This is a genomic window from Rhodoferax sp., assembly GCF_030653815.1.
Taxonomy (GTDB): Bacteria; Pseudomonadota; Gammaproteobacteria; order Burkholderiales; family Burkholderiaceae_C; genus Rhodoferax.
Genome location: NZ_JAURYQ010000036.1, coordinates 112,325 through 166,930 on the forward strand (window position 1 = coordinate 112,325; position 54,606 = coordinate 166,930).

At 59.9% G+C, this 54,606-nt stretch carries 61 protein-coding genes and 1 tRNA gene (2 of these 62 only partly in view); 33 read left to right on the forward strand and 29 right to left on the reverse strand.

Annotated features, from left to right (window positions below):
* Positions 1-631 carry the 5' portion of a LysM peptidoglycan-binding domain-containing protein gene (locus Q7U49_RS12150; RefSeq protein ID WP_304764527.1) on the reverse strand. The gene continues 587 nt to the left of window position 1, outside the view, so only the first 631 of its 1,218 coding nucleotides appear in the window; the start codon lies at positions 629-631; the stop codon falls past the left edge of the window.
* 130 nt (positions 632-761) lie between these two features.
* On the opposite strand from Q7U49_RS12150, the gene def reads away from it, so the two are divergent.
* From def to Q7U49_RS12185, 7 genes are all read left to right on the forward strand, one after another.
* Positions 762-1,271 carry a peptide deformylase gene (gene def / locus Q7U49_RS12155; RefSeq protein ID WP_304764528.1) on the forward strand — a complete coding sequence of 170 codons (510 nt, stop codon included), beginning with the start codon at positions 762-764 and terminating at the stop codon, positions 1,269-1,271.
* On the forward strand, positions 1,268-2,227 hold the full coding sequence (gene fmt, locus Q7U49_RS12160; protein ID WP_304764529.1) for a methionyl-tRNA formyltransferase: 960 nt from the start codon (positions 1,268-1,270) through the stop codon (positions 2,225-2,227). Before def ends, fmt begins: the two co-directional genes overlap by 4 nt.
* Complete coding sequence (locus Q7U49_RS12165) at positions 2,227-2,982, forward strand: AzlC family ABC transporter permease (RefSeq protein WP_304764530.1); 756 nt, start codon at positions 2,227-2,229, stop codon at positions 2,980-2,982. The genes fmt and Q7U49_RS12165 overlap by 1 nt, the downstream gene beginning before the upstream one ends.
* Positions 2,979-3,326 carry an AzlD domain-containing protein gene (locus Q7U49_RS12170; RefSeq protein ID WP_304764531.1) on the forward strand — a complete coding sequence of 116 codons (348 nt, stop codon included), beginning with the start codon at positions 2,979-2,981 and terminating at the stop codon, positions 3,324-3,326. Before Q7U49_RS12165 ends, Q7U49_RS12170 begins: the two co-directional genes overlap by 4 nt.
* Before the next feature lie 76 nt (positions 3,327-3,402).
* Positions 3,403-4,833: a pyruvate kinase gene (gene pyk, locus Q7U49_RS12175; RefSeq protein WP_304764532.1), complete on the forward strand. Its 1,431-nt coding sequence runs from the start codon at positions 3,403-3,405 to the stop codon at positions 4,831-4,833.
* A 185-nt stretch (positions 4,834-5,018) separates the two neighbouring features.
* The gene (gene fba / locus Q7U49_RS12180) at positions 5,019-6,083 is read left to right on the forward strand and encodes a class II fructose-bisphosphate aldolase (protein WP_304764533.1); all 1,065 of its coding nucleotides are present in this window, start codon (positions 5,019-5,021) and stop codon (positions 6,081-6,083) included.
* 113 nt (positions 6,084-6,196) lie between these two features.
* A complete protein-coding gene (locus tag Q7U49_RS12185) occupies positions 6,197-7,114 on the forward strand; it encodes a phosphoribosylaminoimidazolesuccinocarboxamide synthase (protein ID WP_304764534.1) in 918 nt (305 codons plus the stop codon).
* Here the strand turns inward: Q7U49_RS12185 and trxA are convergent.
* Positions 7,111-8,067 (reverse strand): thioredoxin, encoded by a 957-nt coding sequence (trxA, locus tag Q7U49_RS12190; protein ID WP_304764535.1) that lies wholly within the window; start codon positions 8,065-8,067, stop codon positions 7,111-7,113. The two genes, Q7U49_RS12185 and trxA, sit on opposite strands and share 4 nt — an antisense overlap.
* A gap of 37 nt (positions 8,068-8,104) precedes the next feature.
* Here trxA and purE point away from each other — a divergent pair, with 37 nt between their 5' ends.
* Genes purE through Q7U49_RS12205 form a run of 3 tightly spaced genes read left to right on the forward strand, consistent with a single transcriptional unit; the run spans position 8,105 to position 10,821 of the window.
* Complete coding sequence (gene purE / locus Q7U49_RS12195; RefSeq protein WP_304764536.1) at positions 8,105-8,599, forward strand: 5-(carboxyamino)imidazole ribonucleotide mutase; 495 nt, start codon at positions 8,105-8,107, stop codon at positions 8,597-8,599.
* Entirely contained in the window at positions 8,596-9,801 is a 1,206-nt protein-coding gene (locus tag Q7U49_RS12200; protein ID WP_304764537.1) for a 5-(carboxyamino)imidazole ribonucleotide synthase, read from the forward strand. The genes purE and Q7U49_RS12200 overlap by 4 nt, the downstream gene beginning before the upstream one ends.
* A 12-nt stretch (positions 9,802-9,813) precedes the next feature.
* Positions 9,814-10,821 carry an L-threonylcarbamoyladenylate synthase gene (locus Q7U49_RS12205; RefSeq protein ID WP_304764538.1) on the forward strand — a complete coding sequence of 336 codons (1,008 nt, stop codon included), beginning with the start codon at positions 9,814-9,816 and terminating at the stop codon, positions 10,819-10,821.
* Between the two features lie 7 nt (positions 10,822-10,828).
* Here Q7U49_RS12205 and Q7U49_RS12210 read toward each other — a convergent pair whose 3' ends face one another.
* Together Q7U49_RS12210 and dacB are read right to left on the reverse strand one after the other, a co-directional pair.
* Complete coding sequence (locus Q7U49_RS12210) at positions 10,829-11,083, reverse strand: SemiSWEET transporter (protein ID WP_304764539.1); 255 nt, start codon at positions 11,081-11,083, stop codon at positions 10,829-10,831.
* Positions 11,084-11,117: 34 nt separating this feature from the next.
* Positions 11,118-12,560, reverse strand: a complete 1,443-nt coding sequence (dacB, locus tag Q7U49_RS12215) for a D-alanyl-D-alanine carboxypeptidase/D-alanyl-D-alanine-endopeptidase (RefSeq protein ID WP_304764540.1) — start codon at positions 12,558-12,560, stop codon at positions 11,118-11,120.
* 88 nt (positions 12,561-12,648) lie between these two features.
* Here dacB and Q7U49_RS12220 point away from each other — a divergent pair, with 88 nt between their 5' ends.
* Complete coding sequence (locus Q7U49_RS12220) at positions 12,649-13,395, forward strand: SDR family oxidoreductase (protein ID WP_304764541.1); 747 nt, start codon at positions 12,649-12,651, stop codon at positions 13,393-13,395.
* 294 nt (positions 13,396-13,689) lie between these two features.
* Here the strand turns inward: Q7U49_RS12220 and Q7U49_RS12225 are convergent.
* Together Q7U49_RS12225 and Q7U49_RS12230 are read right to left on the reverse strand one after the other, a co-directional pair.
* A tRNA-Pro gene (locus tag Q7U49_RS12225) sits at positions 13,690-13,766 on the reverse strand.
* A 16-nt stretch (positions 13,767-13,782) separates the two neighbouring features.
* Complete coding sequence (locus Q7U49_RS12230) at positions 13,783-14,733, reverse strand: polyprenyl synthetase family protein (RefSeq protein WP_304764542.1); 951 nt, start codon at positions 14,731-14,733, stop codon at positions 13,783-13,785.
* A 192-nt stretch (positions 14,734-14,925) separates the two neighbouring features.
* Here Q7U49_RS12230 and rplU point away from each other — a divergent pair, with 192 nt between their 5' ends.
* The 4 genes from rplU to proB all read left to right on the forward strand — a co-directional run bounded on the left by rplU (position 14,926) and on the right by proB (position 17,832).
* Positions 14,926-15,237, forward strand: a complete 312-nt coding sequence (rplU, locus tag Q7U49_RS12235; protein WP_304764543.1) for a 50S ribosomal protein L21 — start codon at positions 14,926-14,928, stop codon at positions 15,235-15,237.
* A gap of 12 nt (positions 15,238-15,249) precedes the next feature.
* Complete coding sequence (gene rpmA / locus Q7U49_RS12240; RefSeq protein ID WP_296159460.1) at positions 15,250-15,510, forward strand: 50S ribosomal protein L27; 261 nt, start codon at positions 15,250-15,252, stop codon at positions 15,508-15,510.
* Between the two features lie 66 nt (positions 15,511-15,576).
* A complete protein-coding gene (gene cgtA / locus Q7U49_RS12245; protein ID WP_304764544.1) occupies positions 15,577-16,659 on the forward strand; it encodes an Obg family GTPase CgtA in 1,083 nt (360 codons plus the stop codon).
* Between the two features lie 36 nt (positions 16,660-16,695).
* Positions 16,696-17,832, forward strand: coding sequence for a glutamate 5-kinase (gene proB, locus Q7U49_RS12250; protein ID WP_304764545.1), 1,137 nt, complete (start codon positions 16,696-16,698; stop codon positions 17,830-17,832).
* 29 nt (positions 17,833-17,861) lie between these two features.
* Here proB and Q7U49_RS12255 read toward each other — a convergent pair whose 3' ends face one another.
* Together Q7U49_RS12255 and Q7U49_RS12260 are read right to left on the reverse strand one after the other, a co-directional pair.
* A complete protein-coding gene (locus Q7U49_RS12255; protein ID WP_304764546.1) occupies positions 17,862-18,407 on the reverse strand; it encodes a CNP1-like family protein in 546 nt (181 codons plus the stop codon).
* Positions 18,370-18,987, reverse strand: coding sequence for an RNA pyrophosphohydrolase (locus tag Q7U49_RS12260; RefSeq protein WP_304764750.1), 618 nt, complete (start codon positions 18,985-18,987; stop codon positions 18,370-18,372). The genes Q7U49_RS12255 and Q7U49_RS12260 overlap by 38 nt, the downstream gene beginning before the upstream one ends.
* Before the next feature lie 90 nt (positions 18,988-19,077).
* Here Q7U49_RS12260 and Q7U49_RS12265 point away from each other — a divergent pair, with 90 nt between their 5' ends.
* Together Q7U49_RS12265 and Q7U49_RS12270 are read left to right on the forward strand one after the other, a co-directional pair.
* Positions 19,078-20,820, forward strand: coding sequence for a proline--tRNA ligase (locus Q7U49_RS12265; protein WP_304764547.1), 1,743 nt, complete (start codon positions 19,078-19,080; stop codon positions 20,818-20,820).
* 25 nt (positions 20,821-20,845) lie between these two features.
* On the forward strand, positions 20,846-21,505 hold the full coding sequence (locus Q7U49_RS12270) for a lytic transglycosylase domain-containing protein (protein WP_370654001.1): 660 nt from the start codon (positions 20,846-20,848) through the stop codon (positions 21,503-21,505).
* Between the two features lie 8 nt (positions 21,506-21,513).
* Here Q7U49_RS12270 and grxD read toward each other — a convergent pair whose 3' ends face one another.
* The 5 genes from grxD to hemA form a co-directional block, all read right to left on the reverse strand.
* A complete protein-coding gene (gene grxD / locus Q7U49_RS12275; RefSeq protein ID WP_304764549.1) occupies positions 21,514-21,840 on the reverse strand; it encodes a Grx4 family monothiol glutaredoxin in 327 nt (108 codons plus the stop codon).
* A gap of 96 nt (positions 21,841-21,936) precedes the next feature.
* Positions 21,937-22,149 (reverse strand): SlyX family protein, encoded by a 213-nt coding sequence (locus Q7U49_RS12280; protein ID WP_304764550.1) that lies wholly within the window; start codon positions 22,147-22,149, stop codon positions 21,937-21,939.
* A 13-nt stretch (positions 22,150-22,162) separates the two neighbouring features.
* Positions 22,163-22,999 carry a peptide chain release factor N(5)-glutamine methyltransferase gene (gene prmC, locus Q7U49_RS12285; protein WP_304764551.1) on the reverse strand — a complete coding sequence of 279 codons (837 nt, stop codon included), beginning with the start codon at positions 22,997-22,999 and terminating at the stop codon, positions 22,163-22,165.
* 21 nt (positions 23,000-23,020) lie between these two features.
* On the reverse strand, positions 23,021-24,115 hold the full coding sequence (prfA, locus tag Q7U49_RS12290) for a peptide chain release factor 1 (RefSeq protein ID WP_304764552.1): 1,095 nt from the start codon (positions 24,113-24,115) through the stop codon (positions 23,021-23,023).
* Between the two features lie 145 nt (positions 24,116-24,260).
* Positions 24,261-25,520 (reverse strand): glutamyl-tRNA reductase, encoded by a 1,260-nt coding sequence (gene hemA / locus Q7U49_RS12295; RefSeq protein ID WP_304764553.1) that lies wholly within the window; start codon positions 25,518-25,520, stop codon positions 24,261-24,263.
* Between the two features lie 71 nt (positions 25,521-25,591).
* On the opposite strand from hemA, the gene Q7U49_RS12300 reads away from it, so the two are divergent.
* Positions 25,592-25,861, forward strand: coding sequence for a hypothetical protein (locus Q7U49_RS12300; protein ID WP_304764554.1), 270 nt, complete (start codon positions 25,592-25,594; stop codon positions 25,859-25,861).
* Here the strand turns inward: Q7U49_RS12300 and ugpQ are convergent.
* Both ugpQ and lysS read right to left on the reverse strand, forming a co-directional pair.
* Positions 25,845-26,621: a glycerophosphodiester phosphodiesterase gene (gene ugpQ, locus Q7U49_RS12305; RefSeq protein WP_304764555.1), complete on the reverse strand. Its 777-nt coding sequence runs from the start codon at positions 26,619-26,621 to the stop codon at positions 25,845-25,847. The two genes, Q7U49_RS12300 and ugpQ, sit on opposite strands and share 17 nt — an antisense overlap.
* A 12-nt stretch (positions 26,622-26,633) precedes the next feature.
* A complete protein-coding gene (gene lysS / locus Q7U49_RS12310; protein ID WP_304764556.1) occupies positions 26,634-28,199 on the reverse strand; it encodes a lysine--tRNA ligase in 1,566 nt (521 codons plus the stop codon).
* Positions 28,200-28,337: 138 nt separating this feature from the next.
* Here lysS and Q7U49_RS12315 point away from each other — a divergent pair, with 138 nt between their 5' ends.
* Complete coding sequence (locus tag Q7U49_RS12315; protein ID WP_304764557.1) at positions 28,338-28,904, forward strand: YggT family protein; 567 nt, start codon at positions 28,338-28,340, stop codon at positions 28,902-28,904.
* Between the two features lie 99 nt (positions 28,905-29,003).
* Here the strand turns inward: Q7U49_RS12315 and Q7U49_RS12320 are convergent, their stop codons facing one another.
* Both Q7U49_RS12320 and orn read right to left on the reverse strand, forming a co-directional pair.
* Positions 29,004-30,893: a DEAD/DEAH box helicase gene (locus Q7U49_RS12320; RefSeq protein WP_304764558.1), complete on the reverse strand. Its 1,890-nt coding sequence runs from the start codon at positions 30,891-30,893 to the stop codon at positions 29,004-29,006.
* A 261-nt stretch (positions 30,894-31,154) separates the two neighbouring features.
* Positions 31,155-31,745, reverse strand: a complete 591-nt coding sequence (orn, locus tag Q7U49_RS12325) for an oligoribonuclease (RefSeq protein ID WP_304764559.1) — start codon at positions 31,743-31,745, stop codon at positions 31,155-31,157.
* Positions 31,746-31,782: 37 nt separating this feature from the next.
* Here orn and Q7U49_RS12330 point away from each other — a divergent pair, with 37 nt between their 5' ends.
* From Q7U49_RS12330 to rsgA, 3 genes are read left to right on the forward strand one after another with little or no spacing between them, the layout of a single operon-like run.
* Positions 31,783-33,072, forward strand: a complete 1,290-nt coding sequence (locus tag Q7U49_RS12330) for a M48 family metallopeptidase (protein ID WP_304764560.1) — start codon at positions 31,783-31,785, stop codon at positions 33,070-33,072.
* A 15-nt stretch (positions 33,073-33,087) separates the two neighbouring features.
* Complete coding sequence (locus Q7U49_RS12335) at positions 33,088-33,420, forward strand: 4a-hydroxytetrahydrobiopterin dehydratase (protein WP_304764561.1); 333 nt, start codon at positions 33,088-33,090, stop codon at positions 33,418-33,420.
* A complete protein-coding gene (gene rsgA, locus Q7U49_RS12340) occupies positions 33,417-34,334 on the forward strand; it encodes a ribosome small subunit-dependent GTPase A (protein WP_304764562.1) in 918 nt (305 codons plus the stop codon). Before Q7U49_RS12335 ends, rsgA begins: the two co-directional genes overlap by 4 nt.
* 7 nt (positions 34,335-34,341) lie before the next feature.
* Here the strand turns inward: rsgA and hisC are convergent, their stop codons facing one another.
* From hisC to rpsP, 7 genes are all read right to left on the reverse strand, one after another.
* A complete protein-coding gene (gene hisC, locus Q7U49_RS12345) occupies positions 34,342-35,424 on the reverse strand; it encodes a histidinol-phosphate transaminase (protein WP_304764563.1) in 1,083 nt (360 codons plus the stop codon).
* Positions 35,425-35,488: 64 nt separating this feature from the next.
* On the reverse strand, positions 35,489-36,445 hold the full coding sequence (locus Q7U49_RS12350; protein ID WP_304764564.1) for a cobalamin biosynthesis protein: 957 nt from the start codon (positions 36,443-36,445) through the stop codon (positions 35,489-35,491).
* Positions 36,446-36,470: 25 nt separating this feature from the next.
* Complete coding sequence (locus Q7U49_RS12355) at positions 36,471-37,142, reverse strand: CoA pyrophosphatase (protein WP_304764565.1); 672 nt, start codon at positions 37,140-37,142, stop codon at positions 36,471-36,473.
* A 78-nt stretch (positions 37,143-37,220) separates the two neighbouring features.
* The gene (rplS, locus tag Q7U49_RS12360) at positions 37,221-37,604 is read right to left on the reverse strand and encodes a 50S ribosomal protein L19 (protein WP_304764566.1); all 384 of its coding nucleotides are present in this window, start codon (positions 37,602-37,604) and stop codon (positions 37,221-37,223) included.
* A gap of 73 nt (positions 37,605-37,677) precedes the next feature.
* Positions 37,678-38,445 (reverse strand): tRNA (guanosine(37)-N1)-methyltransferase TrmD, encoded by a 768-nt coding sequence (gene trmD / locus Q7U49_RS12365; protein WP_304764567.1) that lies wholly within the window; start codon positions 38,443-38,445, stop codon positions 37,678-37,680.
* A 10-nt stretch (positions 38,446-38,455) separates the two neighbouring features.
* Positions 38,456-39,019 (reverse strand): ribosome maturation factor RimM, encoded by a 564-nt coding sequence (rimM, locus tag Q7U49_RS12370; RefSeq protein WP_304764568.1) that lies wholly within the window; start codon positions 39,017-39,019, stop codon positions 38,456-38,458.
* Between the two features lie 9 nt (positions 39,020-39,028).
* Positions 39,029-39,280 carry a 30S ribosomal protein S16 gene (rpsP, locus tag Q7U49_RS12375; protein ID WP_304764569.1) on the reverse strand — a complete coding sequence of 84 codons (252 nt, stop codon included), beginning with the start codon at positions 39,278-39,280 and terminating at the stop codon, positions 39,029-39,031.
* Positions 39,281-39,411: 131 nt separating this feature from the next.
* Here rpsP and Q7U49_RS12380 point away from each other — a divergent pair, with 131 nt between their 5' ends.
* The gene (locus Q7U49_RS12380) at positions 39,412-39,933 is read left to right on the forward strand and encodes a GNAT family N-acetyltransferase (RefSeq protein ID WP_304764570.1); all 522 of its coding nucleotides are present in this window, start codon (positions 39,412-39,414) and stop codon (positions 39,931-39,933) included.
* Positions 39,934-39,948: 15 nt separating this feature from the next.
* Here Q7U49_RS12380 and Q7U49_RS12385 read toward each other — a convergent pair whose 3' ends face one another.
* The 5 genes from Q7U49_RS12385 to Q7U49_RS12405 form a co-directional block, all read right to left on the reverse strand.
* The gene (locus tag Q7U49_RS12385) at positions 39,949-40,959 is read right to left on the reverse strand and encodes an inorganic phosphate transporter (protein ID WP_304764571.1); all 1,011 of its coding nucleotides are present in this window, start codon (positions 40,957-40,959) and stop codon (positions 39,949-39,951) included.
* Positions 40,960-40,979: 20 nt separating this feature from the next.
* Positions 40,980-41,627, reverse strand: coding sequence for a DUF47 domain-containing protein (locus Q7U49_RS12390; protein ID WP_304764572.1), 648 nt, complete (start codon positions 41,625-41,627; stop codon positions 40,980-40,982).
* 163 nt (positions 41,628-41,790) lie between these two features.
* Positions 41,791-44,388 carry a bifunctional aconitate hydratase 2/2-methylisocitrate dehydratase gene (locus Q7U49_RS12395; protein WP_304764573.1) on the reverse strand — a complete coding sequence of 866 codons (2,598 nt, stop codon included), beginning with the start codon at positions 44,386-44,388 and terminating at the stop codon, positions 41,791-41,793.
* A gap of 40 nt (positions 44,389-44,428) precedes the next feature.
* Positions 44,429-45,562, reverse strand: a complete 1,134-nt coding sequence (locus tag Q7U49_RS12400) for a CoA ester lyase (protein WP_370654002.1) — start codon at positions 45,560-45,562, stop codon at positions 44,429-44,431.
* Complete coding sequence (locus tag Q7U49_RS12405; RefSeq protein ID WP_304764575.1) at positions 45,499-46,485, reverse strand: malate dehydrogenase; 987 nt, start codon at positions 46,483-46,485, stop codon at positions 45,499-45,501. Before Q7U49_RS12405 ends, Q7U49_RS12400 begins: the two co-directional genes overlap by 64 nt.
* A 218-nt stretch (positions 46,486-46,703) precedes the next feature.
* On the opposite strand from Q7U49_RS12405, the gene Q7U49_RS12410 reads away from it, so the two are divergent.
* The 10 genes from Q7U49_RS12410 to leuD form a co-directional block, all read left to right on the forward strand.
* Positions 46,704-47,468 carry a GntR family transcriptional regulator gene (locus Q7U49_RS12410; RefSeq protein WP_304764751.1) on the forward strand — a complete coding sequence of 255 codons (765 nt, stop codon included), beginning with the start codon at positions 46,704-46,706 and terminating at the stop codon, positions 47,466-47,468.
* A 190-nt stretch (positions 47,469-47,658) separates the two neighbouring features.
* The gene (sdhC, locus tag Q7U49_RS12415) at positions 47,659-48,102 is read left to right on the forward strand and encodes a succinate dehydrogenase, cytochrome b556 subunit (protein WP_304764576.1); all 444 of its coding nucleotides are present in this window, start codon (positions 47,659-47,661) and stop codon (positions 48,100-48,102) included.
* 18 nt (positions 48,103-48,120) lie between these two features.
* The gene (gene sdhD / locus Q7U49_RS12420; protein ID WP_304764577.1) at positions 48,121-48,486 is read left to right on the forward strand and encodes a succinate dehydrogenase, hydrophobic membrane anchor protein; all 366 of its coding nucleotides are present in this window, start codon (positions 48,121-48,123) and stop codon (positions 48,484-48,486) included.
* 86 nt (positions 48,487-48,572) lie between these two features.
* Positions 48,573-50,378 carry a succinate dehydrogenase flavoprotein subunit gene (gene sdhA / locus Q7U49_RS12425; RefSeq protein WP_304764578.1) on the forward strand — a complete coding sequence of 602 codons (1,806 nt, stop codon included), beginning with the start codon at positions 48,573-48,575 and terminating at the stop codon, positions 50,376-50,378.
* A 42-nt stretch (positions 50,379-50,420) separates the two neighbouring features.
* Positions 50,421-51,125: a succinate dehydrogenase iron-sulfur subunit gene (locus Q7U49_RS12430; protein WP_304764579.1), complete on the forward strand. Its 705-nt coding sequence runs from the start codon at positions 50,421-50,423 to the stop codon at positions 51,123-51,125.
* A 10-nt stretch (positions 51,126-51,135) separates the two neighbouring features.
* The gene (locus Q7U49_RS12435; RefSeq protein ID WP_304764580.1) at positions 51,136-51,447 is read left to right on the forward strand and encodes a succinate dehydrogenase assembly factor 2; all 312 of its coding nucleotides are present in this window, start codon (positions 51,136-51,138) and stop codon (positions 51,445-51,447) included.
* Positions 51,444-52,754, forward strand: coding sequence for a citrate synthase (locus tag Q7U49_RS12440; protein ID WP_304764581.1), 1,311 nt, complete (start codon positions 51,444-51,446; stop codon positions 52,752-52,754). The genes Q7U49_RS12435 and Q7U49_RS12440 overlap by 4 nt, the downstream gene beginning before the upstream one ends.
* Positions 52,755-52,862: 108 nt before the next feature.
* Positions 52,863-54,311: a 3-isopropylmalate dehydratase large subunit gene (gene leuC, locus Q7U49_RS12445; RefSeq protein ID WP_304764582.1), complete on the forward strand. Its 1,449-nt coding sequence runs from the start codon at positions 52,863-52,865 to the stop codon at positions 54,309-54,311.
* A gap of 22 nt (positions 54,312-54,333) precedes the next feature.
* The gene (locus tag Q7U49_RS12450; protein ID WP_304764583.1) at positions 54,334-54,465 is read left to right on the forward strand and encodes an entericidin A/B family lipoprotein; all 132 of its coding nucleotides are present in this window, start codon (positions 54,334-54,336) and stop codon (positions 54,463-54,465) included.
* A 9-nt stretch (positions 54,466-54,474) separates the two neighbouring features.
* Positions 54,475-54,606: the start of a 3-isopropylmalate dehydratase small subunit gene (gene leuD, locus Q7U49_RS12455; protein ID WP_304764584.1), read on the forward strand. Its footprint extends 519 nt past the window's final position; only the first 132 of its 651 coding nucleotides appear in the window; the start codon lies at positions 54,475-54,477; the stop codon falls past the right edge of the window.

The following is a 54,606-nucleotide window of genomic DNA, read 5'->3' on the forward strand; positions in this document are numbered from 1 at the left end:
TCGGATCATCCTGCAACTCGAAGCCGGGGTTGCCGCGCGCATAGGCCCGGTCACCGCGGGTGAGCAGCACCCGGTTGTCTTGCGCTGCCACGATGCGGGCGGCGGCGCTCAGGCCAAGTTCGTCGACGATCAAGGGTTCGGCCAGAAAGGGCTCGATCAGATGACTTTTCAGCGTGGGCAAGGCGCTGGCGTTGAGGTTTTCGATGCGTGTGCGCGGCGAGACGCGCACGGTGGGCGGTTGAGCCGCTGCATTGGCGCCGCCAGCCCGCAGGCTCAGGCGCCCCCGGCCGTTGCTGGTGTCGAGATAAAGTGTTTGTCCGGGGTAAATCAGGTGCGGGTTTTTGATCTCGGACAGATTCATGCCCCACAACTCGGGCCAGTGCCAGGGGTTTTTCAGGAACATGCCCGAGATGCCCCACAGCGTATCGCCGGGCTTGACCGTGTAGCTTTGCGGCGCATTGGGGGAAAGCGCACTCAGGGGCACACCTTGTTGGGCCACTTGGTTGGCGGTCGCGCGCTGCTGCTGGGTGATGGGGAAATTCTGTGACTGCACCGGGCCCGCCAACAGACTGCAGGCGAGTGCGGTCCACGTCAGTTTTCTGGAAACAGTGTCAAAAAGTGTTTTGGCCATGGTGTTTTCAATTCTATTCAATCGCGTTAGATTGTGCGCCCAAGCCCTTGCCGGGACAACGATTGTCCTTGGGCTAATTGGCGCAAGGCGCCAAAAATTGCGAAAATAACGACATCTTTGAAGTGACACCATGGCTTTACTCCCAATTCTTTGCTACCCCGACCCCAAACTGCACACCGTGGCCAAACCCGTGACTGCGGTTGATGCGCGCATCAAGACCCTGATTGCCGACATGTTCGAGACCATGTACGAGGCCAAGGGCATCGGCCTGGCCGCCACCCAGGTCAACGTGCATGAGCGCCTGATTGTGATGGATATCTCCGAGGGCCGCGATGTGCCGCTGGTGCTGATCAACCCAAAAATTATCTGGACCAGCCCGGAGATGCACCTGAACGAGGAGGGTTGCCTGTCGGTGCCCGGCATTTACGACGGTGTCCAACGCCACGACGCGGTCAAGGTGGAAGCCCTGGACGGCGAGGGCCAGCCCCACCTGATCGAGGCCGACGGTTTGCTGGCGGTGTGCATCCAGCACGAAATGGATCACCTCATGGGCAAGGTCTTCGTCGAGTACCTGTCGCCCCTCAAACGCAATCGCATCAAAACCAAGATGATCAAGGCCCAGCGCGAGGAGCGTTCTTGAAGCTGGTGTTTGCCGGCACCCCCGAATTTGCGGCGGTCGCGCTGGCCCATTTGCAGGCGGCAGGCCATGACATTGCGCTGGTGCTGAGCCAACCCGACCGCCCGGCCGGTCGTGGCTTGAAAGTGCACACGTCCCCAGTCAAGCAGTTTGCGCTGGCGCATGGCATGGCGGTGGCGCAACCACGCAGCCTGCGCCTGGACGGCAAATACCCGGACGATGCCGAGGCGGCGCGCGCAGCATTGGTGGCAGCGCAGGCTGACGCCATGGTGGTGGCGGCCTATGGCTTGATCCTGCCGCAGTGGGTGCTGGACTTGCCCCGCCTGGGCTGTTTCAATATTCATGCGTCCCTGTTGCCGCGTTGGCGCGGCGCAGCGCCCATTCACCGCGCCATCGAAGCCGGTGACGCGGTCACGGGCATCACCATCATGCAGATGGACGCGGGCCTGGACACGGGTGATATGCTGCTGACGCAGACCCTGCCGATCTCCCCGACGGACACCACGGGCCGCTTGCATGACCGGCTGGCCGAACTCGGTGGTGTTCTGATGGTCCAGGCGCTCAACCTGGCTGCCCAGGGCAAGCTGCAACCAATTCCGCAGGCGCTTGAGGGCGTCAGTTACGCCAGCAAGATTGACAAGGCTGAGGCCAGCATTGACTGGTCCCAGACGGCGCAAACCATTAGCCAGCGGGTGCGTGCTTTTGACCCCTTTCCGGGCGCCAGCACGGTGCTTGCGGGCGAAACGCTCAAGATCTGGGCTGCAGAGCCGGGGCCGATCGCATCCCAGAGGCCATCCACGCCAGGCCAGATCGTGGCGTGTGAGCCGTCCGGCATTGTGGTCGCCGCGGGTGACTCCACGCTGATCGTCACCGAACTGCAGCGTCCCGGCGGCAAGCGCCTGGCCAGTGCCGAGTTTTTGCGCGGCTGTCCCCTGCAAGTAGGCCAGGTGCTAGGTTGATGCGACGTCTGCTTGCCGATGCCCGCAGTTGGTGGCAGCACCCGGCGTTTGTGCGAGGCGTGCGCGAAATGGGTTCGGTGTCACCTGGCCTGGCGGCCTGGGGCTTGATGACTGGTGTGGCCATGGTCAAGTCGGGCATGAGCACCTTGGAGGCCGTGGCCATGAGTTTGCTGGTGTTTGCGGGCAGTTCGCAACTGGCGTCCATGCCCCTGATTGCCGCCGGAGCCCCGATCTGGGTGATTCTGGCCACCAGTTTTTGCGTCAACCTGCGCTTTGTGGTGTTCAGTGCCCACATGCGGCCTTATTTGATGCACCTGCCGCTCAACTGGCGCCTGTTTCATGGCTACCTGACGGCCGACCTCAGCTACGTCATGTTTACCCGGCACTACCATCACCCACCCGTCAACCAGGTCGAAAGCCGGGAACAGTTGGCCTACCTGAGTGGCGGCAACCTGCTTAACTGGGTCAGTTGGCAAAGTGCCAGTTTGTTGGGCATTGCGCTGGCCAACGTGATCCCGACCCATTGGGGTCTGAGTTTCGCCGGTATTCTGGCCCTGCTGGGGGTCGGGTGCTCGCTGGCATCGAGCCATTTGAGGCGTGTTTCAGCTGGCGTGGCCGGCATGGCCGCGGTGGCCGCCTACGCTTTGCCGCTCAAGCTCAATATTGTGGTCGCCATTGCCAGTGCTGTGGCGCTGTGCCTGATCATCGAAGCCAGCTGGCCTAAAGCGCCGGGTTCGCCCAAGGTGCCTGCATGAACGAAACCGATCTCTGGACGCTAGGGGTGATCTTGGGCTTGGCATGTGTCACCGCGCTCACCCGTTGTTTCTTTTTTATCAGCAACCAGCCTTGGCACTTGCCGTCCTGGGCGCAACGCGGTCTGAAATACGCGCCCATTGCTGCGCTGGCAGCCGTGGTGGTGCCGGAAGTGGTCATGGTGCAGGGCGAATTGATCAGCACCTGGCAGGATGCCCGCATCTATGCCGCCATGGTTGGCGCCGCTTATTTTTTCTGGCGCAAGGGGCAAGGGCAGGCGGTGCTGGGCACCATCGTGTCCGGCATGGCGGTCTATTTGCCGCTGCACTTGGGACTGGGTTGGTAGGGCGTGCGGTCTTGTTGCTGCCTTGTAACTGCTTTGTGTGAGAATCGCGAAACTAAATTACACCGGAGATTGATTCATGCCCCGTCGCGCGACCAAAATTGTGGCCACTTTAGGCCCAGCGTCCAGTGATCCCTTCCTGCTAGAGCAAATGATTCGCGCCGGGGTCAACGTGGTTCGGCTGAACTTCAGTCACGGCACGGCGCAGGACCACATTGAGCGGGCGCGCCTGGTGCGCGAAGCCGCCAAACGCGCCGGCCGCGAGGTCGCCATCATGGCCGACTTGCAGGGCCCCAAGATCCGGGTCGGCAAATTTGCCGAGGGCAAGGTATTTTTGCAACCTGGCCAGACCTTCGTGCTGGATGCGGCGCGCACCGAGCTCGGTGACATCGACGCCGTGGGGCTGGACTACAAGGCCTTGCCGCGCGAAGTCAAGACGGGCGATGTGCTGCTGCTCAATGACGGCCTGATCGTCATCGTGGTGGACCGCGTCAAGGGCGAAGCCATTTACACCACGGTCAGGATGGGCGGCGAGTTGTCCAACAACAAGGGCATCAACAAGCAGGGTGGTGGTTTGACGGCCCCGGCGCTGACGGCCAAGGACATGGAAGACATCCGCACCGCCATGAGTTTTCATGCCGATTACGTGGCCGTGAGTTTCCCCAAGAATGCCACCGACATGGAAATGGCGCGCCAACTCTGCAGCGTGGCGGCCGAAGACGGTCACCGTCCCGGCCTGATCGCCAAGATCGAGCGCGCCGAAGCCATCCCGCATCTGGAAGAAATTTTGCTGGCCAGCGATGGCATCATGGTGGCGCGCGGCGACCTGGCGGTCGAAGTGGGCAATGCCGTGGTGCCGGCGCTGCAAAAACGCATGATCAAGCTGGCCCGTGAGCATGACCGCGTGGTGATTACCGCCACGCAAATGATGGAGTCCATGATCACCAACCCGGTGCCCACCCGCGCCGAGGTCAGTGACGTGGCCAACGCGGTGCTCGACGGCACCGACGCCGTGATGTTGTCGGCCGAGACCGCCGCCGGCAAATACCCGCTGGAAACCGTGATCGAGATGGCCAAGATTTGCCATGCGGCCGAGGGCGGCGAGGCGTTCGAGCTCGAAGCCGACTTTACCGGCAAGACCTTCAGCCGCATCGACCAGACCATCGCCATGGGCGCGCTGTTTACCGCACACCACCTCGGTGCCAAGGCCATTGTGGCCATGACCGACAGTGGCTCGACTGCGCTGTGGATGAGCCGCCACCTGATTCAGGTGCCCATTTACGCCCTGACTTCCAAAATAACCACGCAGCGCAAGATGACCCTGTACCGCAATGTGCGCCCGCTGCTGATTGACACCAGTGCCGACCGCGACACCGCGCTGGCCGAGGCCGAGGCCGACCTCAAGGCCCGTGACATTGTCCAGACCGGTGATGTTTACGCCATCACCTGCGGTGAGCCCATGGGCTCGCCGGGCGGCACCAACATGCTCAAGATTTGCCGGGTTGGCTAGGCGCCTGGGCGCCTGGGCGGCAGAGCGTTCTGCTGCGTGTCCCCCGCCCTGCGGGCACCTCCTTGTACCTGCGCAGAACACTCTGCCGCCCAAGCTCCTAGGGGCGGTGTCAGTTTCCCCGCTGCCTGAGTGGCTAGAATTGGTCTGAGTTACCGCTCAGTTACCAATCTTCAAAGGACACCATCATGGCACTTGTTTCTATGCGCGAATTGCTTGACCATGCCGCCGCCAACGGCTACGGCATTCCGGCTTTCAACGTCAACAATCTGGAGCAAGTGCAAGCGGTGATGTCGGCGGCCGATGAAGTGGGTGCGCCGGTCATTTTGCAAGCCAGTGCCGGGGCGCGCAAGTACGCGGGTGAACCCTTCATCAAGCACCTGATTCTGGCCGCCATCGAGGCTTACCCGCACATTCCGCTGGTGATGCATCAGGACCATGGTCAGAACCCGGCCGTTTGCCAAGGTGCCATCGACCTGGGTTTCAGCTCGGTCATGATGGACGGTAGCCTGGAAGGCGATGGCAAGACCATTGCCAGCTACGAGTACAACGTTGAAGTGACCCGCAAAGTGGTCGATATGGCGCACGCCGTGGGGGTCACGGTGGAGGGTGAGTTGGGTTGCCTGGGTTCGCTCGAAACCATGAAGGGCGACAAGGAAGACGGCCATGGCACCGACGCCACCATGACCCGCGAGCAAATGCTGACCGACCCCGAGCAAGCCGCTGACTTTGTCAAGCGCACCCAGCTCGATGCGCTGGCCATTGCCATCGGCACCAGCCACGGCGCCTACAAGTTCACGCGCAAGCCCACGGGCGACATTCTGGCGATTGACCGCGTGATGGAAATCAACAAGCGCCTGCCCAACACCCACCTGGTCATGCACGGTTCCAGCAGCGTGCCGCAGGAGTCGCTGGCGCTCATCAACCAGTACGGCGGCAAGATGAAGGAAACCTACGGCGTGCCGGTGGAAGAAATCCAGAAAGCCATCAAATACGGCGTGCGCAAGATCAACATCGACACCGACATTCGCCTCGCCATGACCGCCGCCGTGCGCAAGTACATGTTTGAAAATCCGGACAAGTTTGATGCCCGCGACTGGCTCAAGCCGGCCCGCGAAGCCGCCAAAGCGCTGTGTAAACAGCGCTACCTGGAGTTCGGTTGCCAGGGCCAGGGCGCCAAGATCAAGAGCCACAGCCTGTTTGAGGTGGCCGGAAAATACGCCCGTGGCGAGCTGGCGCAGGTCGTGAACTGAGCGCTTTGGCCCAGACCTGCTTAAAAAGCCACCTGCGGGTGGCTTTTTGCTGTTGTGCACGGCTATTGAATCTAAACTCGGGGCATCTGTTGAACCCAAATCCCTAACGCATCATGACCCAATCCCCGGCTGCCCTGCACACCTCCAACATCACCTCCCTGCCGCTGTTGGCGCGCGGCAAGGTGCGCGACAACTACGCGGTGGGCGATGACCGCATCCTGATGGTGGCCAGCGATCGCATCAGTGCCTTCGATGTCATCATGGGCCAACCGATTCCGGGCAAGGGCGTGCTGCTGACGCAAATGGCGCTGTTCTGGTTTGACAAGTTGGGCCCCAAGGGCCTGAACATCTGCCCGATTCACCTCACCGGCGAGGCGCCTGAAAGTGTGGTCACGGCGGCGGAAGTTCCGCAAGTGACCGGTCGCTCGATGCTGGTCAAGCGCCTCAAGCCGATTTTGGTGGAAGCCGTGGTGCGCGGCTACCTGGCCGGCAGCGGCTGGAAGGAATACCAGGAAAATGGTGCGGTGTGCGGTGTCAAACTGCCCGCCGGCCTGAAAAACGCCAGCAAATTGCCCGAGCCTATTTACACCCCGGCGGCCAAGGCCGAAATGGGCGACCATGACGAAAACATCACGTTCGAGAAAACCGTGGAGATGATCGGGGCCGACCTGGCCACCCGCATCCGCGACATCAGCATCGCACTTTACAAGGCGGCCAGCGCCTTTGCCGCCACCAAAGGCATCATCATCGCCGACACCAAGTTCGAGTTTGGCCTGGACAAGGACGGCACCTTGATGTTGATGGACGAGGTGCTGACGCCCGATTCGTCGCGCTATTGGCCCGCCGAGAGCTACCAGGAGGGTGTCAACCCGCCCAGTTACGACAAGCAGTTTTTGCGCGACTGGCTGGAAACCGCCCTGGTGGCTGGCCAGCCCTGGAGCAAGAGCCCGCCGGCACCGCACCTGCCGCGCGAGGTCATTGAGAAAACCGCAGCCAAGTACCAGGAGGCACTGACTCGGCTCACTGCTTAATTGAGCATCATGCTCAATTGACGGCGGTACCTGGACACCAGTGCCGCCTGCGGGTCTTCCTCGACCTGTACCTTGCCCAATACCTCGATGCCGCCGGCCGCTTTGCCACCGGCTTGCGCTGCTGCCTTGGGTTTGGCTGGGGTCAGCAGTTCCAAAATGGCGACAAAGGCCTTGCGCGGCGCCTCATCACCCCATTTTTTGTCGCGCATGATGATTTCCAGCAGTTCGTCCATGGCGGCTGTCCACTCGCCCACGGCCATCAGCAGCCGGGCTTTGGCAAAGCGGGTGTCAAAGTCGCGTTTGTTCAGGGCAATTTTTTCGTCAAACTGCTCAATCGTCCAGCTGGCATGGGGGCCGGTAGCGGCAGATTGAATCGCGTCGAGCCATTGTGACAAGGCCTCAAAACGCAGTTGACGCGGAATCTCTGACAGTTTGGGGGCCAGCGTGGCGTCAGCTTCTTCCAGACCGCCCAGGCTGATCAGCAGCTTGATGTAGTCATAGCGGGCGTCGTCGTTGCCGGGGTCGGCGGCCAGCGCGTCGGCCAGCTTGGCCAGTGCCGCGTCGGTATCACCCGTCTGCAGCAATTCCTGGGCGGCCTCGGCCTCGGCTTCGGCCATCAGGGCCTCTTCGCTGGGCAGATGTTTGTCCAGAAAGCTGCGTATCTGGGGGCCGGTCTGGGCGCCCATGAAACCGTCGACCGGCTTGCCACTCATCATCAAAATACAGGTGGGAATGCTGCGGATGCCAAAGGCCTGCGCCAGTTGCTGCTCCTGGTCCGAGTCGATCTTGACCAGTGTGAAGCGGCCCGCATAGTCCACTTCAAGCTGTTCCAGGATGGGCCCGAGCGACTTGCAGGGGCCGCACCAGGGCGCCCAGAAATCAATCAGGATGGGCTGGGTCATGGAGGCGGCAATGACCTCGGTTTCAAAATTTTGGAGGGTGACGTTAATCATGGTTCTGGGTGGCTTGGGTCAAACGTAAAATTCGGGCATGAACTCAATACAAATCGGTGTGCTCATGGGCTCCAGCTCGGACTGGGACACCATGCAACACGCAGTCCACATTCTCCAACAGTTTGGCATCCCTTACGAGGCCCGCGTGGTCTCGGCGCACCGAATGCCCGACGATATGTTTGCCTATGCCGATACCGCGGTGGGCCGGGGCCTCAAGGCCATCATCGCCGGCGCTGGCGGCGCAGCGCACTTGCCGGGCATGCTGGCAGCCAAAACCACGGTACCCGTGCTGGGTGTACCGGTGGCCAGCAAACACCTGAGCGGCGTCGATTCGCTGCACAGCATTGTGCAAATGCCCAAGGGTATTCCGGTGGCCACCTTTGCCATCGGTGCGGCCGGGGCGGCCAATGCTGCGCTGTTTGCGGTGGCCATGTTGGCCAATTCCGACATCGTGCTGCGGGTCAAGCTGGAAGACTTTCGGGCTGAACAAACCCAGATGGCGCGCGGCATGACGCTGCCCCCCAAGTTATGAGCGGCCCCATTTTGCTGCCCGGTGCCATCGGTTTGAATGGCAGTGGCCAGCCCACCACACTGGGCGTGATGGGTGGCGGCCAGCTGGGTCGCATGTTTGTGCAGGCAGCCCAGAGCATGGGCTACTTCACCGTGGTGCTCGACCCCGACGTCATCAGCCCGGCCGGGCTGGTGAGCCACTACCACATCCAGACCGACTACCTGGATGAGCAGGGCCTGACCCAACTGCTGCAGCGCTGCGCGGCCGTGACCACCGAGTTTGAGAACGTACCGGCGCCCGCGCTGGTCACTTTGGGGGCGGCGCGCCCCACCGCGCCGAGTGCCGATGCGGTGGCCATCGCACAAGACCGCATCAAGGAAAAAGCCCATCTGGCGCGCAGCGGGGTGCCGGTGGCGCCCTACGCCGTGATTGAAACGGCGGCGCAACTGGCGGCGGTGCCTGATGCGTTGTTGCCGGGTATTTTGAAAACCGCCCGCCTGGGCTACGACGGCAAGGGCCAAGTGCGCTGTCGCAATCGCGCCGAGCTGGTCAGCGCCTGGGATACGCTGAAAAATGTGCCCTGCGTGCTGGAGCAGATGTTGCCTTTGGCCGCCGAGTGTTCGGTGATTGTGGCGCGCGGCTGGGACGGCGCCATGGTGCACTTTGCCCCGCAACGCAATTTGCACCGCGAAGGCATCCTGGCGGTGACCGAGGCGTTTGAGGGCAACATGTCACCCGTGCTGGCTGATCAGGCGGTGGCTGCGGCGCGCACGATTGCCGAAGAATTGAACTACGTCGGCGTGCTGTGCGTGGAATTTTTTGTATTGCAAGAAGGCTCGTCTGAGTGCGCAAGCCTAGGCGGCCTGGTCGTCAACGAGATGGCGCCGCGCCCGCACAACAGCGGCCACTACACCCTGGACGCCTGCGATGTGTCGCAATTTGAGCTGCAGGTGCGCACCCTGGCGGGTCTGCCGTTGACGCAGCCGCGTCAGCACAGCGCCGCCGTGATGTTGAATTTGCTCGGTGATTTGTGGGTGGACGGTGCCACGCCGTGCTGGGATCAGGTGCTGGCCCTGCCAGGTGTGCACTTGCACTTGTACGGCAAGCTCAAAGCCAGCAAGGGACGCAAGATGGGGCATTTGACCGTCACGGCTGCCACTCCGGAGCAGGCCCGCAGCACGGCGCTGGCGGCCGCCAGCGTGTTGGGCATCGCACCGTTTTAATGGCTTGATCCCATGATTCTGCCGGGTGATGCCCCTGAATCCATCGCCGCCGCAGCCCATTGCCTTCGGTTGGGCGGCTTGTTGGGGCTGCCGACCGAAACGGTGTACGGCCTGGCCGCCAATGCCGACGACGACGCTGCCGTGGCGCAAATTTTCAAAGCCAAAGGCCGTCCGGCAGACCACCCTTTGATTGTCCATGTGGCTGATGTCGGCGCGGTGGCGCATTACGCGTCGGACGTGCCCGAGTTTGCCCGCCAGCTCATGCAGGCCTTTTGGCCCGGCCCGCTGACGCTGATCCTGCCGCGGCGGTCAGGGATTGCCAACGCCACCGCCGGTGGCAACCCCACCATTGGCCTGCGCTGCCCGTCGCACCCGGTCGCGCAAGCTGTGCTGAATGCGCTCAGAGACACCGCCATGCCTTTGTGCGTTTGGGGTTTGGCTGCGCCCAGTGCCAACCAGTTTGGCCGTGTCAGCCCCACCACAGCGGCCCATGTGCAGGGTGAATTTGGCGACGACCTGCTGATTCTGGACGGGGGTGCTTGCGATGTGGGCATTGAGTCCACCATCATCGACTGCAGCCGTGGCCAGCCGGTGCTGTTGCGTCCGGGGGCCATCTCGCCGGAACAGGTGCAGGCGGTGTGTGGTTTGAAGGTGCTGGCCAAAGAAGCGCTGCAAACGCTGGATGCACCCGCCCCCAAGGCCTCGGGCACATTGGAATCGCATTACGCACCGCGGGCGCAGGTGCGACTGATGGAGGCTGGGGCGCTGCAGGCGGCTTTGCGCGACGAGTTGAATCAGGGCTGTGTGGCGGTGTGGCATCGCAGCCCGATGGGTTCGCTTGTCGCCGGCGTGTTGTATCAGCGCATGCCCTCTGACCCGGTCACTGCCGCCCGCCAACTGTTTGCGATCTTGCGTGCATTTGACTTGCACGGTGTCGCGCAAATCTGGGTCGAAGCCCCACCGACGGCGTCTGAATGGGACGGTGTGCGGGACCGTTTGCAGCGGGCGGCCGCCAGTTAATTGGCGCTTACCGGTAGCGCAGCTTCATCACCAGAATGGTGCTCGCCAGCGCCAGCGTGACCACGTTGGCAATCACCACCGGCCAGGCACCCAGCATCAGGCCATAAATTAGCCACATGGCCACGCCCAGTGTGAACGCGCTGTACATGCCCAGCGAGATACCCCGGACATCTTTGGTGCGGAAAGTGTGCAGCGCCTGCGGTAAAAAGCTGATGGTCGTCAAAATGGCAGCCAAGGTGCCGATCAGGTCAGTGAGGTTCATGGTTTCAGGTCAGTAGGAAAGATGCGCATCGGCATCACTGGGTCTGATTGTCCCTCACCGCCCAGTCAATCAGGGCATCCAGCGCCGGGCGAACCGCTGCGGCGTTGGGGTGATTGACGATGGCCACGATCACGTAACGCTTGCCACTGGCAGCGTGGACATAGCCCGCCAGTGCGGTCACATCTTTGAGGCTGCCGGTTTTCAGGTGGGCGCTGGCGCTGTTGGCCAGGCTGCGTTTGAGGGTGCCATCCACGCCCACCAGGGAAAGCGATGACATCAATTCAGGCATGGTGGGCGAGGCATAGGCCAGTTGCAGCAATTGCCCGAGCTGCTGCGCGCTGATGCGGTTGTGGCGGGACAGGCCAGAGCCGTTGTCGATGGACGGCACATCGGTGGCGCTGATGCGACGCTGCCACCATTGGCGCACCGCTCCACGCGCCGACGCGGGAGTGGCGGGGGCTGGCAGACCAAGCGTCAAGAACAGCTGCTGCGCCATCACGTTGTTGCTGAACTTGTTGATGTCGCGGATCACTTCGGCCAGGGTCGGGGAGGTGAGCTCGAACGTCGCCGGACCCTGCGGTGCGCTGCCATTGCGGACGGTACCGGTCAGTTGACCCCCCATGCTGCGCCACAGGCCTTCGATGGCACGGGTGTTGTAACTGTTGGGGTCGGCATAGGCAATGGACCACACTTTTTCGCCACAGCCTGCGGCGTAACTGCCATTGAAACGGATTTTTTCCGAGTCGGAAAAGTCCGCCTTGAGGCTGGCACGGTAATCATTGCAAGCCCCATTCTGCCCAGGCTTGCCGGGGCTCAGCGGCACGCTCGTTTGAAACTTTACGCCCCACAAGGGCGGGTCGTATTGCACGCTGGCACGGCCGGTGAGCGGATCGGGCGCAAACGTCATGACGACGGACTTGAAATTGACCAACAAGGCATCGGGCGCTGCGTTGTAGGGGCGCAGCGGTTCGCCATCAAATTCGGCCGCATTGGTGTCAGGCAGCGCAAACAGGCCGCTGTCCAGAACGATGTCGCCAGCAATGCTGTGAATACCCAGCCCCTGCAAGCGGCGCAGCAGCAGCCAGACTTTTTCAAGCACCAGCTTGGGGTCCCCCTGGCCCTGAATGATCACGTTGCCTTGCAGTACGCCGTTGACCACCGGACCATCGACCCAAACCGGTGTGCGCCAGGTGTAGGCGGGCCCCAACAGTTCGAGCGCAGCTGTGGTGGTGACCAATTTCATGACCGAGGCCGGATTCATGGGCTGGTCCGCGCGGTGGCTCAGGCGCGGCGCGGAGCGGCCGTCGGCTTCCAGCACCAGCAGGGCGACGGCATCGGTCGGCATCTGGGCACGGTTCAACGCCATCATCACGGGTTCTGGCAAGGCCTGTGCCAAGGTGCTGGCGCTGAAAAGGCTGGCCACCGCACAAAGCAGAGTTTGTACGAACTGGCGTGTGCTGAGTTTGAGGGTTTGCATTTTTCTATTATGAAGTGGTGGGTGGCCTTGGCGCGGTTGATGCACTATTCTTGAGCCTGTTGTTGTTCGAATTGGAGTATTTATCCCCATGGAAAAAATCATCCTCGTCACGGGCGGCGGGCGCGGCATTGGCGCCGCCTGTGCGCTGCTGGCAGCAGAACAGGGCTACGCCGTTTGCATCAGTTACAGGACGAATGAAGCTGCGGCCACCGAAGTCATTGCTGCCATTGAAGGCCGTGGCGGCACGGCGTTGGCGATCCAGGCTGACGTTTCTGATGAGTCAGCAGTTGAGCGCTTGTTCGCGCAGATGGACAAGCGATTTGGGCGCTTGACCGCGCTCATCAACAACGCCGGCATGTTGTTCCCACAGATGCGTGTGGAGCAAATGGACGCGGTGCGCATCAATCGTCTTTTAGCCACCAATGTCACCGGCAGTTTTTTGTGCGCACGCGAGGCCGTGCGGCGCATGTCGACCCGGCACGGTGGCCCGGGCGGCAGCATCGTCAACATGTCCTCACGCGCCGCAGTGCTTGGTTCCCCGGGCGAGTATGTCGACTATGCGGCTTCAAAGGCAGCACTCGATGCCTTGACGATCGGCTTGTCGAAGGAAGTGGCCAATGAAAAAATTCGTGTTAACGGCGTGCGTCCTGGTCTCATTCACACAGACATACATGCCAGCGGCGGCGAACCGGGCCGCGTCAGCAGACTGCAAGCAACGGTGCCCATGGCCCGGGGCGGCGACCCGCTGGAGGTGGCAAGGGCGGCACTGTGGTTGCTTTCGGACGAGGCCTCCTACACCACCGGATCTTTCATCGAAGTATCGGGCGGACGCTGAACGGGCAAGCACAATCCAATATTTTCAGTGTTTTGATGCCTGCCGGCGGCATGCTGCTGGCGTGGTGCCTTTTGCACAATATCGGCGCCCAATTTTTAAGCAGTCACCGGCAAGCCAATACTGGCGCGGCCTGGCGGACTTGTTCAACAAGTTGTCAACAAGCTTAGTCCTGTGTTGTGGGGACAACATGACTGGAGCGACTGGGTCAAAGACGTTGATTCCACTGAATTCAATTATCGGAGCCACAAAGCAAAATGGGTTAGCAGTCAAAAACTGCTAACCCATTGATTTATATGGTCGGAATGAGAGGATTCGAACCTCCGACCCCTTCGTCCCGAACGAAGTGCGCTACCAGGCTGCGCTACATTCCGATTTTTGCCTGAATCGTCAGGACTGACGCTCCAACAATTGAGCCGCCAATTGTATCAAACACTGCCTGTGCGCATTGTCTGGTAACAGCTCGGCTGCGGCGATGGCGCGGCGTGCTTCGTCTGCGGCCGCTTGACGCGCCACATCGAGGGCGCCGGTAGCCTGCACGATGGCCACGACCTGGTCAATCAGTTCAAGTTTGCCAGTTTCAATGGCGCTTTGGATGAGTTCGCGTTCGCTGGCGGTGCCGCGTTGCATGGCTGCAATCAGGGGCAGGGTGGTTTTGCCTTCGCGCAAATCGTCACCCAGGTTCTTGCCCATCACAGCGACATCGCCGGTGTAGTCCAGCACGTCGTCGATGATTTGAAATGCGGTGCCAAGGGCTTGCCCGTAGTCGGCGCAGGCGGCTTCGATGTCAGGGCTGGCGTTGGCCAAAATGGCCCCGACACGGGCGCTGGCTTCAAACAGCTTGGCTGTTTTGGAGCGGATCACATGCAGGTAGCCCGCCTCATCGAGAGCAGCGTTGTGCATGTTCATCAATTGCATGACTTCGCCTTCCGCGATCACGTTGGTGGCTTCCGCGAGCACTTCCATGATGCGCATGTTTTGCGCATCCACCATCATCTGGAAGCAGCGTGAATACAGGAAGTCACCCACCAGAACGCTGGCAGGATTGCCAAAGGTTTCGTTGGCGGTCGGATTGCCGCGCCGCATGGAAGAGTCGTCCACCACGTCATCATGGAGCAGCGTCGATGTGTGGATGAATTCCACCACGGCCGCCAGATTAAAGCGCTGCGCGCCGGTGTAGCCAAGGGTGCCGCACATCAAAAGAAGCAACGCTGGGCGCAGCCGCTTGCCGCCGGCAGAAATGATGTAGCGTGACACTTGCCCCACCAGGGGTACGCCGGATTCCAGGCGATGCGTAATGACCACGTCGACCTCTCGCATGTCCTGCGCAATGATCGCCATGAAGCTGGGTTTTTGAGATGGAGTGGCTTGCAAGACAGTGACCCGATTAGTTGGGCAGATTATAGAAAGTCCACAAGCCTTGATTGGCTTAAACTTTGCCTCACATCAGTGTGATTGGACAGTCTGATGGACTTGTGCGATAATTCCGGGCTCTGCGAAAATTCGTTCGGAGAGCATTATTAAGAGGTTATTATGTACGCGGTCATAAAAACTGGTGGCAAACAATACAAAGTTGCAACCGGCGAAAAAATTAAAGTAGAACAGATTGCTGCGGATGTAGGCCAAGAGATTGTGATCGACCAGGTTCTGGCAGTCGGCAGCGGCGCAGAGTTGAAGGTTGGTACACCCTTGGTGTCCGGTGCAGCGGTCAGTGTCACAGTTTTGGCACATGGCAAACACGACAAAGTGAGCATTTTCAAAATGCGCCGTCGTAAACACTACCAAAAACGTCAAGGTCATCGTCAGCAGTTCACTGAACTCCTGATTGGTGCGATTTCTGCATAAGGAGCAAGAGTCATGGCACATAAAAAAGGCGGCGGCTCGACGCGAAATGGGCGCGATTCCAAGCCCAAAATGCTCGGTGTGAAGATGTTTGGTGGCCAGTTGGTCGCCCCTGGCGCGATCATCGTGCGCCAGCGCGGCACACAATTCCACCCCGGTGCCAATGTTGGCATTGGCAAAGACCACACGCTGTTTGCATTGACAGAAGGTCATGTGTCGTTCGCCATCAAGGGCGCTTTGAACCGGCACACCGTGAGCGTGACTGCAGCAGCTTAAGGGCTGGCGTACGTTCATCCAAGACCCTGCGCACGGCGCGGGGTTTTTTATTTATAAAACACTATCATGAAATTCGTTGACGAAGCCTACATTGATGTCTCCGCTGGAGATGGTGGCGCTGGCTGCGTCTCGTTTCGGCATGAAAAATACAAAGAGTTCGGCGGCCCCAACGGCGGAGACGGTGGCCGTGGCGGCCATGTGTTTGCCGTCGCCGACCCCAACCTCAACACCCTGGTCGATTACCGCTTTTCGCGCCGGCACGATGCCCAGCGCGGTCAGCATGGCATGGGCTCCGATATGTTCGGTGCCGCTGGAGACGACATCACGCTCAAAATGCCGGTGGGTACGATCATCTCTGATGCCGAAACCGGCGAGGTGCTGTTTGAGTTGCTTAAACCGGGTGAGGTGATCACCATTGCCAAGGGGGGTGACGGAGGCTTTGGCAACATGCGTTACAAGAGCGCCATCAACCGTGCACCGCGACAAAAAACGCCAGGCTGGCCTGGTGAAAAGCGCAACCTCAAGCTGGAGCTCAAGGTGCTGGCCGACGTGGGTCTGTTGGGCATGCCCAATGCCGGGAAGTCCACCCTGATCACGGCCATTTCGAACGCCCGACCGCGCATTGCCGACTATCCGTTCACCACTTTGCATCCCAATTTGGGTGTGGTACGTGTCGGGCCTGAGCAAAGCTTTGTGGTGGCCGATCTGCCCGGTTTGATAGAAGGAGCTTCTGAAGGTGCCGGCCTGGGGCACTTGTTTTTGCGCCATTTGCAGCGTACCCGGCTGCTGCTGCACGTGGTCGACATGGCGCCTTTTGACGATGGCATTGACACCGTCGCGCAGGCCAAGGCCATCGTCAATGAGCTCAAAAAATACGATACCGCGCTGTTTAAGAAACCGCGCTGGCTGGTGCTCAACAAGCTCGACATGGTGCCTTTGGAAGAGCGCGAGGCCCTGGTCAAGGACTTTGTCAAGCGCTTCAAGTTCAAGGGGCCGGTGTTTGAAATCTCGGCACTCACGCGTGAGGGCTGCGAGTCGCTGATCAAGGCGGTGTACAAACACATCAGTGCCCAGCAGAAAATTGAACTGGAGCCTGAAGTGATAGACCCGCGTTTTGCCGAGCCGCTTGGGCCCGATGCAACAATCTGAAGCGCCTGACGCAAACTACTAGCCCAAGAGGGTTCAATGGCTCAAGAACAAGAGAATTCAGCATTGCGTGAGGCTCGCCGTGTGGTGGTCAAGGTGGGCTCCAGCCTGGTGACCAACGATGGTCGGGGTCTGGATGAAGCAGCGATTGGCGAGTGGTGCCGGCAAATGGCGGTGCTGGTGCACCAGGGGCGTGAAGTCATCATGGTTTCCAGTGGCGCCATCGCCGAAGGCATGAAGCGCTTGGGCTGGTCCAAGCGCCCGCATGAAATTCATGAACTGCAGGCTGCCGCCGCAGTGGGGCAAATGGGCCTGGCACACATGTACGAAACCAAGCTGCGTGAGAACGGCTTGGGCAGCGCCCAGGTGCTGCTGACGCACGCCGACCTGGCGGACCGCGAGCGCTACCTCAATGCGCGCTCCACGCTGCTGACCCTGCTCAAACTCGGCGTGGTGCCGGTCATCAATGAAAACGACACGGTCGTCAACGACGAGATCAAGTTTGGTGACAACGACACGCTGGGTGCTTTGGTTGCCAACCTGGTCGAAGCTGACGCGCTCGTTATTCTGACCGATCAAAAAGGCTTGTTCACGGCCGATCCGCGCAAGGACACCCTTGCCCAATTTGTGCATGTGGCACAGGCCGGTGATCCCGCGCTGGAAGCCATGGCTGGCGGCGCGGGTTCCAGTCTGGGACGCGGTGGCATGATCACCAAGATACTGGCCGCCAAGCGGGCCGCCGGTTCAGGCGCGTCGACCGTGATCGCCTGGGGGCGCGAACCTGATGCCTTGCTGCGGCTGTGTCAGGGCGAGGCCATTGGCACGCTGCTGGTGGCGCCGACGCAAAAAATGCAAGCGCGCAAACAGTGGATCGCCGATCATCTGCAATTGCGTGGCTCGGTCACGGTCGATGCCGGCGCTGTGGCCAAATTGCTGGGTGACGGATCAAGCTTGTTGCCCATCGGCATGATCGGTGTAGAGGGCGATTTTTCGCGTGGCGATGTGATTGCCATCCGCGATCCACAAGGGCTGGAGATGGCCCGTGGACTGGCCAACTACGCCAGTACCGAAGCGCGCCTGATTTGTCGCAAGCCCTCCAGCGCCTTTGAAGCCTTGCTGGGTTATGTGGCGGAACCAGAAATGGTGCATCGCGACAACCTGGTGCTCAAACGCTGACGCCTTGGGGGCGGGCGCCAGCTTGCCATCTATCTGCTTTTGAGCCTTCTGATGATCTCTGTGGCTGAGCCAGCGGCGGTATTGCCTTCACAGACCCCTTGCCGTGCCAGTGCCAGTGCATGTTTGGAGGGCTGCTTGTCGTTGAGCCCGCGCCACTCGGGTTCCTTCACCAGCGTCCAGACACCCGTGGCGCTGGCCCGGGCATAGGCTTTCACTTCACCCTTTGCGCAGCGAATGCCCTCAAAAAACGCGTTGACGGAACCGCTGGGGCTGACGGCCACTATCACATAGCGCACGATGCCGTCCGGTGTGACTACCACTGTGGCGGGATCGACGCCGAATTTCATGCTTACATACGCAGGCATGTCAATGTTCACCAATTGTTTGGGGTCGAATTTGGGCGGCGCAGGTACTTCGGTTTCTTGCCAGTCGGGATTGTCGACCAGACCTTGCGCTTGCGCACCCAGCGCACAGCATGTCAGGCCCAGCAACAAGCAGTTTTTCAGCGCGAGGGGAAAAGAACGCAGAAATTTTGATTCAGGCATGTTGCGGTCCAGGCGGCGGGTCAGGTTCAAGGGTGGCTCCTGGTGGTGTTTCAAAGCTGGTATCGGGCATGTCTGCGCAGGACTGTTCCAGGTCGAGCGGACGAATGCCTTGGCGCAGAAAGCGGTTGCGGTGCTCATTGCGCGGCAGGTAGCGCGACAGTTCGGTGAGTGCCGTCACATAGACTTCGCGTTTGAACTCGACTACCGCGTCCAGTGGCACCCAATAGTCGTTCCAGCGCCAGGCATCGAATTCGGGGTGGCTGGTGGCACGCAGGTTCAAATCCCAGTCGTGACCAACGAGTTGCAACAAGTACCAGATTTGTTTCTGGCCCTTGTAAAAACCGCGTGAATCGCGGCGAATAAAACGGTCTGGCACCTCATAGCGCAACCAGTCACGGGTGCGGGCCACGATGCGAACATGTTCGCGCTGCAGCCCAATTTCTTCATGCAACTCCCGGATCATGGCCTGCTCCGGAGTTTCACCCCGGTCAATGCCACCCTGCGGAAACTGCCAGGAGTGCGTACGGATACGCTTGCCCCAAAACACCTGATTTTTCTGGTTGAGCAGGACGATGCCGACGTTGGGCCTAAAGCCGTCCCGGTCAAGCATAATCAAACCCCAATTTTTAAATTGTCTTGATTATGCACAGCCCGGGCTGTGCAGCAAGCGACATAACCCTGACATATTGCTGGATATCCCATGAGAGCCTCTCAATTTTTCATTTCCACCCTCAAAGAAGCCCCGGCGGATGCCGAAATTGCCAGTCACAAGCTCATGATGCGCGCCGGCATGATCAAAAAAATCGGTGCCGGCATCTACACGCTGATGCCAATGGGCCTGCGCGTGGTGCGTAAAGTGGAGGCGATTGTTCGTGAAGAAATGAACCGTGCCGGTGCGGTCGAACTGACCATGCCGGTAGTGCAACCTGCCGAGTTGTGGGCCGAGACCGGCCGTTTTGAAAAAATGGGACCTGAGCTTTTGCGCATCAAGGACCGTCACGGGCACGACTTCGTGATTCAACCCACCAGCGAAGAAGTGGTGACCGACATTGCGCGCCAGGAAATCCGCAGCTACAAACAGTTGCCTAAGAATTTCTACCAGATTCAGACCAAGTTTCGCGACGAGCGGCGCCCCCGCTTTGGGCTGATGCGGGGACGTGAATTCATCATGAAAGATGCCTACAGCTTTGACCGCGATCAGACCACGGCCAAAGCCAGCTATCAGGTCATGGCTGCAGCCTACCGGCGCATCTTTGACCGCTTTGGGCTTACCTACCGTGCCGTGGCTGCCGACAGCGGCGCCATTGGCGGGGATTTGAGTGAGGAATTCCAGGTGATCGCCGCCACTGGCGAAGATGCCATCGTTTACTGCCCCGGCAGTGATTACGCCGCCAACATGGAAAAAGCCGAGGCGCTGGCGCCCGCAGGCACGCACCCGGCGGCCATCCAAACCATGAGCAAAACTGCCACGCCGGGTAAAAGCACTTGCGCTGCGGTGGCTGAACTGCTGGGCTTGCCTCTGAAAAATACCGTCAAATCCCTGGTGCTGGCCACCGACATGCTCAACGAACAGGGTGAAGTGGTGAAAACGCAGGTCTGGTTGCTGTTGCTGCGCGGCGACCACGACATGAACGAGGTCAAGGTCAGCAAATTGCCTGGGTTGCAAGCCTTCCGTTTTGCCACACTGCCCGAAATCGAGGAACATTTTGGTTGTTTACCCGGTTATCTGGGGCCGATCGGTCTGAAGAAGCCCGTTCAAATCGTGGTGGACCGTGACGTGGCGGTGATGAGTGACTGGGTTTGTGGTGCCAACGAGGCAGACTTCCACATCACAGGCGTCAACTGGGGCCGCGATTTGCCCGAGCCGGCACTGGTGGCTGATTTGCGCAACGTGGTAGCGGGAGATGCCTCGCCAGATGGCCTGGGTGTGTTGGCGATCGAACGCGGCATTGAGGTAGGCCATGTGTTTTATCTGGGCACCAAATACAGCCAGGCCATGAACGCGACCTTTCTGGACCAGAATGGCAAGCCCCAATTCATGGAAATGGGCTGCTATGGCATTGGCATCACGCGCCTGCCTGCGGCCGCCATTGAGCAGAATCACGATGAACGCGGCATCATCTGGCCCGACGCGCTGGCGCCGTTCACGGTGGTGCTGTGTCCGATCAACGCCGAGCGTTCGCCAGAAGTCAAGGCCACCGCAGACAAGCTGTATGCCCAATTGCTGGCAGCCGGTGTCGATGTCATGCTGGATGACCGCGGTGAGCGCCCGGGCGCCATGTTTGCCGACTGGGAGTTGATTGGTGTGCCGCACCGCGTCAATATTGGCGACCGGGCCTTGAAGGAAGGCCATGTCGAATACCAGCACCGCCGCGACGCCGCCGCCAGTGCCGTGCCGGTGGCCGACATCGTGGGCCAGTTGCTGGCCAAACTCAAGGCGTGAGCGGTCAACGATTGCCGAATTGTGTTTGTCGCATGAGCTGGCTATGAGTATCAACCGACGCGCACTTCTGGGTAAGTCGTTAGCGCTTTCACCTGTGCTGACGGGCTCAGGCGCGCTTTTGTTTCAAGCGCCTGCCTGGGCCGGGGCACAAATCGAAGAGCCGCTCATTGACTCTGTCCGAACGGCCTTGAGCTCGACTATTGCCAACCACGCGCCACCCGTGCCGGAGTTCCCTGACACCGAATCGCGTCTGCGCTACCTGCGTTGGTTGGGGGCCATGAGCGAACGCCTGGTGAGGAAAAAGTCTGACTGGAATACGCGCAAGGAATTTTTGCAAACGGTGTGGTACGAGGCCAGGCGCGCGGGTCTGGACGTCTCCATGGTGCTGGGTCTGATTCAGGTGGAAAGCAACTTCAGAAAATTTGCCGTGAGCAGCGTCGGTGCACGCGGCTACATGCAGGTCATGCCATTCTGGACCCGGGTGCTGGGCGACGGCGATGCCAGCAAGCTGTTTCACCTGCAGACCAATTTGCGCTTTGGCTGCGTGATCCTGCGCCATTACCTCGACCGTGAACGCGGCGACGTCTACATGGCGCTGGGGCGCTACAACGGCTCGCGGGGCAAGCCGCAGTACCCCAACGCGGTCTTTGGCGCCCGGAGACTGTGGGAGCCTCAAACCGCTTGAGGGGTGCATCAGTTGGCGGGCGTTCCCAGCAAGGTCTGCAATTCACCGTTCTCGTACATTTCCATCATGATGTCCGAGCCGCCAATGAACTCGCCTTTGAGGTAGAACTGCGGAATGGTGGGCCAGTTGCTGTAGTCCTTGATGCCAGCGCGAATACCGTCATCTTCGAGCACGTTGACGGTCTTGATGGCTTTGGGATCAACGCCACAGGCTTTCAGGATCTGGATGGCACGGCCCGAGAAACCACACTGCGGAAAGCTCGCCGTGCCTTTCATGAAAAGCAAAATGTCGTTGTGTTTGACCAGGTCGTCAATGCGTTGCTGTGCGTCGCTCATGCTGAAAATTCCTATTAAAAAAACAAGTCTGATTATTTCACTTTTAGGCCCGGCTGGGGGCGAAACCCTGTCGGGCTTAGGGGTGCTCCGGGCGCTCTAGTAGTGCGGCGGCAAATCCTCGCGCAGGTTGCGTGTCGCTGTGGCAGCCTCCGGCGGTGCCTGCTGGCTTAACCACTGCACTTCACGCGTCAGGCGGTCAATCTGGTCCTGCTGACGGATGATGATCTGGTCGAGCTTGTCCAGCAGGTCTTCGGCGAAGCTGGCTTTGACTTCCAGGTCGGTGAGTCGCGCTTCAAGGGAATGGATCATGGTCAGGATGTTTTTATGTTGAGGGGTTGAATTGGCCGCCGCTGCAGCGTTCGATGCCCGCCAGGTCTCGGCGGGACTGTACTTGCATCAAACCTGCGGCGCTCAGCAAACCGCGTACGGACTCTGCTTGGTCGTAGCCGTGTTCCAGCAACAGCCAGCCACCGGGCGTCAGGTGGCTTGGCGCTTGGCTGATGATCTGGCGCAGGTCATCCAGGCCATCCGGACCGCTGCTGAGGGCTGGCGCTGGTTCAAATTGGAGCGCTGCCAAGTGTGGGTCGCGTTCTGCGATGTAGGGTGGGTTGGAGACGATGCAGTCAAACCGGGCTTCAGACGGGGGCAAGGCGTCAAACCAGGCACCCTGATGGAAGCTGACGTCCAGTTGGAGCCGCTGGGCATTGGTTTGGGCCACGGCCAGGGCGGCGGCGCTGAGGTCGCTGGCCTGGACATTGAGCGATGGCTGGCTGGCCTTGAGCGCCAGGGCGATGGCGCCGCTCCCGGTGCCCATGTCCAGGGCACGCTGTTGGCCTGCCAGCAGTTCCAGTGCCCAGGTGACCAAGGTTTCGGTATCGGGCCGGGGCACCAGCACACGGGTATCCACCTGCAGGTCGAGTCCAAAAAATTCCTTGTGGCCGGTCAGGTAGGCCAGCGGCTCGCCGGCCAGGCGACGCTGCAGCAGGGCTTCCAGGTTTGTGGCCAGGGTGGGCGATAGCAGCGCATCGTCGTGCGCCAGCAGCCAGCCGCGCTGGTGGCCAGGCCTGTCCAGCAGGTGCAACAGCAGCATTTGGGCATCCAGTCGATCCACGCCTCTGGATTGCAGGTTGGCCAATGTTTGCCCTAGGGTCTGGTTCATTTTGATGGTCTTGGTTGCGGTTCAGGCATTGCGTTCGAGTGCCGCCAACTGCGCTGCGGCTTCATGGGCTTGCAACGCGTTGACCACATCGTCCAGGTCGCCCTCCATGATCGTGAGCAGTTTGTAGAGCGTCAGATTGATGCGGTGGTCGGTGAGTCGGCCTTGAGGAAAGTTGTAGGTGCGGATGCGATCGCTGCGGTCGCCGCTACCCACCAGACTCTTGCGCTCGGCAGCGTCTTTGGCAGCGCGTTCGCTGCGGTCTTTTTCCTGAATGCGGGCTGTCAGCACCTTGAGGGCTTGCGCCTTGTTGCTGTGCTGGCTACGGCCATCCTGGCATTCGGCCACGATGCCAGTCGGCAGGTGGGTGATACGAACCGCAGAGTCAGTTTTGTTGATGTGCTGGCCACCGGCGCCGCTGGCGCGGTAGGTGTCAATGCGCAAATCCGAGGGGTTGATCTTGATGGCCTCTGCCTCGTCGGGCTCGGCCAGCACGGCCACGGTGCAGGCGCTGGTGTGGATGCGGCCCTGGGTTTCCGTGACTGGCACGCGCTGGACCCGGTGACCGCCTGACTCGAACTTGAGAGCACCATAGACATGGTCGCCGTCAACCTTGATGACGACTTCCTTGTAGCCGCCCAGCTCGCTGGCGGACTCACTGATGATTTCAGACTTCCAGCCGCGACGCTCGCAATAACGCAGGTACATGCGCGCCAGATCAGCGGCAAACAGGGCAGATTCGTCGCCGCCGGTGCCGGCGCGAATTTCCACAAAGGCATTGCGTGCGTCATCGGGGTCTTTGGGCAGCAGCATGCGTTGCAACTCGGTCTCAAGCTGATGCAGCTCGGCCCTGGCGTCCTCCATTTCTTCTTGGGCCATCGCCGCCATGTCTGCGTCGTCAGCACTGCCGGCCAGCAACTCCTCGGCCGCGGCCAAGTCGGCCTCGCGCTGTTGGTAGCGTTGCCAGCGGGTTGCCACGGCGGCCACCTCGGTGTGTTCGCGTGACAGCAACAGAAATTGCGCCATGTCGCTCATGATGTCGGGTCGGGACAGCAAAAACTCCAGCTCGCCCAGGCGGTCGGCATAACGGACAAGTTGTTGGCGAAGAAAGGTTTTCATGGACGTTGCGAGGATGAGGGCAGGAAGAAGGGGAGGTCAGACACGTCTGGTATCGTGTCATTGGGAGCGCAGCGTGGCAGTCCAGGGGCTTGGGACCGGTCACGTCGCTGCGCTGACCGCAATGACGAAGCGGCAGGCAGCGCCGCTAACGCTCTTTGCGCAAAAAGAAATGCTGCACTGCGGCGCTGGCGCGCTCGCGGGTGTGGCTGTCGCCACCGCGCAGTTCCGCCATGGCACCGTGTAGCATTTTTTGTGTGAGGCCTTTGCTGAGGGCTTCCAGCACCGCGTCCACGTCTTCCCCTTTGGCCAGCAATTTGCGGGCGCGTGCAATCTCACTGGCACGCCATTCATCGGCCTGAGCGTTGAGTTGCTGGATCAAAGGCACCGTGCTGCGCTGCTCGATCCAGTGCAGGAAGCTTTGGACCCCGGCGTCCACAATGGCTTCGGCCTGGGCCACGGCAGCTTGTCGGTTGGCTTGCGCGGTTTGCACCACGCCGGCCAGGTCATCCACGGTATAGAGGTAGACATCTTCCAGCGCCTTGACCTCGATCTCGATGTCGCGCGGTACCGCCAGATCGACCATGAACATGGGTCGGTGGCGACGTGTTTTGAGGGCACGTTCGACCGACCCCAGCCCGATCAGGGGCAGGGTGCTGGCGGTGCAACTGATGACTGCATCAAATTCATGCAAACGGTCCGGCAGGTCGGCCAGACGCATCACTTCCGCTCCAAATTTGGCTGCAAGCTCTTCGCCGCGTGCCAGGGTGCGGTTGGCAATGGCGATGCTTTTCGGGCTCTTGGCAGCAAAGTGGGTGGCGCACAGGTCAATCATTTCGCCAGCACCAACAAACAGAACTCTGACCTCGCTCAGGTCTTCAAACAGTTGCCCGGCCAGGCGCACGGCGGCGGCGGCCATGCTGATCGAGTGGGCACCGATTTCGGTTGAGGTGCGGACTTCCTTGGCGACCGCAAACGAGCGCTGAAAAAGCTGACTCAGCGTGGTGCCCAAGGCGCCGGCCGCCTCGGCGGCACGCACGGCATCCTTGATCTGGCCCAGAATCTGCGGCTCGCCCAGCACCATCGAATCGAGTCCGCTGGCAACCCGGAAAGCGTGTCGTGCCGCCAGGCCGTCGTTGAGCGTGTAGGAATGGGCGCGCAACAGCTCGGCAGGCACGCCACCGCATTGCGCCAGCCAAGCCAGGGTGGGTTCCAGTTGGGCTTGTTCGCCGGCACAATAAATTTCCGTGCGGTTGCAGGTGGAGATCAGGGCGGCTTCTGGCACGCGGGTCAGGGCGCCGCGCAAGGCATGCAAAGTGGGTTCGACCTGGTCGATGGCGAACGCAAACCGGCCGCGCAGATCGAGCGGTGCGGTGGTGTGATTGATGCCTAATGCCCAGACTGCCATGCTTGAATTATAAAATCAGCCATTATGTGCTTTGACCTGTATCATTTTTTCTTTTCCCTTGAGGTGGCCTGATGGGACCGCTCGACCTGCTGAACCATGCTGTCAATTTTGCGGCCCCGGCTTTTTGGCTGGCCTTGCTGCTCCCGTGGCTGGCCCCGTTGTTGACCGGAAAAAGGGCCTCGGCTTATTCCCGACCCAGGCAGTTTGGACTCCTATTTGCAGCAGGTCTGGTGGTGCTGGCGCTCGGCTTGGTGCTGTTGGGCCAGGATGGCAAGATGCTGACTTATCTGGCCTTGGTCGCCACGGCCGCTTCCGGCCAATGGTTCATGCGCAAAGGCTGACCGGCGCAAACAGGTCGATCCGATCGGTGATGATGCCGTCGATATCCAGGTCCAGCAGGCGCCGGGCTGCGGCTTCTTCGTTGACGGTGTAACTCAGGGTCTTGAAACCAGCACTTTGAGCCTGCGTGACGCTGACCTGATCCCACAACACATGGTCACAGATGATGGCGACACAGCCCAGGCGTTGCGCGGTTTCCAGCCAGCCAGGCCAAAGTGCCTCAAGCAGCAGACCCCGTGGCAACTCAGGCTGGGCCGCCATGGCCGCCTCCAGGGCTGGCACCTCAAAGGACGTCAGCAACGGCGGCACGCTGGCGTTTTGCCACAGCCGTGCGACGTGTCGGGCCACCACGTCACCGGTCTGACGCTCCTGGCCCGGCGAGGGTTTGATTTCGATATTGATGCAGTACCCATTGCGTAAGCAAAAGCGGGCAATGGCGTCCAGGGTGGGCAAAGGCTCGCCGGCAAAGCGGCGCGAATGCCAACTGCCGGCATCGAGCTGGGCCAGTACGCCCCAGGGATGGTTGCCGGCGATCACATCGCTGTTGGCCCCCAGCTTTTCCGCGGCATCGGTGGTGCGGGTCAGGCTGTCGTCGTGCAGCAAAAAGGGCACGCCGTCACTGCTCAGTTTGACATCGCACTCGAACATGCGATAGCCGTGGCTGGCCCCCAGCCGAAAGGCCGCCAGGGTGTTCTCCGGGGCCAGTTGGCCAGCGCCGCGGTGGGCGATCCAGCGCGGGTAAGGCCAAGGGCTGGGCGGCATGGGCTATTTTTCTCAGGCTTCGCGGCGCAGGGCCGGGAACAGGATCACGTCGCGGATGCTGCTGCTGTCGGTGAGCAGCATCATCAGCCGGTCCAGACCCACGCCGCAGCCGCCGGTGGGCGGCATGCCGTACTCCAGGGCGCGAATGAAGTCATGGTCGTAATACATGGCTTCATCGTCGCCCTCATCCTTGGCGGCGACCTGCGCCTGGAAGCGGGCGGCTTGCTCCTCGGCATCGTTCAACTCGCTGAAGCCATTGCCGAATTCGCGACCCGTGATGTAGAGCTCGAAGCGCTCGGTCACTTCCGGACGGCTGTCGTTGGCGCGCGCCAGTGGCGAGATTTCGGTCGGGTGCTCCATGATGAAGGTCGGTTGCCAGAGTTGCTCTTCGACGGTTTCTTCAAAGTACAGCACCTGCAAGCTGGGCAGGCTGCGGGTGGAAATGTGGTGTTTGGCCTCTGTGATGCCGAGTTTGGGCAGCACGGAGCGCAGCCATGCGGCGCTATTGACCTTCAAGCCCGAACCGTCGTCAAGCATCTGGCCTGCCTCGGTGTACTTGCAGATGGCCTCGGTGATGGTCAGGCGCTCAAAGGGCTTGCTCACATCCACCGCCTTGCCCGCGTAGCTGAGCTGCAGGGTGCCCAGGGCGCGTTGCGCGGCATCACGAATCAAGGCTTCGGTGAAGGTCATGAGGTCCTGGTAGTCCCAGTACGCCGCATAGAACTCCATCATGGTGAATTCAGGGTTGTGCCGCACGCTGATGCCTTCGTTGCGGAAGCTGCGGTTGATCTCAAACACGCGGTCAAAGCCGCCAACGATCAGGCGCTTGAGGTAGAGCTCGGGCGCAATGCGCAAGAACATCTGCTGGTCCAGCGCATTGTGGTGGGTGGTGAAGGGCTTGGCATTGGCGCCGCCCGGAATCGGGTGCAGCATGGGAGTTTCAACTTCAAGGAAGTTGTGCGCCACCATGAATTCACGAATGCCCGACACGGCCTTGCTGCGCGCCACGAAGCGCTTGCGTGTGTCTTCGTCGGTCATCAGGTCGACATAACGCTGGCGGTACTTGATCTCCTGGTCGGCCATGCCGTGAAACTTGTCGGGCATCGGGCGCAGGCTTTTGGTCAACAGGCGGATGCTGCTGGCGTGAATGGAGAGCTCGCCGGTCTTGGTTTTGAAGACCAGACCTTCGGCGGCCACGATGTCGCCCAGATCCCAATGCTTGAAACCGGCGTAAACATCGGCCCCCACATCTTCTCCCTTGATGTAGATCTGGATCCGCCCGGTGCTGTCTTGCAGCGTGGCAAAACTGGCCTTGCCCATGACACGCTTGAGCATCATGCGACCGGCCACTTTGGCCTTGGTGCCTTGTTCAGTCAAACCTTCGGGCGTTTGCCCGGCGTGTGCCAGAAACAGGTCGGCGGCATGGTCGGCGGGCTTGAAGTCGTTCGGGAAGGCAACGCCCTTGCCCTCAAGCTGCGCCTGGCGCAAGGCCTTGAGTTTCTCGCGGCGCTCCAGGATCAACTGGTTTTCATCCTGCGCAACGGGATGGAGGGAGGGGTCGGTGGTGTGGTCAGACATGTGGGTCATTCATAAAAGCTGCATTCACGCCATCAAGCGGGCAGCAAAACAAAGGCGGTTTCGACAGAACCTCACATTTTAAGAGCTAGCGCGCCGCTCGTTATCATTGCCGCTGCTTCTCAAACCTGCAGTGATGCCATGCTTTATCAGATTATTTCCCTGTTGCTTGAGGTCGTGGTGGGCGTGGTGGGTGGTGCCTGCCTGCTGCGGCTGTACATGCAGTTCCTGCGCATCCCGATGTCGGCCCGCTCGGGCAACCCGCTGGGGCGCTTTGTCTTTGCGCTGACCGACTGGATCGTGCTGCCATTGCGCCGCGTGTTGCCGTCGGTGGGTGCGCTGGACACGGCGAGCCTGGTCGCAGCTATTTTGCTGCAGTTGGCCAAATTCGGCTTGCTTTGGCTCATTGCCGGTGCCGGCGGTGGTCTGTTTGTGTTGCCGTTGCTGGCGGTGTTCGGCTTGCTGAGCATGGCCATCACGGGCTTGACGGTGGTCGTGATTGTGTATGCTGTGTTGTCCTGGGTACCTACCTCGTCGGTCATCAGTGACGTGATGGCGCGTTTGGTCGAGCCGCTGTTGCGTCCCATTCGCCGCATCTTGCCTTTGGTGGGCGGCATTGATTTGTCGCCCCTGGTGCTGCTGCTGATTTTGCAAATTGCAGCCATTGTGCTGGGCGGCTTGCAGGCAGGTGTTTTGGGCGGTGCTTGACCAGTGCTCCCGGCGATCCCTGTCGTTGCGTAGCGCACCCGGGCGCAAAAAAGCCCGCTGACTTTTCAATCAGCGGGCTTGGTCAGCTGTCAGGTCTGATCAGCGGTCGTTTTTGGAAAAACGTTTTTGTGCGTCACGCGGTACAAACACTTTGCCACCACCCGCGGGTTTGGCAAATGCGGGTTTACCGAAGGGTGGCTTGCGGGCAGCAAAATCACCGCGGGGTGCTGCCCCAGCGTTGCGGTCGCTGGCAAAGCGGTCGTTGAAACCACCCTTGCGTTCGTAGTTGAAACCTTCACGTGGCGCGCTTTCGCGTGGGGCAAATGAGCGGTCTTCGCGGCCGGCAAAACCGCCGCCGTTGTTGTTCGGGAAATTACCAGCGCCCACCATGCGGGGGCCACTGGCATTGCGGTCGCCGAAGCCGCCACGTGGCGCGTCAAAGTTGCCACGTGGCGCGTCAAAGCCACCGCTGCGGCCACCGCCACCAAATTTGCGGTCACGGCTGTTGAAGTCGCCACCACCCCGGTTGTCGCGGCCGCCAAAGCTGTTGGGACGTGACTCGGGAATGCGCTGCTTGGGTTCCAGGCCTGGCACCACTTCGGCCTTGATGGGCTGGCGGTTGAACGATTCGATGTCAAAAATCTTGCGGCGATCACGCAATTCGGCGAAGGTCACGGCCAGGCCGTCACGGCCAGCACGACCGGTACGGCCAATGCGGTGGGTGTAGTCTTCGGCTTTCATCGGCAGGCCAAAGTTGAACACGTGGGTGACCGTGGGCACGTCAATGCCGCGGGCTGCCACATCGGTCGCCACCAGGATCTGCACCTGGCCCTGGCGCAGTGCCATCAGGCGGCGGTTGCGCAGACCCTGGCTCAGGGCACCGTGCAAGGCGACGGCATCGAAGCCATCTTGTTGCAGGTCGTTGGCCAGACCATCACATTCAATTTGCGTGCTGGCAAAAACGATGGCCTGGTTGATCGTGGTGTCGCGCAGCCAATGGTCGAGCAATTTGCGCTTGTGCTGGGCGTTGTCAGCCCAGAACAGCACTTGCTTGATGTTGGCGTGTTTTTCTTGCGGACTGTCGATGGTGATGCGCTGGGGTTCGCGCATCACGCGGGAAGCCAGTTGCTGAATGCGCGGCGCAAAGGTGGCGCTGAACATCATGGTTTGCTTGCGGTCAATGGTGAGCTGGTTGATTTCAGCCAGGTCATCCGAGAAGCCAAGATCCAGCATGCGGTCGGCTTCGTCGACCACCAGGAACTGCACCTGGTCGAGCTTGATTTGCATGGAGCGCTGCAGGTCCAGCAGACGGCCTGGAGTAGCCACCACCAGATTGGCGTTTTGCAGCTTGGCAATCTGCAATTGGTAAGGCATGCCGCCCACGATGTTGGCCACGCGCAGACCACGGCAATGTTGCACCAGGTCAATCGCGTCGTGGGCGACTTGCTGTGCCAGTTCGCGGGTTGGGCAAACAATCAGCGCACCCGGGGTGGGGGCACTGAAATGACGCGGGTTGGTCGGGTCTTTGCGCTTGGCACGCTTTGGCGGAGCTTCGCCTTTTTCAGCGGCCTCAGCCACAGCGCGCTCGTAGTCAGCGCGGGCATCGATTTCAATTTGTTCTTGCTGCTTGAGCAAGGTGTGCAACACGGGCAACAGAAAAGCAGCTGTTTTGCCGCTACCGGTCTGGCTTGACACCATCAGGTCGACAAATTTGGCAGCCTTGCCCTCAGTGGGCACGCCTTGCATGGCGAGCGGAATTGTTTTCAGCTGCACCGTGGTCGGTTGGGTAAAGCCCAGGTCTTTCACGGCAGCAATCAGCTCCGGGGCCAGGCCCAGGGTGACAAAACCGTTGGGAATGTCTTCAACCACGGGGGCTGCTGCCTCGGTGGCGTCAATCGTATCAACGCCATCGTGTGGCAGCAAGTTGATGTCGTTGGAAAGGTTTTCGGCAGACGAAAGTTCGCCAGCCGCTAAAGAAGCGTCAGTCATGGAATGTCCTCATACGCGAAGCCCCGCAAGTTGTGCGGTGGATCCGTGTGGTGGTTAAAAAACATCAACCATCAAACGGAACCGGCTTTGACTCAACAAGGTGAGTGCGTCTGGAAGCAGGGGGTCTTTTTGAGGCAGGTTGGAAATCAACCTGGCTGCAGACCCAGTGAATGTTGGGAGATGTGCAAAATTCGCTGCTATTTCAGCGAAGCCGCAAATTATGCCATGAATTCGGGTTTCTACTTATGTATCTTGCGAAATTTATTCAGCGGGCAGGTTCAGGAAGTGCTTGCGGTAGTGTTCCAGCTCGTCAATGGACTCATGCACATCAGCCAGGGCCGTATGACGTTGCTTTTTCTTGAAACTCTTGTAGACCGTCGGCGCCCAGCGCTTGGACAGTTCCTTGAGCGTGCTCACGTCCAGGTTGCGGTAGTGAAAAAATGCTTCCAGCCTGGGCATGTATTTGGCCAGGAAGCGCCGGTCCTGGCCAATGCTGTTGCCGCACATGGGGGCGCCGCTCTTGGGTACGTAATGCGCCAGAAACTGGAGCAGTATTTTCTCGGCTTCCTCTTCCTTCACGGTGGATGCCTTGACCTTGTCGATCAGGCCGCTTTTGCCGTGCGTGCCCTTGTTCCATTTGTCCATCTTGTCGAGCAACTCGTCGCTCTGATGGATCACCAACACCGGGCCCTCGATGCGCCGGGTCAAATGGGCGTCGGTGACGATCACCGCAATTTCAATGATGCGCTCCTGCTCCGGGTTTAGCCCCGTCATCTCGCAGTCCAGCCAGACCAGGTTGAGATCCGATTTGGCCAGGGGTGGTGATTCGATGGGGGTGTTGGCGTGGTGCATGGGGCAAATTGTCGCCGATGACCTAAACTTGCCCGCCATGACTGACACGCTTCTCTCTGCTTCACTTGTACTGTCCTCGGTTTTTGCCGCTGCTCTGGCCTTGAGTCTGGTGCTCAGGTTCTGGCTGGCCTCGCGCCAGATTCGCCATGTGGCACTGCACCGTGACGCGGTACCAGCGGCTTTTGCGCACACCATCTCCCTGGCGGCGCATCAAAAAGCCGCCGACTACACCGTGGCCAAAGCACGCCTCGGGCTGATTGAAATCGCGCTGGGTGCGGCGGTGCTGCTGGCTTGGACTTTGATGGGCGGGCTCTCGGCACTGAATCAAGCGCTGACCCAGTTCACGGGTCAGGGCATGGCGCAGCAATTGGGCTTGATGGTGGCCTTTGTGGTGATCAGTGGGGCCATCGATTTGCCGATGTCCTGGTACCAGACATTTGTGTTGGAACAGCGCTTTGGCTTCAACAAGATGACGTTCAGGCTGTGGCTGGCTGACCTGCTCAAGGGTGGGTTGATCGGCGCCTTGATCGGGCTGCCGATCGCTGCTTTGATTCTCTGGATGATGGCTGCCGCCGGTAGCCTGTGGTGGTTGTGGGCCTGGCTGTTCTGGATGGGGTTCAACCTGTTGCTGTTGGTGATCTACCCCACCTTGATTGCGCCCCTGTTCAACAAGTTTGCGCCGCTGGAAGACGTAACCTTAAAGGCCCGTGTGACGGCCTTGATGCAGCGCTGCGGTTTTTCTGCCAAGGGCTTGTTCGTGATGGACGGCAGCAAGCGCAGCGCGCACGCCAATGCCTATTTCACCGGTTTTGGGGCGGCCAAGCGCGTGGTTTTTTACGACACACTGCTGGCCAAGCTGAGCGCGCCCGAGGTGGATGCGGTGCTGGCCCATGAGCTGGGCCATTTCAAGCACAAGCACATCATCAAACGCATCATTTCCATGTTTGCCCTGAGCCTGGCTGGCTTTGCCTTGCTGGGCTATCTGACCGGCCAAGTCTGGTTTTACACGGGCTTGGGGGTACAGCCCAATCTGGCAACCAGCAATGATGTGCTGGCCTTGCTGCTGTTCATGCTGGCGCTGCCGGTGTTCAGCTTTTTCATTGCCCCGCTGTTTGCACAAGTGTCACGCAAGCACGAGTTTGAGGCTGATGCTTATGCCGTCGGGCAAACCAGTGCGCAGGATCTTTCCAGCGCACTGCTCAAGCTCTATGAAGACAATGCCTCCACCCTGACACCAGACCCTCTGTATGTCAGCTTTTATTATTCGCACCCGGGTGCCTCGGAGCGGCTGGCGCGCATGCACGGTTCGGTTCCGGCGGCTGCCTGATTTATTTCAACCAACATGTCCCAGGTACAACAAAGACGCGCCCTGACGGCCACCGAAGTGGTCACCCGACTGGCCAAGCTGGAGGGCTGGCGTCTGGACGGGGACGGCACGGCGGTGGTGATCCAGAAAACCTTCCGTTTTGCCGGCTTCGCCCAGACCATGGCGTTCGTCAATGCCGTGGCCTGGCTGGCCCAGACCCGTGACCATCACCCCGAACTGATCGTGCGCTTTGACAATTGCACGCTGCGTTACAACACGCACGATGTGGCCGGTCTGTCGCAGGCCGACTTTGATTCGGCCGTCGCTGTGGATGCGTTGCCTGGTGCAGCCCATCCAGTGCCTGTATGACGAACGCTCAACGCGCGCCTGGTCTGATCGTGGCCAACTATGGGCGTCATTTCCTGGTTGAAAACTCGGCCGGAGATCGTTTGATTTGCCATTCACGCGGTAAAAAAAGCCAGGGTGTGGTGGGGGACAAGGTGTTGTGGCTGGCCTCGCAAGACGAAGGAACAATCGAGAAAATTGAGCCACGACGCAACCTGTTTTACCGCCAGGACGATGTGCGCACCAAGATGTTTGCCGCCAACCTGGATCAGGTGCTCATCCTGATTGCAGCCGAGCCTGAATTTTCCAGCAGCCAGTTGTCACGCGCCTTGATCGCTGCCGAAGAGCAGCACATCACCCCCATCATTGCGCTGAACAAAAGCGACCTCACCGAACCCTTTGCCCGCGCCTGGAACTGGCTGGCGCCTTATCGGCACATGGGTTATGACGTGTTGCCGCTGTCGCTGGCGGACGCAGCCGCGGGTCGCGCGGCACTCAGCGAGCGACTGGCAGGCAAAACCACACTGGTGTTGGGTCCGTCGGGTGCCGGCAAGAGTACTTTGATCAACTGCCTGATTCCGGGCGCGTTGGTACAAACCGGCGTCTTGTCACAAGCCCTGAGCAGCGGCAAACACACCACCACCAGCACCACCTGGTATTGGGTGGATGCGGCTAAAACAACGGCCTTGATCGACTCGCCCGGGTTTCAGGAGTTTGGCCTGAACCACATTGACCCTGCCCAACTGGCGGCCTACATGCCTGACCTCAAGCCCCATGTCAGCAACTGCAAGTTCTACAACTGCAGCCACTTGCATGAACCGGGTTGTGGTGTGATCGCCGCGGTGAATTCCGACGACAAGCCCGACAGTATCAGTGTGAACCGATATCAAATTTACAGTGACCTTTATGCCGAGCTGAAGCAGATGCGGCGGTATTAAATTGGTTTCAGCCCTTGGCTGTGACCAGTTTGGCCAGGGCGGCCACCAGCTGCCCACATTGTTCGGGCGTGCCCACGCTGATGCGCAAATAGGCGTCAATGCGGGCTAGTTTGAAATGCCGCACCAGCACACCTTGCGCGCGCAAGCCTGCGGCCAGGTCTGCCCCCTCATGGCCGGGATGCCGCGCAAAGACAAAATTGGTTTGCGACGGCAGCACCACGAAACCCAGGTCTTCCAGTGCCAGTACCAGACCCTCGCGGCTGCTCATGACCGCCTGGCGGGTCTGCTCGAAGTAACCGTGGTCTTCAAATGCGGCCACGCCGCCCGCCAGCGCCAATCGGTCCAGCGGATACGAGTTGAAGCTGTTTTTCACCCGGTTCAGGGCCTCAATCAGGTGCGCCTGACCACAAGCGTAGCCGATGCGCAAGCCGGCCAGCGAGCGTGACTTGGACAGCGTGTGCACCACCAGCAGGTTGGGGTAGCGGTCAATCAGGGTCATGGCCGTCTGCCCACCAAAGTCGACGTAGGCCTCATCGACCAGAACCACCCGTTTCGGGTGCAACTGCAACAGGGTTTCAATGTCAGCCAGTGGCAAGCCGACGCCGGTGGGGGCGTTGGGGTTGGCAATGACCACACCGGCGACGTCCTGGTCTGCCGGACAGGCGTAGTCGGCTACATGCAATTGCAAGCCTTCGCGCAACGGCACGGTGCGTGCAGCAATGCTGTACAAGCCGCAATAAACTTTGTAGAAGCTGTAACTGATATCGGGCATCAGTAGTGGGCAGCCCTGCTGGAAAAAGGCAAAAAAAGCATGGGCCAACACTTCGTCGGAGCCGTTGCCCAAAAAAACCTGTTGGGGTGTCAGTTCAAAGTGCCGGGCAATGGCTTGCCGCAGGGTGCCGCCATCGGGGTCGGGGTACAACTGCAAGCCATGTTGTGCGGCTTGCTGGATGGCCGCGACCACACGGGGTGACGGCGGGTAGGGGTTCTCGTTGGTGTTGAGCTTGACCAAGTTGGTCATTTTGGGTTGCTCGCCTGGCACATAGGGCACCAGTTGCTGGACGATGGGGCTGATAAATTGGGCGTTCAAGAGAGGGTTCACTTCAAAAAAATGGGGGCTCGGGAATTGGCTGCCAAGCGTAGTGTGTTTGCGTTCAGGCGATGAGTCGTGCCAGCGTCAAAAGTGCCAACAGCACCACCCACATGACCACGGCGCGCCAGACCAGACCAACCAGAATGGCCAGGTGGGCCAACTCGGGGGCTGGCCGTTGACTGGCACCTGAGGCCGGGCCGGCTGAGGCGGGTATACCGGTGCCCGGCACCGTTCCAAGCTGAATATTGATGGCACCCGCGGTGGCGGCCAGCACCAGGCCGTCATTGTCGGTGCCGGATTGCGCCGCGTATCGGCGCCAGCCGTCGATGGCTTCTTCAAAATTTCCCACCACGGCAAAGCCAAGCACTGTCATGCGCGCAGGCACGCCATCGATCCAGTGCCAGGCTGTGCGGGCATTGGTTTGTAGCGCCGAGCTGACCGGCTGCGCCATGGCCTGGCTTTTGTGCTGCCAGTAGCGGGCGACAAATTCGGACAGACGGTACAACACCGCGCCCATGGGGCCCAGTCCCAGCGCGGCCAAAACGGAAAACCAGGCCAGCACACCGAAAACATGGCGGTGGGCGGCCAACACTGAAAACTCGATGACGCGGCCGATGATGTCACTGCGCGACCAGGACTGGGTGTCGATGTGCTGCCATTGGGCCAGTAGCGAGCGGGCCAGTGCATCATCGTCATTGGCCAAGGCATCACGGATCTCGGTGAAGTGAAAACTGAACTGGCGAAAGCCAAGGGAGGCGTAAAGCACCAGGGCGCTCCAAATGACGGCCAACGGCCAACCGACCCAGTAAGCCAAAGCCCAGTAAATCAGCAAGGCCAGGCCAGAAGGCAGGCCCACCGCCAGTCCCCAGGCCAGCCAGCCATGCAGGGATTTGCCTGCGTCCAGGTTGCGGCTGCAATAGCTGACCCAAGAACGCATAGCGGCATGGATCGAATTGCCGCGGCTCAGGGGGCGCGCCTGGTCCAGCAGCAAGGCAAACAGCACAGAGATAAAGCTCATGCGCGAATCATAGCGGCTGTGAGCTTCAGGCCAGCAAAAAACGGTAAAAGTTGCGCAACATGCCTGCCGTGGCACCCCAGATAAAGCGCTCGGTGTGGGCGTCCTGGTAAGGCATCGACAGCCACTGACGCTGCCCACCCTGCCAGTCCACCTGATGGTGCCGATGGTGGGCCGGGTTCATCAAATAGGCCAATGGGACTTCGAAGACGTCGGCCACCTCATACGGGTTGGGCTTCAGGACGAAGCCGGGCGAGATCAGTGCCACCACCGGGGTGATGTGAAACGCGGACCCTGTGACATAGACCGGCAACTGACCCAGCACCTCGACAAAATCTGCGGTCAGGCCAATTTCTTCCTGGGCTTCCCGCAGGGCGGCGGCGGTAGCGCCCGCATCGGTCTCGTCCACCTTGCCACCAGGAAAGGCAATTTGTCCGGAATGGGTACTCAAATGGGGTGTGCGCAGGGTAAGCAACACGGAGGGTTCCGGGCGCAGCACGATGGGCAGCAACACAGCAGCCGGCAGGGGCTGGCGGTCCATGAATTTCTTTTCAGCTAAAAACTCAGGCTGCCAAATGGGTGGTGCGGCAAAACGTGCACGCAGCGCATCAGCTTGCAGCCTCGGGTACTCGATTGCCGGCAGATGGTTGTCGATCCGGATCACCGGTATTGTGCGTGGATCGATCGTGGGCAAGCTCATGGTGATGGCTGAAAAACAGGGCGAAAAAAAACCGCCACAGTTGACTGAGGCGGTTTTTTTGAGCTGGGCGCTGGCAGATCAAGCAGCAGTCGTTGCCACCACTTTGCGCGCGGGCAGCTTTTCCTTGATGCGCGCCGATTTGCCGCTGCGGTCACGTAGGTAGTACAACTTGGCACGGCGCACGTCGCCACGGCGCTTGACTTCGATGCTGGCGATCAACGGGCTGTAGGTCTGGAACGTGCGCTCGACACCTTCGCCGCTGGAAATTTTACGCACGGTGAAGCCGCTGTTGAGGCCGCGATTGCGCTTGGCAATCACCACGCCTTCGTAGGCTTGCAGACGCTTACGCGTGCCTTCAACCACGTTCAGGCTGACGACGACAGTGTCGCCGGGGCCGAACTCGGGGATGGTCTTGTTCAGGCGAGCAATTTCTTCTTGCTCAAGGATTTGGATCAGGTTCATATGTTCTTTCAATGATCATGTCAGCACCAGCATCACCATGATGTATGCCCCGGTGCCAGGCACCTGGGCGGTCTTACAGAGGATCGGATAGCCGATTATTATAGCCTGAGAGTGCAGTTTCGTCAGCGCGGTCCAATTGACCTGCGCGGCGGGCCTGTTCAATCAATTCAGGGCGCAAACGTTGGCTGAGCAACAGGCGCTGGTCTCGGCGCCAACGCTCGATATTCACATGGTGGCCGCTGAGCAGCACATCTGGAACGGCCTGGCCCTGCCAGACTTCGGGTCGGGTGTAGTGCGGGCAGTCCAGCAGGCCATCCAAGGCCGGATTAAAACTGTCCTGGGCGTGGCTGTCGGCGTCCCCGAGCACGCCGGGTTGCAGTCGGGCTACCGCGTCAAGCAGCGCCATGGCGGCAATTTCCCCGCCCGACAGCACAAAGTCGCCCAGACTGATTTGCTCGGTGACATGGGCATCAATAAAGCGCTGGTCAATGCCTTCGTAGCGACCACAGATCAGTATCGCACCGCAGCTGTCAGACCAACGCGTGACCATGGCGTGATTGAGGACTTGGCCAATGGGCGAGAACAGGACGACGGGTGCGTCGTCGGTGCGCTCGGCGCGCACGGTTGCCAGGCACTGAGACAGCGGTTCGGCCATCATCACCATGCCAGGACCACCACCAAAGGGTCGGTCGTCGACACGACGGTAATTCCCTTGCGCAAAATCACGCAGGTTGCGCAACTGCACATCGACTTGACCGGATTCAAAGGCACGCCGGGTGATGCCTGTGCTGAGCAGAGGGGCAAACAATTCCGGAAACAGCGTCACCACGTCAAATCGCATGATGCCGCTTTCAATAATCAGCTTGCCAGTCCACCAGAATACGTCGCTCGCTCAGGTTCACATCGTCGATGTAAACCGCCACAAACGGGATCATGATTTCCAGCAATTTGCCGTCTTGTAGCTGGTCGATCACCAGCACGGTTTGCGGGCCGGTGGTCAACAGGTCACGCACCTGACCCAGCGCAACACCTTCACGGTTGACGACGTCCAGCCCGATCAGGTCGACCCAGTAGTACTCGTCTTTTTGGGCCGTGGGAAAGCTGCTGCGCGAAATGAAGATGCGCGCACCGCGCAGGGCGTCTGCCACACTGCGGTCATCGATACCGAGCCCGCAGGCGACCACGGTACCTGAATGAATTTTGGTTTCCTTGACTTTCAGCAAGCCGACGCCGTCAAAGGTTTTGACACCTTTTTCAGTGGGTAACAGAAACCAGCTTTGGGAAGAAAAAAGCGCCTCGGGATCGGCGCTGTAGGGGAGGACCTTGAACCATCCCTTGATGCCCCAGGCATCAGTGATGCGCCCGACTTCGATGGCATCTGCCGGCAGTTCGGCAGCCTCCAGGCCGGGCAGCATCAGCAACAATCAGACCGCTTTGGCAGCAGATTGTTTGATCAGGCGTTCCACGGTGGGAGAAGCTTGCGCGCCCACACTGCGCCAGTAGGTCAAACGGTCCTGGGCAATGCGAATGCTTTCCTCGGAAGCCGTGGCGATCGGGTTGTAAAAACCAATGCGCTCGATAAAGCGGCCATCGCGACGGGTGCGCTTGTCAGCCACCACAATATTGAAAAACGGGCGAGCTTTAGCACCGCCACGGGCGAGTCGAATGACGACCATGATGTATCCTTTGGGGAAGTGGAATAACTTCCACGAAAATTGGCATTTAACCTGGCGTTTGAGACACGCGACATAACCACCCGGTTATGCGACACGCCAGACAGCCGCACATTATATCGTTCTTCACCACCATGCCCATCATTCGCCCCAGTCAATCCAGCGAGATCGCGCAAATAACGGCCATCTATGCCCACCACGTGTTGTATGGAACCGGCACTTTCGAGCTTGATCCGCCTTCCGAGGCCGAGATGGGCCAGCGCCGGGCCGATGTGCTGGACAAAAATCTGCCCTACCTGGTGGCCGTCGATGGCGCTCAGGTGCTGGGCTTTGCCTATTGCAACTGGTTCAAGCCGCGCCCGGCCTACCGTTATTCGGCTGAAGACTCCATTTATCTGGCACCAGCAGCCATCGGGCAAGGCTTGGGGCGCGCCCTGTTGGCTGAATTGATGGCGCAGGCTGAGCGCGCCGGTGTGCGCAAGCTGATTGCCGTGATCGGCGACTCGCACAACCAGGGTTCCATTGGTGTCCATCACAGCGCGGGCTTTGACCATGTCGGCACGCTCAGGGCGTGCGGCTGGAAGTTCGAGCGCTGGCTGGACGTGGTGCTGATGGACAAGACCTTGGGTTTAGGCAGCGGCGTTGCGCCACTGTGAAGTTGCGCTGTCGCCTCAAAAAACCTGCAAACTGATCCAGTACGCGAATGCGGCGACAAAGGCGCTGGCCGGGATGGTCAGAATCCAGGCCCAGATGATGTTGCCCGCAACGCCCCAGCGCACGGCGCTGGCCCGCCGCGTGGCGCCCACGCCCACAATGGCACCGGTGATGGTGTGGGTGGTCGACACCGGCACGCCGAGGGCAGTGGCAAAAAACAAGGTGATTGCCCCGCCGGTTTCGGCACAAAACCCGCCGACCGGTTTGAGTTTGGTGATTTTCTGGCCCATGGTCTTGACAATCCGCCAACCGCCGAACATGGTGCCCAGTCCGATAGCCGTGTAGCAGGTCAGAATGACCCAGTTGGGTGGCGTCTGGTCTGCGGCGTTGGTATAACCGGTGGCGATCAGCAACATCCAGATGATGCCGATGGTTTTTTGGGCATCGTTGCCCCCATGCCCCAGACTGTAAGCCCCCGCCGATACCAGTTGCCAGCGCCTGAACCATTTGTCCACCTTGAGTGGCCGGAAGCTGCGAAAGCTCCAGGACACCAGAATCATCATGGCGGAACCCAATAAAAAACCCAGTAGCGGGGAGACAAAAATAAACACCACCGTCTTCAAAATTCCTGCGGAAATCAGCGAACTGACGCCCGCTTTGGCAATGGCGGCGCCCACAATGCCACCAATCAAGGCATGCGACGAACTGCTCGGGATGCCGTAGTACCAGGTAATGAAATTCCAGGCAATCGCACCCACCAATGCGCCGAAAACCACATGGGTGTCCACCACACCGGGCAGCACAATGCCTTTGCCCACCGTCGCAGCGACGCTGAGGTGGAAGACAAAAATCGCCGCCACGTTGAAAAAAGCGGCAAAAACGACGGCTTGCCCTGGTTTGAGAACACCGGTGGAGACCACGGTCGCAATTGAATTGGCGGCGTCGTGAAATCCATTCATGAAGTCAAAAACAACGGCCATCAAGACCAGCACCACCACCACCCATAGCGCAGTTTGTACAGTTTCCATAGTCCTGAACCTCGCGCCGATCAGGAGTTTTCGAGGACAACACCCTCGATCAGGTTGGCCACGTCTTCACAGCGGTCAGTGATGGTCTCCAGCAGTTCGTAAATGGCCTTGAGCTTGATGAGTTCGCGCACATCAGGCTCTTCCCGGAACAATTTGCTCATGGCGGTTCGCATCACGCGGTCAGCATCGCTTTCCAGTTTGTCAATTTCATCGCAAGTTTTCAGGGCGGCATCAGCGGTGGACGCATCGGCAATTTTGCTCAGCAATTGCACGGCGACGCGGACACGCTCACAGCATTTCACGCTCAGATCGGTGAGTCGGGTGATGGCGTCAGTCATGTGGTGCACGTCATACAAGGCCATGGTCTCGGCGGAGTCCTGAATCAGGTCGGCGACATCGTCCATGGTGTTGATCAGGTTGTGAATTTGCTCACGGTCGATCGGCGTGATGAAGGTTTTGTGCAGTGCCTTGTTGACTTCATGGGTGATGCGATCGGCGGCGCCCTCGGCATGGTTCACCTCGCGATGGTATTTTTCGCGCAGCGCCAAATCACCGTAATTGGCAACCAGCTTGGAAAAAGCATGGGCTGCCTCGACGATGTGGTCGGCGTGCTGGTTGAACAGTTTGAAAAAATTGGTGTCACGCGGAAGCAGTTTGCCAAAAAACACAGGGAACTCCTTGGGAATATTTCAAAACCATGACGGTTTGACGACTTTCCCAAGTTTAACGGTCAACCAGTCGGCGCCATAAATGAAAACGCACCGCAGCGGAGGCTACGGTGCGTTAAGGGAAGAGGTGGCGTCCCTCGAGACGCCGCTTGGGCAAGGCGAATCAGGCGGTGGCGGTGTCCTTCACCGAGGCTGCTGCATCGGTGTAATCCTGCACCTGATCAAAGTTCAGGTACTGGTAGATTTTGCTGCTGGCTGCCGTCAACACACCCATGTCGGCCATGTATTCGGCTTTGGTCGGAATGCGCCCAAGCTTGGAGCAAATGGCTGCCAATTCGGCGCTGCCCAGATAGACATTGCTGTTCTTGCCCAGACGGTTCGGGAAGTTGCGGGTGGAGGTGGAAAACACCGTGGCGCCTTCCTTGACCTGCGCCTGGTTGCCCATGCACAGGCTGCAACCCGGCATCTCCATGCGGGCACCGGCAGAGCCCAACACGCCGTAGTGGCCTTCTTCGGTGAGCTGCTTGGCGTCCATTTTGGTGGGCGGTGCCATCCACAGCTTGACCGGGATGTCGCGCTTGTTTTCCAACAACTTGGAGGCCGCGCGGAAATGGCCGATGTTGGTCATGCAGGAGCCGATGAAAACTTCGTCGATCTTGGCACCGGCCACGTCGGACAGGGTTTTCACGTCGTCGGGGTCGTTCGGGCAGGCCACGATCGGCTCATGGATGTCGGCCAGGTCGATCTCGATCACGCTGGTGTACTCGGCATCGGCGTCGGCCTTGAGCAATTGCGGGTCGGCCAGCCAGGCTTCCATGGCCTTGATGCGGCGCTTGATGGTGCGCACATCCGAGTAGCCGTTGGCAATCATCCACTTCAACATGACGATGTTGCTGTTGATGTACTCGATGATCGGCTCTTTGTTCAGGTACACGGTGCAGCCGGCGGCGCTGCGTTCAGCCGACGCATCAGAGAGTTCAAACGCCTGTTCGACCTTGAGGTCTGGCAAACCTTCAATTTCAAGAATGCGGCCGGAGAACACGTTCTTCTTGCCCTGCTTGGCCACGGTGAGTTCGCCTGACTTGATGGCGTACAGCGGAATGGCGTTGACCAGGTCACGCAGCGTGACGCCGGGCTGCATTTGGCCCTTGAAGCGCACCAGCACGCTCTCGGGCATGTCGAGTGGCATGACGCCGGTAGCCGCGCCAAACGCCACCAGGCCGGAGCCGGCGGGGAAGCTGATGCCGATCGGGAAGCGGGTGTGGCTGTCGCCGCCGGTGCCCACGGTGTCAGGCAACAGCATGCGGTTGAGCCAGCTGTGGATGATGCCGTCACCCGGGCGCAGCGGAATGCCGCCGCGGTTGCTGATGAACTCGGGCAACTCGTGGTGCATCTTGACGTCCACCGGCTTCGGGTAAGCCGCGGTGTGGCAGAAGGACTGCATCACCAGGTCTGCGCTGAAGCCCAGGCAAGCCAGGTCTTTCAGTTCGTCGCGGGTCATCGGGCCGGTGGTGTCCTGCGAGCCGACACTGGTCATCTTGGGTTCGCAATAGGTGCCGGGCAACACGCCCTGGCCTTCGGGCAAACCGCAGGCGCGCCCCACCATTTTTTGTGCCAGCGTGAAACCCTTGCCGGTGGCTTTCGGGTTTTGTGGCAGACGGAACAGGGTTGACACGGGCAGACCCAGAGACTCGCGGGCTTTGGCGGTCAGGCCGCGGCCAATGATCAGGGGAATGCGGCCACCGGCGCGGACTTCGTCGAACAAGACCTCGCTCTTGAGTTTGAACTCGGCGATGACTTTGCCGTCTTTCAGGGCTTTGCCGTCATAGGGACGCAACTCGATGGTGTCGCCCATGGCCATCTGGCTCACATCCAGCTCAATCGGCAGGGCACCCGCATCTTCCATGGTGTTGTAGAAAATCGGGGCGATCTTGGCACCCAGGCAGACACCGCCAAAACGCTTGTTGGGCACAAAGGGAATATCTTCACCGGTGAACCAGAGCACGCTGTTGGTGGCCGACTTGCGGCTCGAACCTGTGCCCACCACGTCGCCTACGTAGGCGACCAGGTTGCCACGGGCGCGCAGGTCCTCGATGAACTTGACCGGGCCGCGTTTGCCGTCGTCTTCGGGGGTGATGCCGTCGCGCTTGTTTTTAAGCATGGCCAGCGCGTGCAACGGGATGTCGGGGCGGCTCCAGGCATCCGGGGCGGGCGACAGGTCGTCGGTGTTGGTCTCGCCCGTGACCTTGAGCACGGTCAGGGTGATGCTTTGCGGCACTTCCGGGCGGCTGGTGAACCACTCGGCGTCGGCCCAACTTTGCAGCACGGCTTTGGCGTGGGCGTTGCCGTGGTCGGCCTTTTCCTTGACGTCGTGGAACTGGTCGAACATCAACAGGGTTTTCTTCAGGGCTTCGGCGGCCACGCCGGCCACAGCCGCGTCGTCGAGCAGGTCGATCAGCGGGGTCAGGTTGTAACCACCCAGCATGGTGCCGAGCAATTCCGTGGCTTTCTCGCGGCTGATCAGTGCGCATCTTTCGGTGCCGTGCGCCACGGCGGCCAGGTAGCTGGCCTTGACCTTGGCAGCGTCGTCAACACCGGCGGGTACGCGATGCGTGATCAGGTCCAGCAGCATGGCTTCTTCACCAGCGGGTGGATTTTTCAGCAACTCGATCAACTCGGCGGTTTGCTGTGCCGTCAGGGGCAGGGCGGGGATGCCGAGGGTGGCGCGCTCAGCAACATGGGCACGGTAGGCTTGCAACATGGTCAACTCCTTCTAAATCAAAAAATGAACGGCCTGATCATCAGGCCGAGAAAAAAACCTGGGCGGGATCATGGCTTGACAGTTTGGCCGTCTGGTGGGCACGCACCAGCACCTGCCAAAAATAGCGGTAACTGGCACGGTCATGCAGATGGCCATCAAGTGAAATCGGTGCCCAATCAGCCGCATGGGCAGCACAAACGATGCGACTGGCCTGGTCGACTTCATTGGCCGCTGGCGCAAAGGCCGCCAGGATGGGGCGAATCTGGTCGGGGTGAATGCTCCACATGCGACCAAATCCCAGCGCACGGCTGGCGTGCCTGGCCGCTGCCTCCAGTTTGGCAATGCTCTTGAATTCGGTCACCACGCAATGTGCGGCCGTCTTGCCAAAGGCATGACAGGCTGCTGTGATCGCCAGCTTGGCGCGCACCACCAGTGGATGACTGAACTGGTCCAGGTCTTCGGGTCGGCTGAATTCCGAGGTGCCCATGGCACTGGCCGGAATCGCGCCGCCGTGGGCAGAGACAAAATCCATCAAGCCAAAACTGAGCGACTCCACGCGGGGATGTGCGGCAATGGCTGCCACATGGTGCACCGCCAGCGGTGACTCGATCAGCACGTGCAGCGGCAAAGGCGCGGTGCGCCCGCTTGTTTTTTCAGCCTGGTCGATGTGAATCAGGGCGCGCTCAATGTCAGCGACCGAGTCCACCTTTGGGATCATCACATGGCACAAGGCCTGTGCCGCGCGCCCCACAATGGTGGCTACGTCACCGGCAAACGCGGGGTGGTCGACCGGATGCACCCGGGCCGCAATGCGGGGCTGGCCGTAAGGCGCCAGAGGCTGGCTCGCAGACCAGGTATTTTCAGCCAGTTCCGCCACCATCTGGGCATGGTCTTTTTCACCGCCAACCGGCGCGCCGTCTTCGCAATCCAGCGTGACGTCAAACGCGCAAGTCCCCAATTCTTGGGTCAGTTCGGCCTGCAAAGCCAGGCTCTTGACCATGCGCGCCCGGACGCCGCAGTAGTGGTCGCACACCGGTAGGGGTGAGGCCGCTGCCGGGCCCAGCAAGACGTCGCGCGGATGGGTCACGAGCCTGACTCTGGACGGGTGGTTTACAGCAGGTGGGCGACGCCGGCCTGCTCGTCTTGCAGTTCTTTCAGCGTCTTGTTGATGCATTCCTGGCTGAAGGCGTCGATGGACAAACCTTCAACCATTTTGTATTCGCCGTTCTCGCAGGTCACGGGGAAGCCAAACATCACATCGGCCGGAATGCCGTATTCGCCGTTGGAGGGAATACCCATGGTGACCCACTTGCCGTTGGTGCCCAGGGCCCAGTCGTGCATGTGGTCAATGGCGCCGTTGGCGGCCGAGGCTGCAGACGACACGCCACGTGCCGCGATGATGGCCGCGCCACGCTTGCCCACCGTGGGCAGGAAGGTATTGGCGTTCCAGTCGGCGTCGTTGATCATGTCTTTCACGCTGGCACCGTTGATGGTGGCGAAGCGGTAGTCAGCGTACATGGTGGGTGAGTGATTGCCCCAGACCGCCATGTTTTCGATGTCGGCCACGGCCTTGCCAGTCTTGGAGGCCAGTTGGCTCAAGGCGCGGTTGTGATCCAGGCGCAGCATGGCGGTGAAGTTTTTGCGCGGCAGGTCAGGGGCGCTCTTCATGGCAATGTAGGCATTGGTATTGGCTGGGTTGCCCACCACCAACACGCGCACGTCGCGGCTGGCCACGGCATTCAGGGCCTTGCCCTGGGCCGTGAAAATTTCGGCATTCACGGCCAGCAATTCAGCGCGTTCCATGCCGGGGCCACGGGGACGCGAACCGATCAACAGGGCGTAATCCACGTCCTTGAACGCGGTCATCGGGTCGCTGTGGGCTTCCATGCCAACGAGCAAGGGAAATGCGCAGTCCTGAAGTTCCATCATCACGCCTTGCAGCGCCTGTTGGGCCTTTTCAACGGGAACTTCCAGCAGGCTCAAGACGATGGGCTGGTCCTTGCCGAGCATTTCGCCCGAAGCGATACGAAACAGGATGGCGTAACCAATTTGACCTGCGGCACCGGTAACGGCTACACGGACGGGCTTTTTGCTCATGGCGAAATCTCCAGAAGGTTTAAGAAATAATTCAGTGGGCGCAGGGCGAGCATCGCAAGGCCAAGCCCGTAGCAAACCGAGTGTACTCTGGAAAACCCTGATTCGTCAATTTGTCTTATGTCTTATATAAGATATGATTCAGCAAAAATGGCCACGCCAAAAATCGAGACAAATTCACCATGCAAACCTTTCCTGATCCTGTCATCGAGCCCGTTCTGATGGCGCCAGAGCCTGCCATTTTGCAGGCCTCCTCGGCAACGCCGGCCTTCAGCCCGCTGTACCAGCAAATCAAGGGCCTGATCCTCAACAGTTTGCGTGTGGGGGAGTGGAAGCCCGGCGAAATGATTCCCAGTGAAATGGATCTGGCGGGGCGCTTCCATGTGAGCCAAGGCACGGTGCGCAAGGCCATCGATGAATTGGCGGCCGAAAACCTGCTCTCGCGTCGCCAGGGCAAGGGCACCTTTGTCGCCACCCATGCCGAGCAACAAGTGCAGTTCAGGTTTCTCAAGTTGGTCCCCGACAGCGGCACGCAGGGCAGCGAAGGCCCGGCACAGCGGGACATCATTGAGTGCAAGCGCAGTCGCGCCACCGCCGACGTGGCCCGCGCGCTGGCCTTGCGCAACGGCGACACCGTGTTGCAGGCCCGGCGCGTGCTCAGTTTTGGCGGCGTACCCATTATTTTGGAGGACATCTGGTTGCCCGCAGCCCCGTTCAAGGGTTTGACGGCTGAGCAACTGGCCAGCTACCAAGGCCCCATGTACGCCTTGTTCGAGACCGAGTTCAATGTTCGCATGGTGCGTGCCGAAGAGAAAATTCGGGCCATTCCCGCGACGGACTTGCATGTGGCGCACCTCAAGGTGCCCTTGGGAACGCCCTTGTTGAGTGTGGAGCGCGTGGCCTACACCTACCGCGATGAGCCTATGGAATTGCGCCGCGGCTACTACCGCACTGACACCCATCATTACCACAACACGCTCGGATGAGCTATTTATTGACCTATGTCAGCTTGAAGTCCGTTTGAAGTGTCATCCTTGACGGCTCAAAATGTTTGATTGACAAAAATACTGCGCCAATAGCCCAAGGGGTCGGGCGCTTTCTTCATTGCAATAGAATTTGTCAGTTAACTTTTTACTCAAGGTTACCCAGTTGTTACCTCAACCATGAAAGCATCGTATGTCTGAATCAGCGGCCAGCACAGCAAAAAAACGTCCGGAGTTCTACAACATTGATGGCAAATCGCTCATCAGCTACCGATGGCCACTGGCTTCCCTGGCTTCGGGCATGCACCGCGTCAGCGGCGCCATTCTGTTTTTCCTGATGCCTTTCATCATCTGGATGTTCGACAACTCCATCTCCTCTGAAATTTCTTTTTTGAAATTCAAGGCGGCTTTTAACGAAGGCATGCTGGGCTTGCCGGGTTTCATCTGGAAGCTGGTGGCCCTGGGCATCATCTGGGCCAGTCTGCACCACTTCATTGCCGGTATGCGTCACCTCTGGATGGACACCCACCACGAACACGTCACCAAGGATTTCGGCCGCCAGACGGCTGCCGTGGTGCTGGTGCTCACACTCACACTCACACTGGTGCTTGGCGCCAAGCTGTTCGGTCTTTACTAAAAAATTCAGGAGTCATTCATGTCTGTCAATTTCGGATCTCACCGCCTGGTTGTTGGCGCCCACTACGGTATGCGCGACTGGTTGTCGCAACGCGTCACCGCCGTCCTCATGGCCCTGTTCACGGTGCTGGTGCTGGCGCAGCTGATCTTCAGCAAGGGCCCGATCGGTTACGAGTTGTGGGCCGGCATTTTTTCGCCGCAGTGGATGAAGTCGCTGACCTTCCTGGTCATTCTCTCCATGCTCTACCACGTGTGGGTGGGCATGCGCAATATTTTTCAGGATTACGTCAAACCCTACGGCGTGCGTTTTGTCATGCACGTGTTTGCCATTGCCTGGCTGATTGCCTGCACCGGTGGCGCCATCGAAGCTTTGTGGCGCTTGTAAACTTTCTTTTTGAAAAGAAAGTCTTTGCATGTCCTGGTATTTCCCGGGGTGTGCTGTAACCCATACTCAAGACAAAAAAATCCATCATGACTGCAACCTCGAAACTTCAAACGCGTAAATTTGACGTCGTCATCGTCGGCGCTGGCGGCGCCGGCATGAGTGCTTCGCTGCAACTGGCCAATGCCGGCCTGAATGTGGCGGTGCTGTCCAAGGTGTTCCCGACTCGTTCGCACACCGTGGCGGCCCAGGGCGGCATTGGCGCCAGCCTGGGCAACATGGCTGAAGACAATTGGCACTACCATTTCTACGACACCATCAAGGGCTCCGACTGGCTGGGTGACCAGGACGCCATCGAGTTCATGTGCCGTGAAGCGGCCAAAGTGGTGTACGAGCTGGAACACTATGGCATGCCGTTTGACCGCAATCCGGATGGCACCATCTACCAGCGCCCTTTCGGCGGCCATTCCAGCAACTACGGTGAAAAGCCGGTGCAGCGCGCCTGTGCGGCCGCTGACCGTACCGGCCACGCCATGCTGCACACGCTGTACCAGCAAAACGTCAAGGCCCGCACCAACTTCTTTGTGGAGTGGATGGCGCTGGATCTGATTCGCGATGCTGAGGGCGATGTGGTGGGTGTCACCGCGCTGGAAATGGAAACCGGTGAAATCCACGTGCTGCGCGCCAAGAGCGTGATGTTGGCCACCGGTGGCGCAGGGCGGATTTTTGCCGCATCCACCAACGCCTACATCAACACCGGCGACGGTCTGGGTATGGCGGCGCGCGCCGGCATTCCGCTGCAAGACATGGAGTTCTGGCAGTTCCACCCCACCGGCGTCGCCGGCGCGGGCGTGCTACTGACCGAGGGCTGCCGCGGCGAAGGCGCGATTCTGCGCAACAGCAATGGCGAGCGTTTCATGGAGCGTTATGCCCCGACCATGAAAGACCTGGCGCCACGCGACTTTGTTTCGCGTTGCATGGACCAGGAAATCAAGGAAGGCCGCGGTTGCGGTCCCAACAAGAACTACATCAACCTCGACATGACGCACCTGGGGGCTGAGACCATCGCCCTTCGTCTGCCCAGCGTGTTTGAAATTGGCCACAACTTTGCCAACGTGGACATCACCAAGGAACCCATTCCTGTGGTGCCCACCATTCACTACCAGATGGGTGGTATCCCGACCAACATCAACGGCCAGGTGGTCGCACCGAACAGCGGCAATCCGAGCGCCGTGGTCAAGGGCCTGTATGCCGTGGGCGAATGCGCCTGTGTCAGCGTGCACGGTGCCAACCGGCTGGGTACCAACTCCCTGCTCGACATCGTCGTGTTCGGCCGGGCGGCCGGCAAGCACATCGTCGAGTTCAACAAGGAAAACGAAATCCACAAATCCTTGCCTGAAAACGGTGCCGACATTTCCCTGGAGCGGCTGAACCGCCTCAATACCGCCACGACCGGCGAGTACGCGCAGGTGGTGGCGGGAGACATGCGCGACATCATGCAGCAGCACGCCAGCGTGTTCCGCACCCAGGCCAGCATGGACGAAGGTGTTGCCAAAGTTGCCCAGTTGCGTCAGCGCGTGACCGGCATCAAGCTGACCGACAAGTCGCAAATCTTCAACACCGAGCGCATCGAAGCGCTTGAAGTGGAAAACATGATCGAGGCGGCACAGTCCACCATGGTGTCGGCTGCAGCACGGCACGAATGCCGCGGTGCCCACAGCGTGGCAGATTACGACCGGGCGGCCGATGACGCGACCTGCCCGCTGGGCCGAGACGATGCCAACTGGCTCAAGCACACGCTATGGGACAGCGCGAGCAACAGCCTGAGCTACAAGCCTGTGAACCTCAAGCCGCTGACGGTGGCCTCCATTCCACCCAAGATCCGCACCTTCTAAGCCCCGGCTCTGCTGGTTTTGACCCTTACAAGAAAGCAAATCATGGCTAAACGTACCATCCAAATTTACCGCTACAACCCTGACACCGATGCCAAGCCCTACATGCAGACCATCGAGGTCGAACTCGACGGCAGCGAGCGCATGCTGCTCGACGTGCTTGTCAAGCTCAAGGAAATCGATCCCACCTTGTCCTACCGACGCTCGTGCCGCGAAGGCATTTGTGGCTCGGACGCGATGAACATCAACGGCAAGAATGGTCTGGCCTGCCTGGTCAACATGCTGACACTGCCCGACAAGATCGTGCTCAAGCCGCTGCCGGGGCTGCCCGTGGTGCGCGACCTGATTGTCGACATGACGCTGTTTTTCAAGCAGTACCACTCGATCAAGCCCTACCTCATCAACGACAGCCGCCCGCCGGAAAAAGAGCGCCTGCAGAGCCCGGAAGAGCGCGAAGAGCTCAATGGCCTGTACGAGTGCATCCTGTGCGCGAGCTGCTCCACCAGCTGTCCGGTGTTCTGGTGGAATCCCGACAAATTCGTCGGTCCGGCAGGCCTGCTGCAAGCCTACCGTTTCATTGCCGACAGCCGCGATGAAGCCACCAGCGAGCGCCTGGACAACCTGGAAGATCCCTACCGTTTGTTCCGTTGCACCACCATCATGAATTGTGTGGACGTGTGCCCGAAAGGTCTGAACCCGACCAAGGCGATCGGCAAGATCAAGGAACTGATGGTGCGTCGCGCCATCTGACGCCGCCCTGATGAACCACCCTGACATGGATGCCGGCGACGCCTTGATTGATGAACGCATGCTGAGCAAGCTCAAGTGGCGCTGCCGCAGGGGCTTGCTTGAGAACGATATTTTTATCGAGCGCTTCTTCAAGCGTTATGAGTCCACGCTCACTGTCAAGCAGACGCAAGGTCTGAACGTTCTAATGGACTTGAGTGATTCAGATCTGCTGGATTTGCATCTTGGGCGCAAAACGCTGGCGCAAGTGGATGTCAATCTCGTGCAGGACGAGGTCTTCGAAGTTTTGAGTATGTTGAAAAAACCACCTGAAAGGTCCCTATGAAGCTAGCTGAAAATAAAGCCACCCTGTCGTTCAGCAACGGCAGCCCCAGCGTTGATTTGCCGGTTTACCAGGGTACGGTGGGTCCGGATGTGATCGACATTCGCAAGCTCTATGGCCAGACCGGCATGTTCACCTACGACCCGGGTTTTTTGTCGACGGCCGCATGCCAGTCTGCCATCACTTACATCGACGGCGACAAGGGTGAGCTGCTGTACCGCGGCTATCCCATCGAGCAATTGGCAACGCAATGTGACTACCTGGACACTTGCCACTTGCTGCTCAATGGTGAATTGCCCAACGTGCAGGAGCGTCAAGACTTTCACAAACTGGTGATCAACCACACCATGGTCAACGAGCAGATGCAGTTTTTCATGCGCGGTTTCCGCCGTGATGCGCATCCCATGGCTGTCCTCACCGGCCTGGTGGGTGGTTTGTCGGCTTTCTACCATGACAGCACCGACATCAACAACCCGCAGCACCGCGAGATTGCCGCTATTCGCCTGATTGCCAAAATGCCCACCCTGGTGGCCATGGCCTACAAGTACGGTATCGGTCAGCCTTACATGTACCCGCGCAACGACCTCAGCTACGCCGGTAACTTCCTGCGCATGATGTTCGGCACGCCGTGCGAAGAGTACGTGGTCAACCCGGTGCTGGAACGCGCGCTGGACCGCATCTTCATCTTGCACGCTGACCATGAGCAAAATGCGTCGACCTCGACCGTGCGCCTGTGCGGCTCGTCGGGTACCAACCCGTTTGCGGCCATTGCCGCGGGCGTGGCTTGCCTGTGGGGCCCCGCTCATGGCGGTGCCAACGAAGCCTGCCTCAACATGCTCGAAGACATTCAGCGTAACGGCGGCATTGCCAAGGTCGGTGAGTTCATGGAGCAGGTCAAGGACAAAAATTCCGGCGTCAAGCTCATGGGTTTTGGCCACCGCGTCTACAAAAACTACGACCCGCGCGCCACCCTGATGCAACAAACCTGCAACGAGGTGTTGTTGGAGTTGGGTCTGGAGAACGATCCCTTGTTCAAGTTGGCCAAGGCGGTCGAAAAGATTGCACTCGAAGACGATTACTTTGTGTCGCGCAAGCTTTACCCGAACGTCGACTTCTATTCCGGCATTGTTCAGCGTGCCATTGGCATCCCGGTCAACTTGTTCACTGGTGTTTTTGCCCTGGCACGAACCGTCGGCTGGATTGCCCAGCTCAACGAAATGATCAGCGACCCCGAGTACAAAATTGGCCGTCCGCGCCAGCTGTTTACCGGTTCGGTCACGCGCAATGTGAGGCCTGTGGCTGAGCGTTAATTCAACGCACCCAGTAAAAACCCGCCGGCTGGCAACAGCGGCGGGTTTTTTACTGATCATGATGGGTGCGCCAGCCGTTTAAAATCCGCGATTCACCGAGGAACCACCATGGGACGCACTCTCTACGACAAACTCTGGGACGAACACGTCGTCCACACCGAAGAAGACGGTACTGCGCTGCTCTACATTGACCGCCATCTGGTGCATGAAGTCACCAGTCCGCAGGCGTTTGAAGGTCTGCGCCAGTCCAAACGCCCGGTCTGGCGTGTCAGTTCCATCGTGGCCACCGCCGACCACAATACGCCCACCACAGGCTGGGAGCTGGGCTACGATGGCATCACCGACCCCACCAGCAAAGAGCAGGTGTTGACGTTGGACGCCAACATCAAGGAATACGGCGCGGCCGCCTACTTTCCGTTCATGTCTCAGCGCCAGGGCATCGTGCATGTGATCGGCCCCGAGAACGGCGCCACGCTGCCCGGCATGACCGTGGTGTGTGGCGACTCGCACACCTCGACCCACGGCGCTTTTGGTGCCTTGGCACACGGCATTGGCACCAGCGAGGTCGAGCACGTCATGGCCACGCAAACGCTACTGGCCAAAAAAGCCAAAAACATGCTGGTTCGGGTCGACGGCATCCTGCCGCGTGGCTGCACTGGCAAGGACATTGTGCTGGCCATCATCGGCAAAATCGGTACCGCCGGTGGCACCGGCTACACCATCGAATTCGGCGGTGCCGCCATCCGTGCCTTGAGCATGGAAGCACGCATGACCGTGTGCAACATGGCCATCGAGGCCGGTGCCCGCGCCGGCCTGGTGGCGGTCGATGACAAGACCATCCAATACGTCAAGGGCCGTCCTCTGGCCCCCGGCTATAACGCGCCCAACGAAGCAGCGGCGGCCGTGGAGTGGGACCAGGCCGTGGCCTACTGGAAGAACTTGCATTCGGATGCCGATGCGCACTTCGACGCCGTGGTCGACATCGATGCTGCGCAATTGGTGCCGCAAGTGACCTGGGGCACCTCGCCCGAGATGGTGCTGGGTATCAATGACCGCGTACCTGACCCGGATCGCGAAAAAGATGCCAACAAGCGCGGTGCCATTGAGCGTGCCCTGGCCTACATGGGGCTGGAGCCTGGCAAAGCCCTGAACGACCTGTACGTGGACAAGGTGTTCATTGGCTCCTGCACCAATAGCCGCATTGAAGACATGCGCGAGGCGGCGGCTGTCGTGAAGTCTCTGGGCCGCAAGGTGGCGTCCAACATCAAGCTGGCCATGGTGGTGCCAGGTTCCGGCCTGGTGAAGGCGCAGGCCGAGCGTGAAGGTCTGCACGAAGTTTTTCGTGCTGCCGGTTTTGAGTGGCGCGAGCCGGGTTGCTCCATGTGCCTGGCCATGAACGCCGACCGCCTGGAGCCGGGCGAGCGCTGTGCGTCCACCAGCAATCGCAATTTTGAAGGGCGACAGGGTGCCGGCGGGCGCACCCATCTGGTCAGCCCGGCGATGGCTGCTGCCGCCGCCATTCACGGCCATTTTGTCGATGTGCGCAAGTTTGTCTAACCCAGGCCTCAAGGACACTTTCATGAAATCACTGAGCACTTTGTTCATCGCTACCGCACTGCTGGTTCTGGTCGGCTGCAACACGGTCAAAGGTGTTGGTCAGGACCTGCAAAGAGCGGGTGAGAGCATCGAAGACGCAGTCAAGAAAAAGTAAAGACACACCATGCAAAAATTCAACTTGCTCAAGGGCCTGGTCGCGCCGATGGACCGGGAAAATGTCGACACCGACGCCATCATTCCGAAGCAGTTCCTCAAATCGATCCGCAAGACCGGTTTTGGTCAAAATCTGTTTGAC

Coding starts and splice junctions, on each gene's coding strand:
- def (WP_304764528.1), top strand. CDS start 762: ATGGCTTTACTCCCAATTCTTTGCTACCCCGACCCCAAACTGCACACC.
- Q7U49_RS12165 (WP_304764530.1), top strand. CDS start 2,227: ATGCGACGTCTGCTTGCCGATGCCCGCAGTTGGTGGCAGCACCCGGCG.
- Q7U49_RS12170 (WP_304764531.1), top strand. CDS start 2,979: ATGAACGAAACCGATCTCTGGACGCTAGGGGTGATCTTGGGCTTGGCA.
- pyk (WP_304764532.1), top strand. CDS start 3,403: ATGCCCCGTCGCGCGACCAAAATTGTGGCCACTTTAGGCCCAGCGTCC.
- fba (WP_304764533.1), top strand. CDS start 5,019: ATGGCACTTGTTTCTATGCGCGAATTGCTTGACCATGCCGCCGCCAAC.
- Q7U49_RS12185 (WP_304764534.1), top strand. CDS start 6,197: ATGACCCAATCCCCGGCTGCCCTGCACACCTCCAACATCACCTCCCTG.
- trxA (WP_304764535.1), bottom strand. CDS start 8,067: ATGATTAACGTCACCCTCCAAAATTTTGAAACCGAGGTCATTGCCGCC.
- purE (WP_304764536.1), top strand. CDS start 8,105: ATGAACTCAATACAAATCGGTGTGCTCATGGGCTCCAGCTCGGACTGG.
- Q7U49_RS12200 (WP_304764537.1), top strand. CDS start 8,596: ATGAGCGGCCCCATTTTGCTGCCCGGTGCCATCGGTTTGAATGGCAGT.
- Q7U49_RS12205 (WP_304764538.1), top strand. CDS start 9,814: ATGATTCTGCCGGGTGATGCCCCTGAATCCATCGCCGCCGCAGCCCAT.
- Q7U49_RS12210 (WP_304764539.1), bottom strand. CDS start 11,083: ATGAACCTCACTGACCTGATCGGCACCTTGGCTGCCATTTTGACGACC.
- dacB (WP_304764540.1), bottom strand. CDS start 12,560: ATGCAAACCCTCAAACTCAGCACACGCCAGTTCGTACAAACTCTGCTT.
- Q7U49_RS12220 (WP_304764541.1), top strand. CDS start 12,649: ATGGAAAAAATCATCCTCGTCACGGGCGGCGGGCGCGGCATTGGCGCC.
- Q7U49_RS12230 (WP_304764542.1), bottom strand. CDS start 14,733: ATGGCGATCATTGCGCAGGACATGCGAGAGGTCGACGTGGTCATTACG.
- rplU (WP_304764543.1), top strand. CDS start 14,926: ATGTACGCGGTCATAAAAACTGGTGGCAAACAATACAAAGTTGCAACC.
- rpmA (WP_296159460.1), top strand. CDS start 15,250: ATGGCACATAAAAAAGGCGGCGGCTCGACGCGAAATGGGCGCGATTCC.
- cgtA (WP_304764544.1), top strand. CDS start 15,577: ATGAAATTCGTTGACGAAGCCTACATTGATGTCTCCGCTGGAGATGGT.
- proB (WP_304764545.1), top strand. CDS start 16,696: ATGGCTCAAGAACAAGAGAATTCAGCATTGCGTGAGGCTCGCCGTGTG.
- Q7U49_RS12260 (WP_304764750.1), bottom strand. CDS start 18,987: ATGCTTGACCGGGACGGCTTTAGGCCCAACGTCGGCATCGTCCTGCTC.
- Q7U49_RS12265 (WP_304764547.1), top strand. CDS start 19,078: ATGAGAGCCTCTCAATTTTTCATTTCCACCCTCAAAGAAGCCCCGGCG.
- grxD (WP_304764549.1), bottom strand. CDS start 21,840: ATGAGCGACGCACAGCAACGCATTGACGACCTGGTCAAACACAACGAC.
- Q7U49_RS12280 (WP_304764550.1), bottom strand. CDS start 22,149: ATGATCCATTCCCTTGAAGCGCGACTCACCGACCTGGAAGTCAAAGCC.
- prmC (WP_304764551.1), bottom strand. CDS start 22,999: ATGAACCAGACCCTAGGGCAAACATTGGCCAACCTGCAATCCAGAGGC.
- prfA (WP_304764552.1), bottom strand. CDS start 24,115: ATGAAAACCTTTCTTCGCCAACAACTTGTCCGTTATGCCGACCGCCTG.
- hemA (WP_304764553.1), bottom strand. CDS start 25,520: ATGGCAGTCTGGGCATTAGGCATCAATCACACCACCGCACCGCTCGAT.
- Q7U49_RS12300 (WP_304764554.1), top strand. CDS start 25,592: ATGGGACCGCTCGACCTGCTGAACCATGCTGTCAATTTTGCGGCCCCG.
- ugpQ (WP_304764555.1), bottom strand. CDS start 26,621: ATGCCGCCCAGCCCTTGGCCTTACCCGCGCTGGATCGCCCACCGCGGC.
- lysS (WP_304764556.1), bottom strand. CDS start 28,199: ATGTCTGACCACACCACCGACCCCTCCCTCCATCCCGTTGCGCAGGAT.
- Q7U49_RS12315 (WP_304764557.1), top strand. CDS start 28,338: ATGCTTTATCAGATTATTTCCCTGTTGCTTGAGGTCGTGGTGGGCGTG.
- Q7U49_RS12320 (WP_304764558.1), bottom strand. CDS start 30,893: ATGACTGACGCTTCTTTAGCGGCTGGCGAACTTTCGTCTGCCGAAAAC.
- orn (WP_304764559.1), bottom strand. CDS start 31,745: ATGCACCACGCCAACACCCCCATCGAATCACCACCCCTGGCCAAATCG.
- Q7U49_RS12330 (WP_304764560.1), top strand. CDS start 31,783: ATGACTGACACGCTTCTCTCTGCTTCACTTGTACTGTCCTCGGTTTTT.
- Q7U49_RS12335 (WP_304764561.1), top strand. CDS start 33,088: ATGTCCCAGGTACAACAAAGACGCGCCCTGACGGCCACCGAAGTGGTC.
- rsgA (WP_304764562.1), top strand. CDS start 33,417: ATGACGAACGCTCAACGCGCGCCTGGTCTGATCGTGGCCAACTATGGG.
- Q7U49_RS12350 (WP_304764564.1), bottom strand. CDS start 36,445: ATGAGCTTTATCTCTGTGCTGTTTGCCTTGCTGCTGGACCAGGCGCGC.
- Q7U49_RS12355 (WP_304764565.1), bottom strand. CDS start 37,142: ATGAGCTTGCCCACGATCGATCCACGCACAATACCGGTGATCCGGATC.
- rplS (WP_304764566.1), bottom strand. CDS start 37,604: ATGAACCTGATCCAAATCCTTGAGCAAGAAGAAATTGCTCGCCTGAAC.
- trmD (WP_304764567.1), bottom strand. CDS start 38,445: ATGCGATTTGACGTGGTGACGCTGTTTCCGGAATTGTTTGCCCCTCTG.
- rimM (WP_304764568.1), bottom strand. CDS start 39,019: ATGCTGCCCGGCCTGGAGGCTGCCGAACTGCCGGCAGATGCCATCGAA.
- rpsP (WP_304764569.1), bottom strand. CDS start 39,280: ATGGTCGTCATTCGACTCGCCCGTGGCGGTGCTAAAGCTCGCCCGTTT.
- Q7U49_RS12380 (WP_304764570.1), top strand. CDS start 39,412: ATGCCCATCATTCGCCCCAGTCAATCCAGCGAGATCGCGCAAATAACG.
- Q7U49_RS12385 (WP_304764571.1), bottom strand. CDS start 40,959: ATGGAAACTGTACAAACTGCGCTATGGGTGGTGGTGGTGCTGGTCTTG.
- Q7U49_RS12395 (WP_304764573.1), bottom strand. CDS start 44,388: ATGTTGCAAGCCTACCGTGCCCATGTTGCTGAGCGCGCCACCCTCGGC.
- Q7U49_RS12400 (WP_370654002.1), bottom strand. CDS start 45,562: ATGCATCAACAAGACGCTGAAAGAACTGCAAGACGAGCAGGCCGGCGT.
- Q7U49_RS12405 (WP_304764575.1), bottom strand. CDS start 46,485: ATGAGCAAAAAGCCCGTCCGTGTAGCCGTTACCGGTGCCGCAGGTCAA.
- Q7U49_RS12410 (WP_304764751.1), top strand. CDS start 46,704: ATGGCGCCAGAGCCTGCCATTTTGCAGGCCTCCTCGGCAACGCCGGCC.
- sdhC (WP_304764576.1), top strand. CDS start 47,659: ATGTCTGAATCAGCGGCCAGCACAGCAAAAAAACGTCCGGAGTTCTAC.
- sdhD (WP_304764577.1), top strand. CDS start 48,121: ATGTCTGTCAATTTCGGATCTCACCGCCTGGTTGTTGGCGCCCACTAC.
- sdhA (WP_304764578.1), top strand. CDS start 48,573: ATGACTGCAACCTCGAAACTTCAAACGCGTAAATTTGACGTCGTCATC.
- Q7U49_RS12430 (WP_304764579.1), top strand. CDS start 50,421: ATGGCTAAACGTACCATCCAAATTTACCGCTACAACCCTGACACCGAT.
- Q7U49_RS12435 (WP_304764580.1), top strand. CDS start 51,136: ATGAACCACCCTGACATGGATGCCGGCGACGCCTTGATTGATGAACGC.
- Q7U49_RS12440 (WP_304764581.1), top strand. CDS start 51,444: ATGAAGCTAGCTGAAAATAAAGCCACCCTGTCGTTCAGCAACGGCAGC.
- leuC (WP_304764582.1), top strand. CDS start 52,863: ATGGGACGCACTCTCTACGACAAACTCTGGGACGAACACGTCGTCCAC.
- Q7U49_RS12450 (WP_304764583.1), top strand. CDS start 54,334: ATGAAATCACTGAGCACTTTGTTCATCGCTACCGCACTGCTGGTTCTG.